Here is a 57,671-nt window from a genome sequence, read left to right on the forward strand (position 1 = left end):
TTTCTAATTTGTGTAGAATTTTCAATTATTTTCTCAACCATACTTCCAATGGATTTTAAATCCTCCTTCAATTCCTCTAATTTGCTTTTAAGCATTGCATTTTCTTTTTTAAGATCCTCAACTTCTTTACTAAGTCTTGAAAACTCTTCAGGTTTAGCAGATTCTACAACAGGTATTGAAAGCTTTAACTCACCTCTAGCAAGCATTTCATAAGTTTCTCTAACAAGCTTCCCAGCTTTTGTTTCACCCTTTAAATGCTTTCTTATTGTTGCCTCAGTTCTTCCAAGTTCTTCAGCAATTCTACTAATGGGATAGCCAGCTTTATCCATTGCAAGTGCTGCAGCAGCAACAGCTAAGCTATCAAGCCATGTTGTTAGCTCTTCACCAGATAGAATTGTTTGAACAACATCAGGTCTAAATACAGTTCCAAGTATTAACGCTGTTTCTAACTGCTTTATCTCTCTTCTCGAAATTGGTGCAACAGGTATTTCTATTGAGATAGAAATTTCCTTTACAGGAAGAGACATTTTTTTTCACCTAGAATAATTCTTGGTGTTAGAATATAAAAATCTTAGTTTAAATCATTTCAATAATATCATCTGACATATCCTTTCTAACATTGAATTCAGCAACTCTGCCACTATTCCATGACTTTACAGGTCTGTAATAACCAACTATTCTACTCCACAAATCTGTTGGTGCTCCACATTTGGGGCATTTAGATAATCTACCAATTGCTCTATAGCCGCATGATGAACAAACAACAAGTGTTGGCGTAATTGACATGTAGACAATGTCTGTATCTCTAAGTGTTGTTGTTACAAACTTTGCTACAACATCTACTGGAAGTTCTTTATCAACAAATACATGCTTTATTACACCACCTGTGAATAGCTTTTGACACTTAGATTCTATCTCTAGTTGCCATCTAAGATGAAGCGTTGTATATGGTGGTGTTAACTGATTTGTGTAAAATGGTGCTTTTCTGCCATTGATTTCCCCAACAGGAATATATGTTGTTAGATCCTCGGATGTGCTAAGCTTTTTCGCATACTCTATATCTTTCCACGCAAGCTTAACACCAAGCGTTTCCCCAGGAACTTCCTCAATGTTATACAAAACATTGTCTTCTTCCTCAAATTCTCTAAGCCTACTATTTATATAGTTGAGAATATTACTATAAAGCTTTACAATTTTTGGTATGTCACTTGGCTGTGCATTGAACCAGAAGAATGGGTCTCCAAACATTATCGATACATATTCAGCCATGCCTATAACACCTATTGTGTTGTAATAGAATTTGAATGGGTTAACAGCATCTATATACTCTCTAGTCATTGGATACATGCCTTCTGCGAAAAGCTTTTGATATCTTGCTCTAAACCACATCAATGTTGCTCTAGAGATCTCCAAAAGCTGATCAAGTTTATCAAGCATTGTTTTATCATCGGATGTTCTAGCAATCATTGCTAGCCTTGGAAGATTTATAACAACAACATTTACAGAACCTACAGATGGTGGCATATCCCATACACCTTTTGCTTGGTGAAGAATCTCCCTAACCCTGCTCATGTCGCTTATAAGCCTACAGCAAAAACTAAACAAGTCCTCAGCTCTGTTGTTAAAACCATTGAGGAAGTACATTTGACCTGTTTTAGCAACCATTGACCAGTACAAACTCCAAAGCTCTGAATCACTCTCCAAAATCTTCTCCATGTCTTTATTCATAATTGTTGTTGGTATTGGAAATGTAAATGGCTGGTGAATAGCATCGCCTTCAGCAAAAACCTCTGCAAAAGCTTTCAAAACCTGTTTTGCTTCATCGAAATAGTTCTCGAATGTTTCTGTAGAAAGCTTGAATTTGCTACTACCTATGGATATTGGCTGTGCTCTGTAAAACTTGTTGCTAAGCGCAAAAACAATGTTTGAAAATGGGCTTTGACCACTTTTCAAAGGATAGTTCAAGTTATATACAAATCTCTGAACATTTTGCTTTATAGCGCTATAGCCAAGACCATCCCTTTTAACATATGGAGACAAAACAACATCAACTCCATAAAGACCAACAGCACCAGTTCTCTCCTGACTAAATATATAAACAGCATTAACAAGCTGATCAACAGCCGAATCCAAATGTTTCGGAGGTCTTGAAACAACAGTTGGTGTTCTAAGACCCTTCTCAACAATAAGCTTAGAGTCGAGACCACCACAATAAGGTCTCGCCACAGAACCATCTCTCAGCTTATATATGTATATCCAGCCTTCTTCATGAAGAATTAAAGCAGATTTTGGAAGAAGCTTTTGAGCCTCTTCATATATTGCAGAGCCAAGTACATGAGCCATTAAACCAGATATGGATATAGGCACATTAGCATTATCCTTAGTAGCCCACTCTAACCCACTTAAATACTCCTCAATAAGCGATTGCCTAGCCACTCAAACTCACCTTGGTAACAAAAATATTTGCTTCCATGGATTTTGTTTCACGGGTATAGTAAGACCCATAATACATCTCCAACCAGATAGTAATATTCTAATATTACGTAAAGATTCAAAGGGTAATTACAAGAGAGGGTTTGCTGAAAGTTACCTAGAGGTTATCTAGTAATTGCAGAATTGTTTAAGTATCCTTAATATGTCTCCATATAGGGGCAATAGTGATTAGTATTGAAAGGTTTGATTTTATCACAAAACTTTTTTCACAACTTTTCATAAATTGTGAAACAAAGAATTGTGCTTTTAAAATATTATGATTTTATACATATCCTTCTCTTATCTCCTTTCTAATTCTATGTATTATCGCATATATTCCTATGATGGTTATGATCATTAGAATACTCGTAAACTGTACTGTAAAGTCGAAACGTTGTTGTGAGAGATAGTATGCAATAACAAATATTTCTAGTATTAAAGCCCATATAAGCATTGTTAAGAAGTATCTGTGTTGTTCTATAGCCACAGTCACCACTGCCACTTTTTGTAAAGTGTTGGCACGCTATCCAATAGCTGTTTTGTATATTCGTGTTTTGGGCTCTTAATTACTTCATCTGGCGAGCCAATATCAACTATTTTGCCTTTGTACATAACCATGATCCTATCAGAAACATAATATGCCAAGCCCATGTCATGAGTAATGAATATTGTTGATGTTTTGTAATCGTCTCTTAAATTCATAAACAATTTTATTATTGCTCCTCTCATTGATGCATCTATCATCGAAACAGGCTCATCAGCTAAAATGAGCTTTGGTTTTAGAAGCCAGCATCTTGCAATCATAAGTCTTTGTCTCTGGCCTCCGGAAAGCTGATGAGGATATTTACCTAGAACATCTTCTGGTATTAACCCAACATATGATAAAGCCTCTCTAACAAGCTTCTTTCCCTCATTAGAGCCTGGTGCTATGCCAAGAAGATTCAAAGCTTGATTCAAGACTCTATCAACGGTGTAGAATGGATTGTAGCTAGCATAAGGATCTTGGAAAACAGCATGCACCTCCTTCCAATATGCTTTCAACTCATTTTTAGATTTTATATCTCTCCAAATATCTTTTCCCTGAAATTTTATAATACCACTTGTTGGAGGCAGTAATCTCAGTATCATTTTTGCTGTTGTTGTTTTTCCTGAACCACTTTCACCAACTAGAGAAACAACCTCCCCTTCTTTTATATCAAATGATATGTTGTTAACTGCTATAATTCTTCTTTTTCTAATGAATCCAGATTCATATACTTTTGTTAGGTTTCTAACTTCAAGTAGAGTCATTTTTCAATCACCTTTTTACATGTAACCAGCATGAAACAAAACGATTCTTATCAACTTCAATCATCGGCGGCTCCTCCCTTCTACAAACATCCATAGCAAATGGACATCTAGGATGAAACCTACAGCCAGGTGGGGGATTGGATAAGTCTGGTGGTTGCCCAGGTATATATCTTAGTCCTCTCTTCCTAACCTCCTCTTCTGGTGTTAATACAGAGCCCATTAACCCATCTGTATAAGGATGCAAAGGCTTAGCTATAACATCATCTGTTGACCCATCTTCAACAATTTTTCCTGCATACATAACAACAATTCTTGTTGCTAATTGTCTTACTGTTGCAATGTCATGAGTTATAAATATGATGCTTTTTATAATGTTTTTGTTATAAATATCTATAAAGGTTTTTAGAACCATTTTCTGTGTAACAACGTCTAATGCAGATGTTGGCTCATCAGCAATTAAAAGTCTTGGGTTTAGAAGTGTTGCAATTGCAATAACAGCTCTTTGCCTCATACCACCAGATAGTTCAAAGGGATACATGTTAATAGCTATTTCAGGTAATCCAATTTCCTTAAATCTTTTAATAGCAAGCCCAATAACCTCTTCTTCATCAACTTCTGGATTATGTGATTTTATAACATCTAGAATTATTCTTCTAATTCTCAATGTTGGCATTAAAGCATTTAAAGCTGCTTGAGGTATGATAGCAATTTCTCTTCCCCAAATCCTTTCCCTTAGTGTATCTCTATCAAGCTTTTGAAGCTCTAAAAAATCATTTCCAGTAAACAACTTTACAGAACCACTAACAAAAATAAGAGGAGGCCTAATATTCATCATAATAACATTTGCAAGTGTTGACTTTCCACTACCACTTTCCCCAACAACACCAATAATCTCTCTTTCAAAAACCTTAAGAGAAACCCCATCAACAGCTTTAATAATTCTTTGTGTAGGGCCTATTACTTGCCTATAATATGCTTTTACATTATTTAGCTCAAGCAGAGTACTGTACGTGGATAACCACCTTTACAAGAGACTGTGTATAAACAAGCTCTGTACTTTAAAAAGTTCTTATAAATTTTTTGTTATAGTTCAAATGCTGCATACCCTACATAACAATAAATACTTTAGTACTTTGTTTTATCACTTTGCTTTGTTTAGTATAGCAGCTTCAGCAACTTTTTGCTCACTTGCCTCCTCTTTTCTAAATTCTGCAACTATAGTACCATTTCTCATAACAAGTATTCTATCACTCATGTTCAAAACCTCTGGAAGCTCCGAAGATATCAATATTATGGCTTTGCCCTCTCTTGCTAGTTCAACCATAAGCTTTCTGATTTCGACTTTAGCTCCTACATCGATTCCATGTGTGGGCTCATCTAATATTAAAACCTTTGCTCCTGTAGCCAACAGCTTTGCTACAGCAACTTTTTGTCTATTTCCACCACTAAGGTACATGGTTTTTCTATATGGGTCTTTAGGAACTATTCTCAGTTTCTCAATGAATGATTTAACTATTTCATGCTCTTTTCTCATATCTACAGGGGATACCAAACCTAGTTCAGATAGCTTTAAAGAATTTGCGATGGAGAGGGTTATGTTATCCTTTACACACATTAAATAGACAAGAGCTAGTCTCCAGTCCTCGGGTAGATAAACAATGCCATTCTTTATAGCATCGAAAGGCTTTTCTATTACTATTGGTTTTCCTTCCAAGAGTATTTCTCCAGATGCCTTTCTTCTATAACCTATTAATGTTTGTGCCATTTCAGTTCTTCCAGAACCTACAATACCATATATGCCAAGTATCTCCCCCTTTCTAACATAAAATGATACATTCTTTATAAAACCTGTGTAATCTGAGAGATTCCTGACTTCAAGAACCTTATCACTAATTTCAACAGGTTGCTTTGGAAAGAACTCCTTAACCTCTCTTGCTATCATAGCCCTTATAATTTCGTTTATGTTAAACTGATCTCTAGTAAACTCCTTTACTATTTCACCATCCCTCATAACATATATTCTATCAGCAACCTTCATAACCTCTTCAATTTTGTGACTAACAAATATTATTGATATGCCCATAGACCTTAACTTAAGCATTAGATTCAACAACTGCTCAGTTTCAAAAGGTCCAAGAGCTGACGTGGGCTCATCAAATGCTATAAGCTTTGCCTTAAAATACAATGCTCTTGCAATTAGTGTCAATTGTGCTATTGCAGCTCCCACACTACTACCTTTAGCCATTGGATTAACATTTACTCCAAGCTCCTTAAACAATTCACTAGCTATTGCTAGTTCTTCTGCTTCTGACCTTGGTTTAAAAAGCCACTTCTTTTCAGTACCAAGAAAAATGTTTTCAGCTAGAGATAGATTCCCAACCAATACTATGTCCTGAGGAATATACATAAGCCCATGCTTTAACGCTTCTAGAGGAGACGAGAACTCAACAATTTTCCCAAACCAATATATTTTGCCACTATCTCTTCTTATAACACCTGTTAAAATTTTTAGCAATGTTGATTTGCCAGCACCATTTTCACCAACTAGCCCCAGAATCTCAGCCTCTTTCACTTTCATAGTAACATTTTTAACTGCTATAACACCTGGATATCTTTTCCAAATATTTTCAGCTAACAAAATTACTTTCTCGCTCAAGCAAATCACTGCACTAGCAATACTTTTCTCACTCCTTCTCTGGATATATAAGCTTAAATTTTTTGCCATAGAATTTACTTATAGTTTATTTTTATTGGGGATATTAATGAGCATAAAAATTGAAGACATTGTAAGAGGTAGACTACCCTTATTCAATGTATTAATAGCAATCGTTCTAATAGCTATTGTGACAGGACTCATTAATCCAAAGTTCTGGGAACTGGGCAACTGGCAAGCGCTATTAACATGGTATCTAGGTCTTAGTGTTTTAGCTATGGGCGAATCAATGGTTTTAATATCTGGTGGAATCGATTTGTCTGTAGGATCCCTAGCTTCATTCTCGTCAATGTTACTAGCAATAGCCGTGGATAGACTGGGTTGGTCTCTTCAACTCTCAATAATATTCGTAATAACTGTTGCTGTTTTTATAGGCTTATTCCATGGAGCATTTGTCAGCATTTTCTCACCGCCACTACCACAAATAATGCCTGCATTCATAATAACCTTGGCAGACAACATATTTTTTGGTGGTCTTGCTACAGCACTCACACTTGGATGGCCAATACCACTATACAAATACCCTGACTTGATGCTAATAGCAACACCTTGGATGCTCGCTTCAATACTTTTAATTGTTGCATTAGTATCTATCTATGTACAGAGATACAGCATTATAGGAAGATATATATATGCTGTTGGAGGTAATATTGAGGTTTCGCGATTAAGTGGTGTACCCATAAACAGAGTTAGACTATTTGTTTATAGCTATAGCGCTATGTGTGCATCTATTGCAGGCATAATATTTACTGCGTTGATGATGACTGGCTATCCAGGTGTTGGAAGAGGTCAAGAGCTTTATGCTATAGCATCAAATGCTATAGGAGGTGTTAGTTTAGCTGGTGGAGAAGGAAATGCTGTAGGAGCTGCTGTGGGAGCATTCTTAATAACGCTAATTAGAAATGCCCTTGTTTTAAGTGGTGTTTCACCATATTGGTATGACCCAGTAACAGGAGTTATTTTGGGTGTTGCTGTTGCAGTTGATTTATATAGAAGATCTAGAGGTGCTAGATAAGATTCAACTTAGAGTATACTCGTATATATCATTTTTGTGCTACATATAGATTTTTTAGGTCTGAAATTTTAAACCTATTTTCGGTGTGCTAGATGAGAGGAATTGCAAAAACTACTTTAATAGCTATAATAATTGCAGTTGTGGTTATTGCTGTTGCTGGTGGTTATGCCGCTTACTGGTTCTATAGCCAGCAGGCAAGACCAAGCAAGCTTGTATTTGTAGTTATAGGCAAATCTGTTCACCCATATTGGTCTGTTGTTGAAGCAGGTGTGAAGAAAGCTGGTCAAGAGCTTGGTGTTGATGCAATCTTCTGGGTTCCTCAGAAAGAGGATGTGCAGGCTCAGTTAAGCACAATGGATTCATATATTGCTCAAAAAGTTGCTGGCATAGCTATTGCACCATCTGATCCAAGTGCAGCAACACCATATATAAACAAGGCTTTGCAGCAAGGCATTCCAGTAATAACTATAGATACTGATGCCCCACAGTCAAACAGGTTAGCATATCTTGGCACTGGAAACTATAAAGCTGGTTGGCTAGCTGGTTTAGCTGCTTGGCAGCTCGCAAAAGAGAAGGGTTATATAAAGCCTGGTGCAACAATTAAAATTGCCATGTTAACAGGTTCTCTAACAGCTATGAACTCTCTAGAGAGAATGGCAGGATTCAAAGATGCTATAATGAATTGCTCTCAAAAAGATCCAGACATAAAAGGTAATATCGAAATTGTTTGGCTAGGTCCATACAATGATCAAGAGGATCCAACACAAGCATTGAATCTCGCACTTTCAGTTATACAAGCAAATCCAGATTTAACAATAGCATTTGGTGTGTATGCCTATGACGGTCCTGCATGGGCAAAAGCCTTGCAGCAAGCTGGTATACCACCAGGCAAGGTTGTGCTAGTAGAATTTGATGTGACATCAGATAATGTGCCACCACTGCAGCAAGGCTATGCTCTTGTTACCGTTGGGCAAAGACAGTACTTCATGGGTTACTATGGAGTAAAGCTACTATATAACATGACCAAGTATGGTGTTGATGAGGCCCTCAAAAACTTTGTGCCGGGATATCCAAATAACAAAATATTTGATACTGGTATAGATCTTGTTGGAATGAGTCACAAAGAGTTTACAGCACCCACAGGAGAGAAGGTAACAATACTATCACTAAGTGAGTATAAGCAACTTGCTCAAGAACTAGGCATAGACCCATCTTTGCTTGGTTTAAGCTAAAATCATTTTTAATAATCCAATTTTTTTTAACTATTTTACATATTTCTTCAGAGCTACTCCGGTTTCATCACAACTCAATGCCATCGCCACTCATCATCTAAACACACAAATACTTTTTGTGGTAATAAAATTTTAAGAAAGTACGAATCTGATAAACATGATATGGTGCAGCATTTTCGCAATTAGTTATGTGTTCTAGGTGCTGATAATTGGCTTGGGATAGTGATAATGAGTGTTACTTGTATTTGCCACAAGTCATCAGCAATGTTTTTAGAGATAAGGGTGAGGTATATCGCTATATAAACAGTTTTCGTGTTGTGCCAAATGTTATTGAATTGAGTAAAGCTATAGAAGAATTAAAAATTGCTATAAATGATTTTGTGAAGAGAATTGAAAAAACTGTGCAGTGTATTATTGTTGTGAAGACTTGCTATGGTGGTTTTTCAATTGCTATTGTGTTTGATGGTGGGAAAAAAGTTTTTTATGCTCTTCTAAACTCTCTTTATAGCACCAATAACCTTGATTATGTTGTTAATTCTGTTTTAAGCTTTTTGAATTGTTCTGCAAACATGTGTTGTTTAAAGGAGTTGAAAGCTATTTATATTGTTAATGGTGAAAAGCTCAGCTTTGGATTTAGATGCTTATTCGATGTCTTCATGGCAAAGGCTGTTATTCTCAATGCAATTCTTTTGGCGTTTTTCATAGCTAATATACAAATCCTTCGAGAGTAATTTGAGGAGCTATTTCAGTAACTATCCAGTTCTTTTCTTCTGATACCCTCATTTTCTGATTTTTTGCTATGGCGCTGATTCTTTTTAAAGCTTGAAGAGGTATTTTAACTTCTCTAATTCTTATTGACTCACTCAATTCACCATTTACAATAGCAAAGCTTATTTGAGGAACAATCCTAATGTATCCTTCCTCCAATGTTGCAATAGTTACTCCATCTATGAAGAAACCCTTTTTTGTTTCCTCCACCATTTCCTTATCACTCCAATCACCAGAGCCTAGAACAAGTACTGTGTGAAATGGTGTAGGACTTGTGAAGAGACCGTGTGCTGATCCGGGTTCTGAAGAAAAGGCTTTTGCTGTTGCTCTAGTGTGGTGAAGATCTCTAACAATACCATCTTCTACAAGTACTCTCCTCCTTGTTGCCACACCTTCATCATCGAAAAACCTTATCGATGGTGTTTCATGTGTGTTTGGCTCGTCGTATAGGTTGAAACCATCTGGAAAAAGCTTAGCCCCCAAAAGCTTTGCGCTTTGCGGATAAAGTGGGTTTAGCAAATGCGATATCTCATGAATAAGTGCTGCAGTTGTTTCACTGCCTAGAATTATCTGTGATTTTCCAACTTCATATGGTTTCAAAGACTTTACTTTGACAACTTTTCCTATTCTCGAAATAGCATCTCTAAACATAGCATCTATACTCTTTACTATGGAGCTTGCTGACCAAGCAATAAGCATATTGCGTAATGCTGCGAATATGTTTTGGCCATATGTTGTTGAGCCCACCAAACCTATTTCTATATCAACATATTTCTTAACTTCTTTAGCACCTTCCTCACCATTTCTAAAAATAGTTCTTTGAGTATTGTGCAAACCTACAAGAACTTCGCACTTAACACTATAAGAAGCTTTAACCTCTTGACACAAATCTGTTACAAGATTAATTAAATCATCTTCAGATGGAAACTCTTTACCAACTTCAACAGAACCATTGAAAAGCTCTGCATCTGCAAAGTCCCCGCAAATATTGTCTTTTACTAAGCTCAAAACCTTTCTCTCCAGAACATCGGATGCGACTTCACCCCCTTGTGTGGACACTATATACCAACACCCATTCTTATTAACTCTAACACCACTAACATAAGCAGTTAGTGTGTTAATTTCTATAGAGCCATCTCTATAAGCTATTTGCTTAACATTTTCAAAATACTCAACTCTATCTTTGTAAATAGTCATAAAAACCCTCAAAACAGTAATTAATGCACAACAAAGCTAAAGAGCTTTAGCTTAGAAACAGGAACCTGGTATAAACATCAGTCTATTTTTTCAAGGCTATGTTAAAGGGAAGTCTCATTTCATTGACTTTTACAAAAGCTTTTTTAATCTCATCTAAATTGGGTTTAGGTCTTAGAAAAGGTTTTAGATCAACCCCCTTTGTAGCCATTATACATGGTGTTAATATGCCATCGGCTGTTAATCTTATTCTGTTGCAGTACATGCAGAAAACTGTGTTATGAGTCCATTTAACTATCTCAACCTCGTTTCCTGTATTAAGAACATATACGGGTCTGTGATGCAACCCCCTGAAGTATTTACGTATTGATATGCTCTCCAAGTACTTCACAATATCATCTATGGGTTTGTATAGTTTATCAAATATGTGCTTTGGTATTGAAATAGGTTCAAGTTCTATAAATCTGAGTTTATAGCCATGTGTTGATACAAAATCTATAAAGTTTTTATATTCATTGTCATTAATGCCATTTAAAATTACAACATTTATTGTAATTGGATTTAATCCCACTTCCTGGGCTTTTCTCAAGCTAGAAACAACTTTGTCTAAAGCATCAAGGCCTGTGACATATCTATACTTCTCTCTGTTGAGCGATGGCATGGAGACGTTAATTCTCATTAACCCTGCTTCAGCCAGTTTCTCCACATAAAATTCAAGCCAGTAACCATTTGTAGTCATTGACAAGTCCCTTGGTTTTGTTTCTGAAAAAGCCTTTACAATATCTACAATATCTCTTCTAGCCAGGGGTTCGCCACCAGTTAACTTAAATTCTGATATCCCTAGAGAAGAGGCTACTATTGCTATAACTCTATACTCCTCTGCTGAAAGCCCATATCCTCTATTTAGCAATCCTTCTCTATGGCAATAGATACAGCGATAGTTGCATTCACTTGTCACACTAACTCTTAAATTCTCTAGCTTCCTTCCCCATCTATCTACAAGAGATACCATTACACTACACTCTATATATCAACATACCTATGCCACATTTTGAAAATATAAGTCTAGTTATTATGAAAATGTTTTCTAGAATTTTAAGGAATTTGAAATGTTTGAAGAAACATGCTTTGCAATAGTCTACAACAAAGACAATAGATATAGTGTTAATGCCTTGGTAGCGGCCATAGAGTTTGCAGAACCAAAAATACCTGTTATTAGAATACCGCTTTATAAAATAATGGATGTTGTTCAGCAAATCATTGATTTGTATAGAAAATGCAGAAAAGTTGTTGTTGGATTCTCGTTCATGACTCCACAAATTCTTCTCATAAAAGAATTAGTGAAGCTAATCAAACTCTATACCCCACAAACACTACTTGTTGCTGGTGGTCCTCATGCAACTGGCGATTACTTAGGAACTATAACAAGGCTTGGTTTTGATATTGTTGTCTATGGAGAGGGAGAGGAAACGATAGTTGAACTACTTAGAAAATATAGTGAATCTGATGAGTATAGAGTTTGTGGAACAGCTTATAGCGATGGTGATAGAATTATTGTTAGAAAAAGAACAAAGTTTGTTAACCTTGATTTTTATCCTCCGTTTCCATATTGGAAAGGTGTTGTTAATCCAATTGAAATTATGAGGGGATGTTCATTAGCGTGTTACTTTTGTCAGGTTACCTATTCTTTTGGATTGCCTAGGTACAGAAGCGTAGAAGTTATTGTTAAATATGCTAAGAAGTCAATTGAAAATGGATTAGCAGATCTAAGATTCATAGCACCTAATTCGCTTGGCTATGGCAGTAAAGATGGTGTTAAACCAAATCATGATGCTCTTTATAATCTTCTTAGCTCTCTACACAATATTGCTAAAGAATATGGTGGAAGAGTATTTTTCGGCACTTTTCCAAGTGAAATAAGGCCTGATTCAGTTGATGTTGAATCTGCTGATATTCTGAAAAGGTTTGTAAATAATAGAAGAGTTATAGTTGGTGCTCAAAGTGGCTCTAATAAAATTTTGAGAATTATTCATCGAGGACATACGGTTGAAGATGTTGAAAATGCCATAGATATTCTTATTCAAAAAGGTTTTGGTGTTGACATTGATTTAATATTTGGTTTTCCCTTTGAAGATGAGGAAGATTTCAAGGCAACAATAGATTTTATGGAAAAGTACATGGACAAAAATGTGAGATTTCATTTACATACATTTATACCACTTCCAGGAACACCTTTTTCAGACTTGGAATCAAAACCTTTAGACAGTAGAAAGAAAGCTGTTTTATCCAAATTTATTGGTAAGGGAAAAGCATATGGTTATTGGATACAACAAGAAAAAATATCGTCATTAATATCCTGGTTAAAGCAAAGCAAAGTTATTTATGGGCCTCGCGAAAATGCTCAAAAATCTAAGCTGTATTACTGTTAACAATTTTAGCACTGTGGAGAAAAGCTACTAGAAAAAAGTTTATTGTCTAATTGACTAAAAACAGGCTTTGCTGATTTTTTTACTCAACTTTTATTGATCCTGTTGGGCAAGAGGCAGCAGCGTTTTTAGCAGCTTCAACAAGGTTGTCAGGTATTTCACCTGTGGACTGTTTCTCATCGTCATTTTTTCTATAGGGATCTCTTATTCTTGTTTTTCCTGTTACAGGATCCAACTCGAATATGTCAGGTGCTAATGCCCAGCAGACTCCGCAAGCTATGCATGTCTCCTTATCTACTACTACCTTAGCCATTTTTTGCACCACTAATGCTCTTCTATGGCAAGGTTTAAAAAGGTTTTGTGTTTAAATAGTGATTTGCTTTAAAATAATTGTTTACTTATGGCATGTGTAATTAATGCTTTACCTCTTGTTTCAAAAAATCTTTGTTTTCTATGCCTATAGATGTTCTATTCAATGTTCTAAGCCAGGAAATTCTAATTGGTGTCATAGCCACCATGGCTAGAAATCCTTGGAATATCCAGTTAATTGGTGCCATGATAAGTGCTATGTCTAAAAATCTTTGGTATAGTATAAGATAGCTTGGTGCAAAGAATATTGAAATCAGCTCTATTTTCGCTAGGACAAGTGTTATTAATGGCACTTGAATAAACTGAGATGCTACTAGAATTATTAGTGCTATGGAGGGTGCTGTTAAGGCAACAGGCTGTAGATATGCAAGTGTTAGTAATATGAGTTTTTTCTTACTTAGAATTTTTCTATGCTTTGTTACAGTATCTTTAAAACATTGTAGTGTTCCTCTATACCACCTAATTCTTTGATTTACCAAGCTTCTTATATTTGATGGTGCCCCCTCTATTATGGGAGTATCCAAAAGAGCTATCTTCTCATTGTAGAAAGATGCTAGTATTGAAAGATATGCATCCTCAGCCAAAACCTCTGGCATACCCCCTATTTTCTCTAAGAACCTAGCTGATAAGGTCAACCCTTCTCCACTAACTAAAGGAGTTCCAATAAATTTTGCTAAACCAGGCAACCCAACATTGTACCAAAGAAATGTGTCTATGTATGAAAGTTTTCCAATAATGTTGTTACCAACTCTATAAACCTTTGCCCCAACAATGCTATAACCACTTAGAGTAAGCTTTGCAACTTTTTCAATGTATAGACTATCCAATATGTTGTCTCCACCATCCAAGATAATGAATGCTCCATAAAAATGCGTTACATATTTTAAGACAAGATTTATTGAAGAAGCCTTTGATTTTCTCTCTCCTCTATTCATGAATATGTATATACCGAAACCCTTTTCAATTAACATATCTATGTTTTCAAAAACATGTATCAATGTTTTTAAATCGTTATTCTCAAGTATTACATAAACATCTACTTTTCCAAGTCTATACCTCTGTTTACTAATACTCTTAAATGTTTCCCGTACAGAAGACTCATCCTCCATGTATAGTGGTATTAGAATAGCAACATCAAATGGGTCATCATTTAGAGAATTAGAATCGTTCTCCACATCTATGTTCAGCCAAACCTTTCTTCTGAGATTAGCAACAGCGCTAAAGAATGATGGTATGCCATAGATAAATGACATTATTATAATTGATGTTGGAATGTACCACAGTATTGAAAGCATTGTTACAGCCTCACAATATCTAAACCTATCTCTTAAATATAAATTTTTAAATCAATTAATTTATGTGAATCAAAGTAAAAGCAAGATTTATAAAAATCTATCAATAATTTGATAGCTATAGTAAGAGGTGTGAAGCTATAGAAGTAAGAGAAACAAGAACACAACTATTTAAGCCAAAAATTAGTGATGTTAGATGGCGAAAGGAAATTGAGAAAAGCCTTGTTGAACAATGGGAAAAGGAGGGTTTATTCAAGTTCAACTTCGATCCATCTAAACCAGTTTTGGTAATAGATACTCCACCACCATACATTTCAGGCAAGCCGCATGTGGGTCAAGTTGCACACTACATTCAAATAGATATGGTTGCAAGAGCTTTTAGAATGCTTGGCTACAATGTTCTTGTACCATTTTATGCTGATAGAAATGGCTTGCCTGTTGAGGTTTTTGTGGAAAGAACATATGGTGTAAATCCACATGAAGTTGCAAAAACAGTTGAGGGTAGGGAGAGCTTCTTAGATTTGTGTAAAAAGCATTTAGACAATGTTGAGAAAGAGTTTATAAGTCTTTGGAGAGCTCTTGGATGTTCATTTGAATATTGGAGAAATGGAACTGATAGTGAGGAGTATAGAAAGATAACGCAATCAACATTTATAGAATTGTGGAGAAGAGGGTTAATATATGAGGCAGAAAGACCGGTTTTGTGGTGTCCTAGATGTGGTACTTCTCTTGCTGAAGCTGAGATTGAGTATAAGGAGGAGGATGCAGAACTATACTACATTAAATTTCATTTAAAAGATGGTGGAGAGGTGGTTATAGCAACTACAAGACCAGAGCTTTTAGCATCATGTCTTATTTTAGCATATAACCCCAATGATTCAAGATATAAGCATTTAAGAAATAAGAAAGCGATTGTACCTCTCTATAATCATGAAATTGATATTATTGAGCATCTCTCTGTTGATCCATTATTTGGAACAGGCATTATGATGATTTGTAGCTATGGAGATCAAACAGATGTTAGAATAGTTAGAGAGCTTGGTTTAAAGCCTAGAATAAGCATTGATGAAAGAGGTAAATTAGTTGATGAGCTGTTGAAGGGATTGAGTATTAGAGATGCTAGAAAGAAAATTGTTGAAATGTTGAAGGAGAAAGGACATATTCTAAAAATTGAAAAGATTAAGAGGAATGTACCTGTTTGCTGGCGTTGTGGAACACCTGTAGAAATTATTCATATGAGAGAATATTTTCTTAAGCAACTAGAGTTTAAAGATGCTATGCTAAAAATTGCTAAGGAGGTTAAATTCCTACCTGAAGAGCATAGAATTAAGTTAATCAACTGGATAGAGTCTATATCAATGGATTGGCCAATTTCAAAAACAAGATACTACGCCACAGAGGTACCTGTGTGGAAATGCAGAAAATGTGGTTCAATACTTGTTCCAGAGCCTGGAAAGTATTACAGGCCATGGAAAGACCCACCACCTTGGGATAAATGCCCAGTTTGTGGAGCATCGAAAAATGAGCTAGTTGGGGAAACACGTGTGTTTGATACATGGTTCGACTCATCAATATCTGTTTTATATGCTGCTGGTGCAACAAAATATCCCAACGTATTCAGCATGTATCTTAGAGGTGAAGCAAAGGCTTTAAGACCTCAAGGCTATGACATTATAAGAACGTGGCTTTATTATAGCTTGCTCAGAGTCTATCAATTGTATGGAAAAGTCGCGTTTGATTATATTAGGGTTAGTGGAATGGGGCTTGATGAAAAAGGTGAGGCTATGCATAAAAGCAAGGGGAATGTTATATATCCTGAGCCTTATATAGAGAAGTTTGGAGCTGATGCACTAAGGTTTTGGAGTGCTATAGCATCTAAACTTGGTAGTGACTATAGATTCTCAGAGCAAATGATTAAAACAGGGTCTTTGTTTGTAACAAAGCTTTTAAACATAGCAAGATTTGTCTCAGCATTTCCAATAGTTGAAAGTGTTGAAGAGTTGCATCCTCTTGATGTTGCAATTCTTGCAAAGCTAAACAATGTTGTAGATGTTGTTAGAAAAGGTTTTGAAAATATGGACTTTTACGAACCCATTAATCAGATATACCATTTTACATGGGATGTTTTTGCTGATCACTATTTAGAGATGGTTAAGGCTAGAGCATATAATGTAGCAAATGAGTATACAGAATCTGAACAGAGAAGTGCCTACTTCACATTGCATACTGTGTTGAGAGGTATATTGCTCATGTTGGCACCTATAATGCCTTTTGTCACAGACTATATATGGAGAAGCATGTACAAGAATACCTCTATACACTTAGAGACTTATCCAAACAAAGTTCCTTTGCCTGGTAATGCAAATGAGCTTAGCAAATTATTTGACATTGTTATGAATTTAAATAGCAGTATTTGGAAGTTTAAGAAGGATAGAAACATTAGATTTAGTGAAGAACTTAAAGCAACTCTGTATTTGCCAAAAGAGTTGCAAGTATTCTCAAAAGATATTAAGAATCTACATAAAATTACTAAAATAGAGTTTGGGGTACCTGAAGAACCATACATAAATCTTGGCAATAACTGCTTTTTAAAGATCTGAATTGTGAGTAGAGAATGGTTTTCATAATTGCTAACATAGCTGTTGAAGAATCCTTTGGTCTTGTAAAAGCAGCGAGAATTTTAAGAGAGTGTGGTATTGATTCAAAAAAGTTTTCTGTAAATACCTTCAACAACACGATAAGGATTTTCATAGATGATTTAGAGAAGGCTATGTGCTTTCAGAAAATCAAAGGCTATACAACACTTGAAATAAAATCTATTTTCAAATGCGAGAAAAATGAAAAGACTTTGTCTAAACTGGGTCTTGTTAAAGTATTTCCAGTTTCTATGAGGGTGATAGGTTATGTACCAATTGATGATGCTGTTGTGCTTATTCAAAAAACATCTAGGAAGGGTGTATATGTTGCTACAATATGTAGGATTAGAAAAGTTGAGATACCTCTACCACCAACAGCATGTATGTTTATTGCAAATAGTGAAGATGATTTGAAAAAAGTAATCTTTTATTCAATGCTCTTAAGCAAATTAGAAAAAACTATTGAAAATCAATGTTCATTTTCTGCTAGTACTGTAAATAATCATTAGACCATCTATGTAGTCCACTATCCAATAGTCTACAGAATCCATTTTCTCATTCTCAACAACAATTATTGGTAACCCACCAGTTGAAATTCCTTGCCTAACTAATGCAATTAAGGCTTTTTCAAATGATTCAAAATCTTGAACAAAAACTGTTATACATCGAACCTCGCTACACATGGGCTTTCCTCTCACAAATATAACAGCATTGCTTATTCCAAGCTCTGACTCAATTTTTGTTATCAGCTCCTCAACACTTCTCCTATCAACCATATCCAAAACCACAAAGAATTAAAGCACTTCACAAATTTTTATATGTTGCTGTGATTAGACATGGTTGTTGTATCCCCAAACCTAATTAATCAACATATTTTGTCATCGAGTTTACTTAAGGAGGCTCACCAAATAATTGAAAGTGATGAAGAGCTTTCAATACTTTTAAAAATGAGCAATGTAATGGCTGTTACAAGGCTTAAATACAACGATCATGGGATAACACATGCAAGAATAGTTGCGGGAGCCGCCTTGGAAATGACTGATATACTTAGTGGCAGTGGAGTTGAGTTTACAACTATTAGAGATGGAATTACAAAAAATATTGATGAGGTAAAGCTCGTTGTATTGTTATCAGGGTATATGCATGATATTGGAAATGCTGTTCACAGGTTTAAGCATGAGTTTGTAGGGGCTTTGCTAGCTAAGGACATTTTAAATAGGGTTTTGAGTAAATTAGGATTTGATAAGAGAAGGGTTGTGGAGTTAAGGCAAGAAGTTATGCACATAATATTTTCAACAGAATACAATGTGCAGTGTTTAACTATTGAATGTGGAATTACTAAAATTGCTGATGGGCTTGACATGGCTGAGGGAAGAGCTAGAATACCATATAAACTTGGCAAAATCGATATGCATGCTGTTTCTGCATTAAGTATAAAGCGTATTGAAATCGATAGAGGTTTTTCAAGACCTATCAAAGTATCTGTTTACATGGATGATGCAGCTGGGCTTTTTCAAGTAGAAGAGGTTTTAATGCCAAAAATCAAAACAAGTATGCTGGAGGACTATGTGGAAATCTATATCTATACAAATTCAAAGCTGCTTAAATACTATCCAAAGTAATTCACAAAACATTTAATGTTTGAAGATATAGTGCAAATATCTTCAATTTTCTCATACCTGTTTATAGCAATTGTTAATAGCTCATAGTCTTTCCATGTTGGTATACCAGTTCTGTACATACAAAAAGAGCCTTTGGTACTATATATGCATCCCCCAATACCCCTCTCAGCAATGAGATCTCTCATAGAGTACAAATCTTTTTTAGATGGAATAGGTGGATATCCAATGGGGTGTGTATGTGCAATGAATATAACATCTCGTATCTGGGGAATTGCAACACTTTTTTCAAAGCCTTGAACAATAACTGCTTTTCCACTTTTTAACACAATCTCCATGTACTCAACATCCTCAAAGAGATACTTGTATAGATGTCTCTGTGTAGCGACATAGAAATTTTTGCATAGTGTTTTCAACGAAGATGATAAGTTGTTGTTTGTACATTTTATTGAGTCAATGCAAATAAACTCTATATGTCTTCCAAAAAACTTCTCTACATAATTGCATAACCCACTTTGCTTAGGTATATAAACTTGGATTGTTCCATGATTAAATAAATTGTTTATACAAATTTCTAAAGTCTCATTCTCTTCTAGAGTATTTTCAACAATGTATTCTATAGAAGACAAAATTTTGAAATGCTCAACCTGCTTAACAATATAGCTATCATTAATTATTTCCTCAAAAAGCATTGCCAAAAAACCTTTAGAGTGGTATCAAACCATGTTTCTTTGGTGGTCTCATTCTTATATCTCTTTTTGTTAAGAAGAAGTTTAGAGCCTCTACCAAAACCTTTCTTGTTTCCGAAGGCTCTATCACAGCATCCACATATCCTCTAGAAGCTGCATAGTAAGGTGTTGTAAGTTTCTGTTTATACTCACTAACGAGTTTCTTCAATAGCTCTTCACGCTCTTTTTCATCCTTTAAGGATTGAAGCTCTCTACGCCAAATAATTTCAGCAGCTGCTTCAGGCCCCATAACAGCAATTTCAGCTGTTGGCCATGCAACAACAAAATCTGCTCCAAGATGTTTTGATCCAAGAGCTATGTAGGCTCCTCCATAAGCCTTTCTAACAATAATAGTTAATTTAGGTACTGTTGCCTCGGCATATGCATAAATAATTTTTGCTCCATGTCTTATAATACCTCTGTGCTCTTGATATGTTCCAGGCACAAAACCTGGAACATCAACAAAAGTCACTATGGGCAAATTGAATGAGTCGCAGAATCTGACAAATCTTGCTATTTTGTCTGATGAGTCTATATCTAGAGAGCCCATATAGTAAAGAGGCTGATTAGCAACTACACATATAGAATGACCATCGAGTCTTGCAAAACCCACTATAGCATTCTTTGCAAAATCTTTTTGAACCTCAAAAAATGTGTTTCTATCTACAACACCATTTATTATTTCATGCATATCATAAGGTTTTGCAGGATCTTCTGGAATGATATTATTCAATGCTGGCTCAGTCCTATGAGGATCATCACCAACATCTATTCTTGGTGGAAGCTCTAAACTATTTGATGGTAAATACGATAAAAGCTTTTTAACAATTTCTATAGCCTCTTTATCATCTCTTGCAACAAAATGTGCAACACCACTTCTACTAGCTTGTATCTCAGCACCGCCAAGCTCATACTCTGTAACATCCTCGCCAATAGCAGCTTTAACCACTCTTGGACCTGTTATAAACATATATGATGTTTTTGAAACCATTATTATGAAATCCATTAAAGCTGGGGAATATACTGCTCCACCAGCACAAGGCCCCATTATAACAGCTATTTGTGGTATTGAACCAGATGCCATAACGTTCATGTAGAATATTTCTCCATAGCCTTTAAGCGAGTCAACACCTTCTTGTATTCTGGCTCCACCAGAATCATTTAGAAAAATAACAGGAGCACCAACACTTAATGCAAACTGTATTGCCTTAACAATTTTAGCTGCATGCATTTCACCAACAGAACCACCCATAAATGTAAAGTCTTGAGCAATTCCAATAACATTTCTTCCACTAACCCTTCCAAATGCTGTTACAACACCATCTCCAAAAACCCTTCTCTCACTCATACCAAATTCCGTAGCTCTATGAGTTACAAACATGTCAAACTCTGTGTACACACCATTATCAAAAAGCAGCTCAAGTCTTTCTCTAGCAGTGAGTTTGCCTGCTGCGTGTTGCCTGTTTATAGCCTCTATACCTCCTCCAAGTTTAGCTTTCTCAATATTTTTTCTAAGCTCCTCTATCTCCTTCCTCACAAAATCCATTAAAACACCATCTAAATCAGGTATTTCGGTGCTAAATAAGACTTTCTAAAAATCGTAGTATTGAGTTGCTCCTAGAAACAATGATTTAGTCATTACTAAAATCAGTTTAAAAATGGTGATTTCAAAACTTGTCAACATATCTTAAGGTTTTGTAAAAGAATTGAAAGCTCATATCTTTGAAAGAATTTTCAGCACAAACTCCCTTAACTTACTAATTTCCACTACTCCCTGCTTCACAAAAGCTCCAAGATCTTCCAACTCTCTTGCTACATTCTCTAGAAAGAAATTTTCTCTAAACCATCTTGCAAGATCTCCTCTAAGAATGTGATAAACCAAAGACTCTTCAGGAACTATTTGAACAAGTGCCGCTAGTTCTGTAATGCACCTTGCTCTATATGGCAATGGTTTTCCAGGTGCTTGGTAAAATTGAAATGCCTTTTTACCTGGAAGAACAATTTTCTTTGCATATTTACTGGGTTCTGAGGATATTTTCTCTAGAATCATTGTAGCAAACATTGCTAAAGCCTCTAAATAAGTTGTGTAAGCAACTACAACATCCTTATAGGGAGAGAAATAGTTGTGAACATCACCTGCAGGACCTGTTTTTGTAGCCATGTAGTATAAATGATCGCTTGACCCAAGTGTTCTCCAAATTTTTAGAGCTTCACCACCAATTGCTTTAACATATGGCTCTAGACTTGCATAATATTCAAATAGCTTTTTCTGAAAATCATTCCCTAGCCACGCAGACAAATCCCTTTCATCAGCCCAGCTAATGGTTTCCCAAAAACTTACATCAATAACATCCCTTGGTTTATTTCTACAAGCAGCTTCATATGGTGATACAACATTTATGTTATCATGCCTAGCGATTTCTATTGGTAGCCACTTCAAAAATTCTAGTATTCCTGTCGATGGATGGTGGTGTTCACCAAACGTTTCATAGTCTATTGCAATCAATATGACATCCCCAGGGGTTTTGGAAAGCCAAGAAGCATATTTATCAGCTGTTAATGGATATTGATCCCAGCTTCTATCTGAGAATCTAAACCCTATGTCATCGCTAAGTCTATAGTTTCTCATCAAAATTCTAGCATTGCAACCTCTAGCACTATAGACATAGTTTGGGCTTCTCCAACCAAGTACTCTCTCAACACCTTCTGTTAGCACCACATCATAGCCAAGTCTATTTAGTGTGCATGCAATATCGTTATTGTATATGAACTCAGTATTTTCAGCAACTCTTGGCTCAACACCAAAAACCTCTTTTATCAATGACTTATGAAGCTCTAGCTGCTCAATAAACTCGTCTATGGAAAACAATGAGGCCAAGCTATGATAATATGTTTGCTCAACAAGCTCAGCAACATTTTCTAAAACAGCCTCGTTAATAACATCAACAACTCTTTTATCCCACTTCAATGCTTGCTCAATTAAAACTCCGCTTAAACTCATAGAAAACTTGAAATCCTTGCCAGATTTTCTCACACTTTTTACAGACTCCAAAAGAATCTTAGTTGCTTTAACATAACACCTTTCAGCAACTCTAACAAAAACCTCTTTATTAACCTCATTATCAAATATCAAATCAAACATTTCACTAAATGTCAAACCTCTTTTAATACCATTTAAAAGCATGTGTTTAAGCAAATCCTTTCTAAGCCTATACGGCTGATGCAACTCGAACATGAACACAACATCAACCATTTTTAGTGACCTTCACAAAGTTTTCAGCACAAAATCACTTAGCTGCAATTAAATAGGAATAGTGTAATAGGTTTATTAACCTACTCTTCTCATCGCAAAAACAAGGTCTAGAGGCTAAAGCAGAATGAGTGATGAGTATAAGAATCCATACCTAGTTGAAAAATTGAAAACATTTGAAGTAGAGAGAAGAGATGTTAAGGAACTTCTTAGAGATATGGCAAACACAGCCTATCAGGGTAGAGCATTGGGAGAGGTATATGAAATTATAGTTGAGATGATTAAGGATCCAAACAACACAATATTCCTAGGACTTGCAGGTTCTATGAGTACCGCGGGTATGTGGAAGATAATTAAGTGGTTGATTGAGAAAAGATATGTTGATGTTGTTGTTTCTACAGGTGCAAATATTTCAGAGGATATCTATGAGGCTATGGGGTTTAGCTATTACAAAGGCTCTCCAAATGTTGATGATTCAGAGCTTTTGAGATATAAAATTGATAGATTTTACGATGTTTTTGCAAGTGAGCTTGACTATAGAAAAATGGAGAATCTCATAAAAGAATTTATATACACCCTTCCAAAGGGTTCTCAATACTCAACAGCAGAATTTTTGTATCTCTTTGGCAAGTACTTGAATAGCAAAGGAATAGACTGTATAGTATCAGCAGCTTACAGAGCAGGGGTTCCAGTATTCTCACCAGCTCTTGTTGATAGCGGCTATGGTGTTGCAGCTGTTCTTGCAATAAGGGAAAAGGGGCATAACATAGTACTTGATATGGTTAAAGACTTTGATCAAATTGTTGAAATTGGTAGAAAAGCAGAGAAAATGTCTGCTATTTACATAGGTGGTGGTGTTCCCAAAGACTATGTGAATCTAGTAACTGTTATGCAAACACTTCTAGGAGGTATGGAAACAGGTGTGGAAACATACAAGTCGCTAGAGTATGTTGTTCAAATAACTATGGATGCTCCACAGTGGGGTGGTCTCTCAGGTGCCACGTTAGAAGAGGCTGTTAGCTGGGGGAAGGTATCTCCAAAAGCTAAGAAGAGAGTTGTTTATGTTGATGCAACAATAGCTCTTCCACTTATAGCACAAGGCCTATACGAAGAAAATATTGTTAGAAAGAATCCTCCAGACCTCAGATGGGTTTTCAGCAACATTAGAACACCATAAAAACTCTTTTTCTTTTTCAAACAAAGTTTTATGTAAGGTCTGGTGGAGTTTTTTCAATGTCTGAAAAAGTTTTTGGATATACAGAAAAACTTACAATAGTTAAAATCCTAAAAGCATTGAACAGATTCTTTAGCTTAAGAGATCTTGAACAAGTACTCGATGTTCCATTTCAAAGCTTGTGGAAATATGTAAATTTAATTGGGTTGCCAAGTGAGGAGGTTGTTGAAAGCATTTCTACAAAGTTAGCAAAGCTTAGAATAGTTGATGAAATTCTTGCCAATGAAGCTAAAAAGTTTAGGTCAAATCCATATAGTCTTTCAATGAACATGGGGTTTCTAGAGCTATATGCACTAAAAATTGCTGCTAGTTTGAAGAATTTCGATATAGATGTTGTTGTTTCACTGTCTCAAGAAGCTTCAACATTAGCTACATTGGTAAGCAATGAAACGGGTGCAGATCTTTGTATTCCATTACCAAATGAAAACCTAAATCCAGAGCTCATAAAAGTTATCTCATATTACTCCACTGCATCAAAAAAGATGAAGATGTTGATATATCCAAGAAATTGTGTGAAGGAAGAGAAGAAGGTGTTTCTTTCAGACCTTATTCTCATAGACCTAGACAAATTTGAAGCCGTTAATGCATTGATTAAGTCTAAAGATAGTAAGGTATTTGGAATAGCAACAATCTATATTTCGAAAAATGCTCTGGAAAAGCTTGCATCTCATGATATAAAAATTGTTTATCATGTGGATGTTCTATAAAACATAATTACATTCTTGTCATGCGTATAAAAGGAGATCTCTGTATTTTTAGCCTATGTTACAAAAATTTAAGTTACACTATTTATAAAGGTAAATAAGTTTAGGTGTGACAATATGTCCAAGAAGCCTGGGAAGAAAGCTGAGAAAAAGGAAGAGAAGAAGGCTGAGAAAAAGGCAAAGAAGTAAACAAGTAAATAATTCATTATATTTAAATCTAATTCACTTTTTTAAACATTGTTTCACTGGTTCAATTCCCTCAATTTTATCAATGGATCACCAACATTTACAAAAGATCCTTTTGAAACAAAGATTTTTTCTACAACACCTTTTCTAGGCGATGTAATCTCTATTTCCATTTTCATGGACTCTATAACCACAATTGCATTGCCTTCGCTGATAAAATCACCCTCCTTCACATAAACATCAACAATTCTACCCGGTATCTCAGCTACTACTACCAGTTCTCCTGGTCTTAACTCTATTCTTGGATAAGTATTAGATACTGCAAAGCTTTTTCTAGTAACCTCAACAATGTATTCTCTATCATCAATCCTAATTCTATATACATTCTCTTTTTCCTGAAATATGTAAACCTCTACTTTTCTGTCTCCACTTCTTACAGATAGTTTACGCCATTGCATGCTAAATCGCTTAACAAATACGTAGACTGTGGTAAATATGGGTTACGCTACCACACGATTTCACATTAACTACTCCATAGGATGTAATTGTCATTTTGTGAAACTTCTTAAAAATATTTAAGCTTTGGGTTATTGGTTTAAACAGTGCAGTTTTTATAAATCATGATAACAAAAACATATTGTGACGTGGGAGTGCCTTGGACATTGCTATAATACCTAATTCACCAATCTATGTCTATGGCGAAGCAGCAAAGGTCGATGTAGTTATCTATAGAGATGTTCCTTGTGAAGAATTTGAGGTTTCTTTTGAATCCAAGTTCGTTATTTCAAATAGTGAGAGAAAAGTTTTTTCTGATTTGAGGAAAGTGAAGGGTGGTGTTGAGGTTTCTACACAGTTTGTATTTGAAATACCACGTGCTGAGAGTTCAGAGTATGTTTTAAGGCTTTTTGCCAAGGTTAGGGGGTGTGGTGAGGAGGCTTCTGAAAATATAAACCTTTCTGTTTATGGTGTTGTTCAAAAGCTTGTTAATCTAGTTATTGTTTGGCATAATCACCAACCACCAAATTATTTACCAAGTGGTGCCTATTTTGCTGACTATCCATTTAAATGGGTTATTTACAATTTGTTTGAGCCATATGCCTTGGGAGGTCCTTACTATATTCATGCAAAAGTCTATGAAATGTTTCCAAAAGTTAAAACAACTGTTAATCTCTCTCCAAGTCTTTTAGCTCAGTGGAGAGAAGCTATTGAAAGAGGCTATGTAATGGAGAATGGGGAAAGGATTTTGCCTAGCGATAGAAGAATTGAGCTTATTAAGGAAACTCTTGAACTCTATAAAAAGCTTGCAAATCAAAACTCCATAGAGATTCTAACATCTGTATATGCACACACCATCCTGGGGTATTTAATTCATAGATTTGATATGGAGGAGGTTATTAGAGATGAGCTAAGATTGGGAATGGAGATAACAAAAGAGGTCGCGGGTTTTGAGCCTCATGGTGTTTGGACACCTGAAATGGCTTGGCATAACAGGCTTGGCTCTATCTATGCTGATATGGGTTTGGAGTATACCATTCTTTGTGGAAAAAGCCATTTCACTAGAGCTATAGGAGATAAAACAACTATTTACGAGCCCTACGAATTTGTTGGTAATGGGAAGAGAATCAAGATTTTGTTTAGAGATCAGGCAATTAGTGATTTGATAGGCTTTAGAAACAACTTTGCTAATAGAGTAGAAGCTTTGAAAGCAGCACTAGACACAGTTCTCAACATTGTTAGTAGAAGAGGCTTTGTAACAATTGCTTTAGATGGTGAAAACTGGATGATATTCTCTAAGTATCCTAAAAACACCTATCCATACTTTGTAAAGCTATATGAATACATCAATACCTTGCAAGAGAAAGGCTTCTTAAAAAGTTTAACTGGTTATGAAGCTGTGAAGACTTGTGGTGATAGCTGTAGAAAGATTTTGTATATTCCAACAAATTCGTGGGTAAACAGTTTCCACAAATGGGATGGTGAATTGAACGAACAAAGATATATGTGGTTTGAAATTGAAAAAGCTTATCAGAGACTCAAGATATATAAGCAATTGATTGGAGAAACAAAGGATATTAAAGAAGCTTACTGGGCTTTGTACCACGCTATAGATAGTGATTATTGGTGGACAGAGTTTTGGAATCCAAGAGTTATAAAGACTTGGCTTGAGGAACTTCACAAAACTTTGAATAGTATAAAAATTGTTTAGCTTTACCTAATCACTATATTCTCTATGTGTACATTGCTTGGAATTTCTTTGTGAGGCCATATCTTAACATTTCTAAGTGTTGAACCATCACCTACAATAACATCGTCACCAATTACGGAATTCTCTATTCTAACATTTTTACCTATCTTAGTATGTCTACCCACTATGCTATGGGAAATTACTGTTCCAGAATCAATTCTGCATCTATCCATAACAACACTATAGTGTATGGAAACACCATCATTGATTATAGTGTAATTGTCTACAACACTATTTGCAAGCGAAACATTTTTTCCTATTTTAACGTGACGACCTATTAGATTATCTCCATCTACTTTGATATTTCCAGACAAAATGTTTTGAAGTATTTGCTTATGTAGCTCCATAGACTCTTTGCTTTTTCCCTGAACCTTAACATTTCTTGTTAGCATTTTAGCCTCTAACTCTTCTGGAGGTAGATTTCTAAGCATGTAGAATACAGCCTCGAGATACCTCTCTGGAGTTCCTATGTCGAACCAGTAGCCCTTTAACTCAAATGCGTAAACAGGTAGTCCACTCTCTATTGCAAGAGGTATTATGTGCTGTCCAAAATCCATTAAACCTCTTTCTCTATACTCCATCACCTTTGGTGATGATATAAAGTTTCTAAATTCCTTTGACAATATGTACACACCTGTATTCACATACCTGCTGGGAGCTTCTTCAATGCTCTTTGGCTTTTCAACAAATTTTCTTATTCTCCAATCCTTATCTAAATCAGCAACACCAAAATGTCTAATCTCCTTAGCATCATCTAAAAACTTAACAGCTATACTCATGAATGCTGATTTCTCTTTGTGACTAGAGTAGAACTTGGCTAAATCAATATCGAATAGCAAATCACCTTGAGCAACAAGAACTTCTTCCTTAATATCGTAATACTCCATAATAATTCTAACACTATCAGCATTACCAATACTATCCTCGTTAGGCTGATACCTTATTCTAACATCTGGAAAACCATACTTAAGTCTAATCTTCAAACCCTCACCAAAATAATCATAAACCTCCTTATAATTAAAATAGCCACTCACACCCATATAGAACTCTGTAACTCCCTGATTAGCAAGCTTAACAATTGTAAACTCTATCAAAGGCCTATTAAGAAACCTAATAACAGCTTTGGAAGTCTCAACAGTTAAGGGGTACAGCCTGGTACCCAAACCCCCAAGGGGAAAAATAGCTTTTCTAAGCACACAAATCCCCCAGTAATACTAAAAGTGCCAGCAAAGTAATAAACGCTTTGTATGGAGCTAGTAACAATCATGTAAAACACATACTAAAACATTATACCTATATAAATAGCGTCAGACTCGGGTTCTAACATCACAAATCAGTAGCGGACCTATCATCACCAAAAACAGTAAAAATAACCAAAAGATAAAAAGTCTATAATAAATAAAAAGATAAATGGGCCCGTAGCTCAGCCAGGACAGAGCGCCGGCCTTCGGAGCCGGTGGTCCGGGGTTCAAATCCCCGCGGGCCCGCTACTCAAAACATTTCTCTTCATGAAAACCTTAATATCCTCCCCTATAGATCTTAACTTATGGATAAGTCAGGAAACTCATGGTCGGACTAAGATTTGAATAATGATCAGTTTAGAATGATTAATGTCCAAGTTTAAATGATGACACTAAGTGTAGTTCGTATATTAAGAATGAACTTGGCTACAATAGAACTTGTATTATTCTAGGTTTATCTATGTCTATGTCTTCAAGACTTGTTTTCATAATGATCTCCAGTTCCACGGCTTGGTTTGTGAGGATTTAATTGATTATTTGCAGATGCTACTTTATAGAAATGGATTTAAGCATATTTTCATTATTCCACAAAGCATCTAAAGAACTTCTGAAGAAGTTAGTGTAAAAATAAGATTATGGATTCTAACATCTAATTGCTTCTTCAGCTGATTGAATCCCGTCGAGAGGATTTTCGGAATTGTGCAATTTACCATATTAGCTGAAGAGATCTAATTTAGAGGGATTTAATTTCACTAACTCCTACTTGAATTTTAAATCTGCTTTTTTCTAGCATCAAGCACATTTGCAAGTTCTCTATTCAATAGCTCATATGAATTTTAATATAATGCTAGTTACTTTTCGAAGTGTGGTAGATCATAGAAAGATTCTTTGATTTTTATCATTTTCTTCATAAATTTATGGTATAAAGCTCCTATACCCATGGCTTTCTTTGTAATATTCAACACTTAGAAATGAGTGAGGTATCTAGGAATACTTAACTATTTGATATCTTTCCAAGTTACTTGCTACCATATTGTGACTATCCCTATCTTTTTAGCGACATATATTAGATCTTTGTCTCCTGTTACGATGGGTATATGTAGCTTTTGTGCTAGCCATATTAATGTTGAATCTACAATGCTTAGCGATCTACCTGCTAGTTCCGAAACTTCTTTGAGAATTTTATCGCCTTCAACCTTTATTTTAGCAGACTCGATATAGTCATCTAGTCTTAGCTCTACTACTTTGAAGTATCTTGTCACAAAGGTTTTAAGCTCTTCTTTACTTTTGATAACTGGGATCCTGCCTCTTAACCAGTGAACATATAATTCATAAACGACTGTGGCAGGCAGATATCCTGTGATTTCTCCTTTTCTAATCCTCAGCATAATCTCCTCAGCTTTCTCCCCAAGTTCTCCATAGGCCATAGCAAGTATTGCATATGTGTCAATAATAACTGCTTTTATATTTCTCTCTTCTCCCAATATTCTTTCTCCTCAAGATCTAGCTCATTCTCTGCCTCCTCAGCACTACCAATACAGCACTTCCAGACTCTCTCCCAAAGATCAAGTGGTTTTAGTACAATTCTATCACCCTTAACCTCCAGCATCAAGAGAGATCCCTCCTCAATCCCTAGAGCCTCACGGACACTTTTAGGTAAAACAATAATGCCCTTTCTATGAACCTTAATAACATCCTGATACATAATCTACACCTAGTACAAATCATGCATACCTAACTTATATGTTTAACCACAAGATTAACCAATAAATATTCTAACAAAATATAATTACTAACATGACGAAGAGAAATAATGTAAAAAGTTAGTTAATAGTGAAGAATCTAAAATGATCCTATGTTTTGCATTCTTTTGATGAATGAGGTTTCAACATATGAATCTTTATTAACTCTTAATCGCTATCATATTTTTAATACTTTAAACTTTGTTAAATGATTATATGATTTTAGTTATTTCACTAAAATGTTTGTGAATGCAATAAACCTATGTCTTTAGCTGTTCTAAGAGTTTTCTTGTACTGTTTAGTAGTGATAGAATGTAGTTGAATTCTTGCTCGCCTATCCTCTCCCTCATCTGCTTTAATCTTTCAATAACCTCGTCAATAGAGCTGCTTGCCTGCTCAACATCTCTATTCAAAATATTTATCTGGTTGATGAGCCACTTATCTAACATATATTCAATACGCTGAACCAGATCACCTACTTTACGCTCGACCTCAATGCTTAAGCCATTGTATCCTCTGTGAAAAGTAATTTCATAACCATCATACCCAAAATTAGCATAACCATAACTAGATGATCTCAATACGTACAAAAAACTAATGAGAGCATACTTGCTTATGCCATATCTATTTGTCAGCAGGTTTAACACATTATCAACAAGCTCTGTGGGGGATACGACCATGTCGTTTTCTAAATTTTTCATATCTTTATCCCCAACACCAAATGTCTTCTTTCTCTTAAAAAACAAGTTAAAAACCATTTAATAGACCTCATGACATACAATATTGTTACTCTGCTATAGTCCACTGCAGCAAAATAAAAATGTTAATGCGCATCTATGGTGCTTTCAAGTATGTTAGCTACAAGTTTTTCTTAGCATTTATGTCAATGCTGTTTAAAACAATAAGCACATCTATTTGCTATATTACTATAGATTGTTGTTGGTTTTCTACAATACCTCCAATAACATAGACCTCAGCTTCTTGAATCAAGTCTTTCATACGCTTGCTTATTTTCTCAATATGTTTTCTTCACATTTTCAAATGATCAAAGCAATGCAATACCTAATCTAACTTAACACCTTTGCATACCTCTTCAAGAATTTTCGCAAGCTCTGTAGCTAAAGACAAACACAGCTTTATATCACTAAAGCGTGTGCTTTACATTACCATATCTGCTCATAGCATGTGCTTTCTTCAAATACTATAAAAAAGTCTTCAGTTGTATACTAATAATATCCATGAAGCTCCAAAGATCTAATAAGTATGGCAAGCAACTCCCCTAATCTATGACCTTTTAACCTTTCACTGAACAATTCATTGTAAACAGCCTTTACACATAATTGCAAAGCTTGTTCGATAAAGAACATAGCTAAATCAGTATCAAAAACTTTCTTCGCTTTACATGGGAAAAGCTTTGACCCTTCTTTTCAATATACTTGCATATTCCCTACTCTCACAACCACTTATTGGTTTAATTTAATTAGCTTGATATGAACAAATAAAGCTTTAACTTATAACTGATAACTGAAGGTGAATATTCATAGTTTTCTCTAGCTTAGAATTTCTTCAAACAAAGCCGTTATTTCTGCAATTGAAAGAAAGCATACTTTTCATAAATTTTTATTTTCTACATTATGAATATATGTAGTGGGGTAATCTGTGGCACTGATTCAAAATCCTGTTGTTGAAGCATATAAATCTATGAGGAAAGGAGTGCTATATCTGATAATAGCTTGGCTATTGATAGGCATAGGCCTATCATCTGTTGTGTTTGGCATGTTTAGTTTGTTTGCATTAACTGCGACACGAGGAATGTTTCATGGTATTGGCGCTATAATGGGTCTTGCCATTGCAATAGTGATTATTTTTGCTATTGGATTAGTCATTGCTTTAATAGGTTTGTGGGGCAATTTCATACCTGGTGTTAGCATGCTTGCCAAGGCTATGCCGGAGCTCTCCACAGCTTCTTCGCTTATTAAGATTGGCTTGTTCTATGGCTTAATAGTGTTGTTAATAGGGCTTCTTACAATATTTATAGTCATAGGCATACCAATTATAGTAATTGGTTACATAATGTTAATACTAGGCTACATAGGGCTAATAATACTATGCTTTAAGCTAAACGAACTTGAAAAGAATGTTCTATACTTAGCAGCAGGAATACTATTTATAATAGCAATATTCATAGGTTTAGCAGGGTTTATAGCATGGATACTACTCTACATAGCACTGGGAGACAGCATTGCCAAGGCAAGTCAAGCACAACCAACACCACTCACCACTATAACTACACCACCCTCGCCAGCCTAATCCATTACAATTCCTTATCCTAAATACTCACAAATTTTTCCAAGGCGTCTCCAAGTTGGTAGCTAAGGTTAAAAGCATTGCTGTAAGCAGTTAAAGAATTGCCTGAGTAAACTCTTTTTATAGAATTCCATATTCTTTTAGCGTTTTCAATACTTTCTCCAATTCTTCAAGCAAATCAAAACCTTTTTCAGTTATTCTCAACCTCTACTTCTTCTACAAGCTTTTTCTTCTTGAGAATATTTATGATGTCACTAAGTCTATCATAAGGTACATTAACAAACATTGCCAATCTTGTTGGCAATAACTCCTCTTGCGATAATGTTTTGAGAATTTCATACACAATTTCTATACGACTTCTCTTGGTCTTTGCCATGGTATTTACCTTAGTCTCATGAACGTGCTTAAAGCAAGTATTGTTGCTTCAAAACTTTGCATAGCTTCTGATATTACAGGCAAAACCAGCTTCTCTGTTGTGAGAACTGGTATTAGTGTACGTATGTAAAACGATATTGACAAAACTATGATCAGAGTTCTTGTAACTGTTTGTCTCTACACTTTCATTTCAATCATTTTATGCTCATTCATGATTAAGTGTAGGGACAAATGAAACAATACCCATAATTAATGCTAAAACAATGGCAACTATAACGAGATTATCCATAAGTTTACACATGGAAGTACTCAATGTAAAAACTTATTGCTTATATTAATTCTCTATGTTCAATATTGTAAAAATGCTGCGTAGATAACTGAACAAAGCTTTTCCTTTTTTCAGCAGCACTTCTTAGCACATCGTCTATAGCATTTCTTCCATGAGCATCAATGGCTATGGTTAAAGGCCCAAAATTCTCTACCTCAAAAACCCACACAGCCTCTGGAATGCCCAAATCAAGCCAGTAAACATCTATAACACGTTTAATTGCCTGAGCTGCTAAAACAGCTGCACCTCCTGTAAAAATGGTGTAAACAGCGCCATGTTTCTTGCAAGCATCAACAGTTTTAGACCCCATACCACCTTTCCCAATAATCATTCTAACCCCAAGCCTCTTGATAATCTCATGCTCATATAACTCCATTCTCATGCTGGTTGTAGGCCCTGCTGCAACAACTCTCCAACTATTATCTTCCTTAACTACAACAGGACCACAGTGATAAATAACTCCATTGCTTAAATTAAATGGAAGCTTCTCACCCCTATTTATATACTCCACTATCCTCTTATGTGCAGCATCTCTAGCTGTGTAGACTACTCCATACAAATAAACAATGTCTCCAACATTTAGTTTTCTAATATCATTCTCTGTCAAGGGGGTTACAAGCTTATACACATCACCCATTACAATAACACCTACTGCTCTATGGTGTAGCTACCATCAGGCTTTATAGTTATAAATGCTCTTCTAGCAGCCCAGCACTGAAATGCTATTGCTATGGGGTATGTTGCTGGATGTCTATATGCATATTCTACATGTACAGCAAGTGCTGTTGAAGCTTTTCCACCCATGCCCATAGCTCCTATGCCAAGGTCGTTAACCATTCTAAGTAGCTTTTCCTCAAGTTCTGCAACAAATGGGTTTGGATGTCTAGACCCAATTTTCCTAATAGTAGCAGCTTTTTTAGCCAGGTGCATAGCCAAGTCAACTGTTCCACCAATTCCAACACCTATAATTGTTGGAGGGCAGGGCATTGCACCAGCCTTGATAACTGCATCAAGAACAGCTTCTTCAATGCTTTCAATTCCTTTGCTTGGAACAGCCATATAAAGTGTTGAAACATATTCTGAGCCTCCACCCTTAGGCACAACAACAATTTCAAGAGAGTCACTTTCCAGGTTAACACCATCCCAAATAATTACAGGAGCAAACCTTCCAGTATTGTCACCACTATTAAGACCAGTGAAAGGATCAACACTATTTGGTCTCAAAGGAATTTCCACTGTAGCTTTTCGTGTGGCTTCAACTAAAACACTTTCAATGTATTGAATACCTGGGAACCTAGCCCCCAACCTAACATAAAATGTTATTATTCCCGTATCCTGACAAAGTGGTGCACCAAGCCTTTCTGCAAGCTCAACATTCTTGAGAATGGCTTCTAAATGAGCTTTTGCAGCAAGAGATGACTCTTCTTCGTAAGCTTTTTTAAGAGCGTTTTTAACATCGATAGGGAGATACACCACGGCTTTACGTAAACCGTCAACAACTGCTTTAACCATAGATTCTCTTAAATTTAAGTTCATGTATATCACATTTGCATTTGATTTTACACAAAACATTTATTATCTTTTTAGCAAAGAATAAGATAATAAATTGTTTCACAATTTAATTACTGGAAAAGGATTGTGCTATGGAGAAAAGCAAAAAGATTTTCGTAGGCAGAATAAGATTTAATGTCATTACTAGAATTGGAAGAATCAAGGGTGTTGAGTACGGCAGTAAGATTGAAGCTAAGGATACGGATAGGGAATAAAGCTATAGAGACTATAGCACTTCTTAATAGCGGATTCGAGGCCCCTACACCACAGCTGTTAATACCAATAAGCATTGCTAAAGCCCTTGGTCTTTGGCCGCCAGAAGATGCTATTGAAGTAACCTTGGAAACTGCAGGAGGACCTTTGAAAGCTTGGTTCTATCCTAGAAAAAGCTTTTGCCAAGGTTGTGGCTGAGGATGCTGAATCGAAGGAGGTTGAAGTAGATGTTATAGTTTCTCCACTAGGTGATGAACCATTGATAAGCGATATGCTTGCAGAGGAGTTTGAAATAGTTGTTGAGTCTTTTGGAAGGGGTTTGTGGAGGTTTCGATGGGAGCAGAAGCTGAGGAAAAGTGAAAAGAGATTGTGAAGTTTCAAAAGTAAATTGCTACAGAATTTTTCTAAGCATATCTAAAAGCTTTTCAATATTGTCAACATTTATCAATGCTCTTAGAAACGTATATCCTATGCTTGCATCAAGTTCATAGAAAGGTTCTGCAGAGCTTTTTGCAATTATCTCCAAAAAGCTTTTGTATGCACTAGCATGTTTTTCTAGCTCACTCAATTCCACTGTTTTTGGAATCTCCATGTTTATAGATATTGTAAATCTCCCTTCTCTCTCTACAACCTCTATCACAACATCATCTCTATGAATCCTCACACTTTCTTCAGCCTCGAATCTTACACCAATTTGTTTTAGCAATTCTTTAACTTTTTCTATCCATTCAGAGCCTTCTCCTTGATAAATAAGCTCCTCTTCCAAATTTTATCACCAAAAATCTATTTATGTAGTCTAAACATAAGGTTTTTAGCTGCTTTGCTTTTGCTGAAGCTCAAGCAATTTTCTGTACTCTAAACTATGTTGTTTAAGTTCTTCCAACACATCATTATTTGATTTAATAAGTTTATTAACTAAATGCAGATACCTTGCAACCCTAACAGCATCTGGCGATATCTCAACAACCTTCTCTCCATCAACTACAACATAATGCTTTTTATTGATTTTCTCTCCAAGAATATACTCAGCCTCATTAACAGCTGCGTGAAGCTGAAAGCAATGTGGACTTCCATCAACAGTCACAACGGTTACCGACCTTGGTTTAGATGATCTTATAATGCTTGCTATTTTTCCATATAGAGCTGGGTGTTCTCTTTCTGGACATGCATACAATACTACCTTTCCCTTTGCAAGCTCCTCAACAAAACTGTTGTTTATTATTTTGAGGCAAGCTGACACAATTACTAAGTCTCTATCCTTTAAACATGGCGTCTTAACCCATGTGCTCCAAACCCACGATTAACACAAGCTCATGTAATCGACCTCCTCCAAGCCTATTTAAAAGATCATTCATGGAAATACTTTTTCTACTCTTAAGCCATTTCTCAAGAAGCAAAAACACACAGTACTGGCCACACATTGTACAGCTCTTCAAATTACCTTCAAATTGTGTTCTCATTATTAAAGCTCTTCTTGGGTCTGGAGCCAACTTTATTTGCTTTTCCCAGTCGAGCATCGCTCTTGCAATGCTTATTTCAGCATCTACTCTACCAGCTCTTGAACCAAGCTTAACTAAATCACCTGCATGAGCAGCTATTTTAGCCGCTATAAGCCCTTCCTTAACCTGTTCAACATTTGGTAAACTGAGATGTTCCGATGGCGTTAGATAGCAAATGAGGTCAGCACCAGCAGCAGAAGCTATTGCAGCACCAATAGCAGTTGCTATGTGGTCATAGCCAACAGCAGCATCTGTTACAAGAGGACCTAGAACATAGTATGGCACACCCCCACTTAAACTCTTCATAAGTCTTATATCAGCAACAATTTTGTCTAAAGTCATGTGACCAGGTCCCTCAATCATTACCTGAACGCCTTTGTTTATAGCATCTCTGGCAAGTCTTGCATTGTTAACAAGCTCAGCTATTTGAAGCTCATCATGAGCATCAAATATTGTTCCAGGTCTAAGAGCATCACCTAAGCTAATAACAGCATTGTATTCTTTAAACAATTCTAGTAAATAATCCCAGTGCTTGATGTATGGATTTTCAGAATTGTTTTCAACCATCCAAACAGCTAGCATAGAACCACCTCTACTAACAATTGGCATAAGCCTTTCACTTCTCAAAGCCTTTTCAGATAACTCTCTAGAAATGCCAGCATGTATAGTCATAAAGTCTACTCCATCCTTGAGATGCTTCTCAACAACAGCTAAAAAGAAATCAGATGGAATAGAAACACCATACTTCGCAACACCCTCAATCCAAGCCTGATAAGTTGGCACAGTACCAAAGGGCAATGGTTTAGAAACCTCCATAAGTTTCCTCCTAACCTCATCTAGGTTACCACCAGTGGATAAATCCATTATTGTGTCAGAGCCCATCTCAACAGCAACTCTAGCCTTCTTAATCTCCATATTCAAATCAGCAACAGTTCCACTGGTACCGATATTAACATTAACCTTCGTTGAAAGTCCCTCACCAATAGCAACAGGCTTTACATTATCTCTTTTCACATTGCCAAAAACAATTATCCTACCACTCTTAACTCCTCTCCTAATAAACTCCACATCAACAGCCTCAAAACTAGCAACAGATTTGAGTATAGCATCATCAAAACTTCTTAGAGTCATCAACAACAACCTTTTTATTAATTATATGTTGAATATATGTAAGTCAAAGAAGTATATAACTCTAGCTATTATTGTCACAAAACTAGTCATGATGTTATTTAATAAAAACTTGATTCTTTTTGATAAGAATGCGAAACAGGTGTTCTGACCTAAAAACCTCAACTCATTCACTTATCACTTTTCCTTGTCTCCAATACACCATTTAGAATACTTATAATTTCCTGAACTCTAGCTTTTATCTCATTTAATGTTTCTTGAGAAAGCTCAATATCATGATTCCAAAGTTTTTTAATTACATCAAACATTTCCCTTAGCCCTACATATGACGCTATTTCTATAGCTCTATTTATTTTTCTTATATTCTTCTCTATATCACTTAGTCTACTTTCCATGTATTTCCAACCCTTTTCTGTAAGTGAATAAACCCTTCTATTGCCTTCTACAACAGAGTTCAACAAGCCCTCTTTTTCAAGTTCGTGAAGAGTTGGATAGAGAACCCCGCTACTCGGTACATACATTTTTATTGTTTGTGACAAAAACCTCTTTATTGCATATCCATGTGCTTTTCCAAGCTTCATAAGAGAATATAGCACAAGATCTTTGAAGATGCCCCTAATATTTACCAATATAAAGTCTATTTCAAGGATATTGCTCTTCTTCTCCATAAAAACTCACAATTTTTGTATTACTATACTTTCTCATAGACTAACCTAAATTAAATTTAATTGTACAAATGCTTAGTTAAAGCATATTAGAAATGTTGGTGAAGGGTATTCGACCCCGTCGGCTTCTCTCTTCATTCTCCTCGGTTTCCGAGGTGTCTGAGAGAGCCTGTTATAGCTATTCTAAAAATGCTTAAAAATTTTATGCATTAAAACATGTGTTGGAGTGAATGTAAGATGGTAAGGGAAATTATAGTTGTTGATAATGTCACCAAAGTTTATAGAGTTGGTGATGTTGTTACACAAGCTCTTAGAGGTGTTTCTCTAAAAGTATTTGAAGGAGAAATAATTTCGATTATGGGTCCTTCTGGTTCTGGAAAAACAACTCTTCTTAATATGATTGGTCTTCTAGATAAGCCATCGAGTGGAAGAGTTATTATTGATGGTATTGACGTTTCTAGGCTTGGCAGCAGAGAGATTGCTAGTATTAGAAATACTAAAATTGGTTTTGTTTTTCAATTCTTTAACTTAATAAACAGATTAACTGTCTTGGAAAACATTGAAATGCCTTTAATACCAAGGGGAATACCAAAATCAAAAAGAATTGAAATGGCTAAAGAAGCTCTTGTTAAAGCTGGTGGAGATGTTTCATGGTTGCCTAAGAAACCAACTCAGTTATCTGGTGGTCAGCAGCAGAGAGTTGCTATCGCAAGAGCTATTGTTGGTAATCCAAGAATTGTGCTAGCTGATGAGCCTACAGGTAATCTTGATAGAGCAAGTGCAAAAGTGGTTATGCAAACATTTCTAGAGTTGAACAAAATTGGAACAACAATAGCTATCGTTACTCACGACCCGGAAATAGCTAATTGCACTCAAAAGATATACATCATTAGAGATGGTCAAATAGTTTCTATTCAAATACCTGATACAAGTAAATGCATTCTTAACACATATTGATTTTCGGTTTTCACATTAAAGATTGTATTTGCAACAAAAAGCTCTGCTTGTCAATGTTAGTGGAAAAGAGTATGTGAATAACATGGGTTTTTGACTAAAATTACAAAAACTTAAAAATAAAGCTAAGAGCAATACTGTGTCTGCAGACATAACCAAGAAAATTGCTATGTTAAGGTGTTAAAATGTTTGTAAAGAACAAACATTTCACTACATGTGCAATAGCTTTGCTACTGATATTGCATTTAATTTTATTTGCTTTCATTTCCACAAGCTATGCTCAGCAGCAACCATTTATTTTAATGAGGTATAGCTACAAATCATCTGCAAACACAAATACTATTTATCCAGGAAGTAGAAACGTTGTTTTAACCATAAATGTGCTGTATAATGGCTCTTCAACTGCATTTATATCAGCAGGCTGTATAAATCTTCCACCTAGCTTCTCAATAACAAGAGGCTATAGTTCTTGCTCACCTCCACAAACACCAAATGGTTCAACGTATAGTGTTGTAGAGCCAGGAGATGTTATAGTTTTTGAATATCACATAGATGTTGACAGCTCAACTGCGCCTGGCACATACATAGCTAATCTAACAATCTATTACAGGGTTAGCGGATCACAGTTTTCAGCATCCTTGAGTAACATAGCAATAACTGTTTCCCAGTATCCACCAATAAGTGTAGAAGTTGTTGATTGGTATTGGAATCCTGATGCATATCCTGGTAGTCAGGGTGTATACCTTTATATAACACTTAAAAATAATGGAAATTCGAATATAGTTCAAGCAAATAGTGTTGTGGAATTACCACAGGTATTTACACCTAATCGCATAAGGTATCAGTTCTCCAATCTGGGCAAAAACCAAACAACAACAATATCGCTAGGACCCATATCAATATATTCAAATGCATTGCCAAACACACAATACCTTGTTAAACTAAAGATTAATGCAACTATGTCTACAGATGACAATGTTATTTATAGTGCACAGGGAAGTGCAACATTTTATGTAACAGTTTCTCAAGCTCCACAACTTCTCATACAAATTATTGACTATGGAGTTGAGACACCAAAACCTGTGGAAAATGCTATTGGAACAAGATTCTACATGACTATAATGAATAAGGATTTCAAAAATATTCGAAGCATAACAGCATATTTCACAATTCAAAGTAATGGATCATTCTACAACAACTCTTTAAAAGCTACAACAATTTCTCAACAAACATTGGCATATGGGGATGTTGAAACATTATATAGCCCACCAATAATTTTGGGAAACAGCAATACAATATCAATTTCTGTGAAGCTCATAATATTTGGGGATGATAATGGAGCCGAGTTTTGGAGTGAACAGATATACTCATTCAATATTCCAATTCAGAAACCATCCATAGATCTAGTTATAACCAATGTTTATTGGTCTTCTGGAGAGGTGTATGCCGGTACTGAGGGAGCAACACTAAACATTGATTTACTAAACTATGATGTTATTGATGTAAGAGATGCAGCAGCTGTTCTTCAGCTTCCCAAAGGCTTTTACCCATCAACAATCACGGTATCTGGAATCAATATTCAGAGAGGTTCAGCAGCAACTCTTTCATTTTCAGGCATATCAATTCTAACCAATGTTGCTTTTGGAGAATACCCAGCAAAGCTACTTGTTAATGGAATTGCTTTTGACCCATCTACAAATACCTTCTACAAGTTTTCATCTACCTACACTATAAGCATTAAGGTTTTTGAAAGGCCTTTTACAAGAATATTCAATGTTTCCTCTAGTGGATGGGTAGAGAACAAAGTATATACAACTTCTGTTGGTGTTCATGCCTATGTTTATTTACAAGTTTCTTCACCTGGATATAGAGTTGAGGGAATTAAAGTTAGTGTTTATCTTCCTAAGGAAATGGTTTTTGAAAATGGAAATAGAAGTACAACAATTGTTTTAGGCAATAATGTTTATAGCTATGGACAAAGCATCCGCATAGAGATTGGCCCAATAGATGTTGTTTCAACAGCTGATGGTCTTTATCCGATAATACTTAGAGTAGACTATCTCTCAACAACAATAAAAGGTGGTGGTTACTGGTCTAATGAATATTACACAATACTTTTACCGATATATAAGCCGTTGCTAAACATTTCGTTGATTGACTATGGATGGGAAAACCAGATAACAACATCTGAGACAAGTGGAGCATCAGCATACTTCACACTACAGTCTCTTTCAATAGATACTATACAGAACATTGTTTTAAGAATTGAAGTATCCAATGCAGCATTTTTAGATGGTAGAAACATCTCTGTACAGATAGTGAATGGCCCTATAGACTATGGATCAATTCAAACAGTGGTGTTTAGAAACATTGAGGTTAACAATGCTAGTGGTGTTGAAGCAAAACTATATTTGAGTGCTGTGGTAAGTAGTGGTAGAGGATCATACTACAGAGCATGGACAGAGTATAGAATTTCTCTAAAAATCATGAACAATTTAAACACTTTTAGAGTAGTTGCTTTACATACACGTTTAAATAATGCTTATGCACCGTTATTGCCATCAGCAAGAGAAGTAACAATTTCTATCACTATCGCAAATACAAAAACATACCAAGTTGCATGGACAAAGCCTGAGATTGTTTTACCGAAAGAACTTAAACTAAATGATGTTACAGGAACATGCTTAAATGGTGTTTCCTCTGGAGGTATATGCACTATTGACTTAAATGTTGACATTGCAACAACGGCATCTCCAGGGGTAAAGAATATAACTATTCACCTTACCTATGCTGTGAGAAGCGGACAGGCATTAGTAATTCTCAAAGAAAAGCTGTTAATACCAATTGCAATAGCTTCATACAGTTACTACAAGCCAGAAATCAGCCTCGTTTCGGTGTATTGGGGTGGTCCACAAGCACCAACAAGAGTGTTGATAGGTCAGAGAAATGCTCCATTCACAGTCACAGTAATGAACAGAGGGTACTACCCCATTAGTGGTGTTCATATTTATGCAAAGCCTTTGAACAGCTCTATAACATTGTTCAAGGAATCAGATGTTTGCTCTCCTCAACTAGCTCCTGAAGCATCATGTAGTGTTACACTATATGCTGATCTAGCCAGTATTGATAAAGCTGGAAACATACTCTTCAAAATCACTGTTGCTTACACATTTACATATTTTGGCACAAACATCAATGATTCGCAAAACTTTACTGTAACACTGCTAGTAGATGCACCAGCTTCTGGAAGAGGTTTGGAGATAGTTGATGTTTCCTGGAGCAATAACTGGCCTGTTTATCCAAATACAGAAAACGTTACACTTGTGATAACAATTGCAAATAGATGGCCATATAGAATATCTGGAGTTGATATAGAGCTTAAACTTCCACAAGGTTTTTACACAAAGTATGGATCAGTGGCAAAAACATATGTTGCAGGACCTATAAACAGTCTTCAGCAATTCACGGTAACACTTCAAATATCTGTTGGGAATGTGAAGCCAGGTAGGTATTTTGCAGAGCTTGTAACTAGCTATGTTGTTGAATCGGGATCTCCAAACACCTTAGTTACTGAGAGATATGGTGTAAGTCTCATTGTGAATGATTTAAGCAAGAGTATTGATGTTGTTTCTGTGCAGTGGATTGGTAAAACACCACAGCCACCAGAGTATGGAGCAATGCTTATGATTGTTGTTAGAAACAATTATAATCCATCAATGAAAGGAGTTGTTCTTAACATAAACCTTCCCAAGGGTTTCACATCATCTGATGCCAACAGCTCAAAGGTTTCCATACCAGCTTCAAACATAAATGTTTTGCAGCAGCTTCAAGGAATTCAACAACTAAGATATTCAAGCATGCAGCAGTACATGGCATCAATATTATTGCAACAGAGTCCAGCAAGTGCACAAAGCTTTGGATATGGTGATTTGCTGTATTTCTATGTGAAACTGAATATAGTAACGAATAAAACAGGCTTTTATGTTGCAAATGGTACTCTCAATTTTATTGATCAGTGGAACAATGTTAGAGAAATACCAATAGCAATAAATATTAGTATTTTGGGCTCTGCTAAAATAGTTGATGTTTTTGCACCTACAACAGTTAAAGTAGTTAAGGGTGTTGCAACACTTGATATAGGCGTTGCTAACAAGGGCTCTGCACCGCTGTACAATGTTTATGTGTATCTCATTCCATATGCATCAATGCTTATACCACAGCAAGCAGTTAAATACATAGATTTGTTGCCACCATCAAAAACCGTTAATGTGAGTTACAAACTTGTTTACAACCCCATTTCCATTTCCATGGGAGGTACACAAACATATTTAAGATACATGAGCGTGCCATTTTCTCTTTCACTAGTTTATAAAGATGTTAATGGCAATACACAGTTCTTCAACACATCAATAGCTGTTTTGATAGAGCCATTCATAGACATATCCCTTTTAGATTCCAAGGCAACTCTTTCAGGAAAATCATTGTCTATTTCAGGAACTGTTGCAAATTATGGAATAGCATCAGCAAGAAGTGTTGTTGTTAAAGCAATTTATGGCAATTCCTATGGAGAAACACTAGTTGGCGACATAGATCCTGCATCTCAATCCGCATTTAGAATAGAAATAAATGTAAACAACATTAGCAGCAACACTGTTGTGCTAAAGATAGTGTATAGAGATGAATATGGTAGAACAGATGTTATTAACTACACAGTTCCAATTATAATACAGCAAACAACATCAACTGTAACGATATCGCAACAAGAAGCAGTTATATACAATCACTATGTCATTATAGCAATTATTGCTACATTTCTTACTGTGATAGGCTACTTCCTGTATAGATATGTAAAGATCCATGCTAAAGCCATTGAAGGCTCTATAGAAAGAATTAAATGTAGGTAATTTTCATGTTATTCATTCAATTCTTTTTAGACATTTTCAAGCTTGCATTCAAAACACTTACAGAAAGAAAAACAAGAGCTACACTAACAATAATTGGAATTGCAATAGGTCCACTAGCTCTTGTCATGATATCAAGTGTTATAGATGGCTATGGAGATTATATAATTAATCAAATTGAGGGTCTTGGACAAAATGCCATTGTTCTTTTTCCAGAATCTGGAACAAAATTCAGTGATAGTGACTTAAATCTGATAAGGTCTTTACCAGGTGTTAAAAGAGTTGAACCATTTTACTCTATACAAGCACAGGTCAGGGTGGGCACACAAACAAAAATTGTTTTTGTATATGCAATACCAATAGACATTGTTTTTGAGTCAATAAGAGGATTGGAAATTCTCGAGGGCTATACACCATCTGAGTCAGATTATCTAAAAGCTGTTGTTGGATATAAAATAGCTTTTGATGATAATGGCAACAGGGTTTATGATCTTGGAGATGTTATTACATTGACATATATGAAAACAGCTGGTGGTAAAACGGAAATTAGAAGAGCTTCTGTTTCCATTGCAGCTATTCTTAAGGAATTTGGAGGAGCATTTATTCTAAGTCCTGATACAACAATTTTTCTTCCTCTTTCAGCTGGTCAAAGAGTTCTGGGTTTAAATGAGTGGAGTGGAATATTTATATTGGCAGAGAAAAGCGAGTATGTCCCCATGCTTGTTAAGCAGCTTCAGCAAATATATGGAAACTCAGCATCTGCGATTTCGTTTCAGAGTATTGCAAATATTGCTAGCTCCATTATTGGCGCAATGAATTTCATATCCTTTGCAGCATCACTATCAGCATTTGCAGTTGCAATAGCTGGTGTAGCAGCAACAATGATAACATCTGTCATTGAGAGAACAAGGGAAATAGGTGTTTTAAAAGCTCTTGGATTTACAGATTTTCAAGTTCTTGTAATGATTCTCATGGAAAGCATTGTGATGAGCTTAATTGGTGGAGCTATAGGCATTTCATTAGGTGTTATAGGTGCTCATGCTTTAGCATCTAGAGGATTTGAGATAAGAGCTGCTGCAGAAGCTATTATGGTTGTTAAAGCCGCTCCAAAGATAAGGATCTACACAATTGCAAAGACACTTGGACTAACAATTCTTGTTGGTATTGGTGGGGGCATTCTACCTGCTTACAGAGCAGCTAAAATACCTCCAGCTGTAGCTCTTAGATATGAATGAGTGAGTATGTTGAGAAACATAGTTGAAGAAGCATTTAGAATAGCGAATATTGTTAGTAGCTTTGGGGAAGTTGTTGGTGGTTCGAGGAAGGAGTTAGCTCTTTTAAATATTATTAGAGGTTTTTTAGATGGGTATGGGGATGATGTTTACCTAGATCCGGTCCCAGTTACTTCGTGGGAAGAAAGCTATTGTTTTATTGATATCCGTGGAGAGACTTATAGATGTGCAGTTCAACCACCTGCTCAAATCGATGTATGTGAAGAAATTTTGCAAAACAACATCACAATATTTAGTGCAGCAGAGATCATAACAAAAAATCTCTCATATAGTAGCATCTATGACAAAATTGTAATTGTTGAAACACCTCGTGATCCAGACGACATAGCCACTATTGCAAGGATTTTGAGTCTTTACAGCCCCAGGCTAATAATTTTTTCTGATGTTCACAACACCATAAGAAGAATAGTTGTTTTAGAAAATTTGGTTGCTTTGTATGAGGAAGCCTTACCTATAAAGACACCAGTAATTGTGGTTCCCTTTTCTGTTGCTAGAAAAATTGTTGAATTTGGAAATGCAGAAATATGTGCAAAATCAAGTACTGTTCAATCTTATGGCTATAACCTGATAGCAAATATTCATGGCAATGGCGATAGAAGAATATATGTTACTGCACACCATGACCACTGGCTTTCAGGAGCCTCAGACAATGTTTTGGGTGTGGCAATAGCAATTGCATTGTTTAGACATTTATCTCGTTTTAAGTTATTGAAGAAGGGGTTGTCATTAGTTTTGTTTACAGCTGAAGAGGGGTTTCCCCAAAAACTAAACTCTTTTTACTGGCTTGTTGGCTCAAAACATTTTGTTTCCAAGTATTTTCACAAGCTTTTTGATGAAGTAGAAACTGTAATTAACATTGATGTTGTTTACAGTAGCAATATAGTTGTTTCAACGTCGAATCCAATATTGGAGAGTGTGTTAATGAAGAATGGATTTAAATTAAAAGGTGATGATATTGTTTTTGACTCTTTTTCATTCTCAATGGTTGGAATACCTTCGCTAACAATCAACTCTTTTCAAGATGCTTTAAGAGATGGTGTATACCACAGTGAATTAGATGTTGTTGAAAGTGTTAATAGCGAAGCAGTTTCAAGATATATGGAAGTATTGATGAATATTCTCAATATTGTTGATGAGAATGAGTTAAGCAACTTGAATTTTGTTGAAAATGCTATAGCCTCTAAAATTGTTAGCTCTGCTCCTAACCTAGATGTTATTGAATCTCTTTACCTCTTTCTCAAGGCCCTAGAAAAATGCGGAGTTGTTAACAGGAAAATGTTTTTGAAGCTGCTTAGCAGAATTGCTTTAAAAACTTATGTTGGAATGGATATTGGTGAAAAACTTGGTGTTAGGGAATTCACAAAATTTTTGATGTGTGAAGATAATGTTTATTCTATTCCTGTGAGAATTGTGAAAACAATTGATGAGTGTTATAGAGACTATAGATTTAATATAGACTTGCTAAGAAATATAATTTGTGCGGTGTGTAAGTAGAAAATATTAAAATGTAGTGGTATATGGTTATGCAACCAAATCAAATCATTAACAAAGATGAATTGATGATTCTTCAAAAAATTCTGAATGAGCTTTCTAAACCATTTGTTGGCAGGGAGGAGGAGGCTAAGGTAATTCTCCTAGCCCTTTTAACAAAAGAACATGCAGTTCTAATTGGCGAACCTGGTACTGCAAAAAGTGCTTTGATTAGAAGAGCTGCTCAAATTCTAAATATGAAATGCTTCATGTATCTATTAACAAAGTATACAGAGCCTGCAGAACTCTTTGGTCCTCTTGATATAAATGCTTTGAAAGATGGAAAATATGTTAGAATAACGTCACATAAGCTTCCAGAAGCTGAAATAGCATTTCTAGATGAGATCTTCAAGGCGAATTCCGCTATTCTAAACACACTTCTAACAATAATGAATGAAAGGCTATTCTATGATGGCTACACAGAAATTAGAGTTGCTTTGTGGAGCTTGTTTGGAGCAAGTAATGAAGTTCCACAAGAACCTGAACTAGAAGCCTTATATGACAGGTTTTTGCTTAGACATTATGTAAAGCCTTTGCCTGATGATTTATGGAAACAGCTTTTGAGAAAGGCATGGGATATTGAGAGATTTGGGTATCAACAACCAGAAATTATCATTGATAGAAATACTCTTGATAAAATGCATGGAATGGTTTTTGAAGTTAGTTTTAGTGGTGTCGAGTCAAAGCTTCTAAAGATATTCTCTGTTTTGGAGTCAAAAAACATACATTTAACAGATAGAAGAAAGGGTAAAGCATTAAAGGTTATAGCAGCCAACGCATTAATTAATGGAAGGTTGCAAGCTGTTGAAGAGGATCTTATGGTTTTAAAGTATATAGCTCCTCACGATATAGATGATTTTGAAAAAGTTAACATAATTCTTTCTGAAGAGCTGAAAACACCATACAAGTATCTGAGAGAGTTAGAGGAAATAGGTGTTAGCGTTAAGGAGGTTGGAAACTACATTGCATCGTTTCCATCCATAAACTCTAGATTTGTTGAATACAGGCTTCTAGAAATTTATAGAGACTTGGAATCCACAAGAGATAGGGTATTGGCTATGATGAGAGAAAGCAATGATGAGAAGGTACAGAAAAAGGGTATGGAGATTGTTGAGCAAATAAATGATATACTGGATAAAATTAAGAGGAAAATTGAGGGTAGGTAAATGCCAGGAATTCTGAAGAATATAGATTATCTAGATCCTTTCACTAGGTATAAGGGTCAGAAAATAATTGATAATTTGAAGAGGTTGAGAGTTGGAGGTGAAATTCCACTTGAGATGGCTATAGATGTTTACTATGCACTGTACTTGCCATTTCCACAACTTGTTGAAATAACTGATGTTCCACTTGGTAAAGAAAAACAATATAAATTGATAAAAACTATGCTTGGAGATGAAGAAGCTAAGAAGCTGAGGCTATATACAGTTGCAGATAGCTTTGCTTCTGTAGCTTTAGGAACATTGTTTTTAATGAATCTGTTTTCAGAGCTTGGCAACGAGGAGAAAGAATTTGAACATGGAGGTGGTAGAGGTCAAAGTGGAATGCGTAATCAGCAGCAGAGTGAGGATGAAGGTGATGGTGGTAAAAGCTTTGAAGAAGCTGTGAAGAATGCTATTAGAAAGACTAGCGAAGCTGCAGAAACTGTTAAGGAGATTCAACATTTTGTTTATGGAAACAAGGCTGGTGTTGGGCACATACTTAATCTTGATGAAGATGTGACAACTGTTCTAAGACTTGTTAAAAATACTGACATTAAAAACATACTCAATGTTTTAGCTAGAATACCAGACATAGCCTATGCTGCTAAGAGAAAAAAGGTTGGGTATCAGCGAGGAGAAATAGAGGGGTATTCCAGAGGATCAGATGTAGAAAGAATAGTATATACAGAACTTGCATATCCACAGCTATATCTATATACAAAAATAGCTGAGGGTGACTTGTTAATATTTGAGAAAGTTATGTACTTGACTATGGGCCCCATCTATGTTTTGCTAGACAAATCTGGAAGCATGGATGGAAACAAAATTTTGTGGGCAAAAGCAACAGCTTTAGCATTATTCATGAGAAGTAGAATTGAGAAAAGACCATTTTACATAAGATTCTTTGATTCTGAACCATATGAGCTAATATCTGTTAAACCAAATGCGAAACCAGGACATGTTGCAAAGCTTTTAGAGTACATAGCCATGATTAGAAATGGTGGTGGAACAGACATATCGAAAGCTCTTATGACAGCATGCAACGATATTTTGAAGAGTAGTGTTAGAGAAACAAGCGACATAATACTGATTACAGATGGCGAAGATAGAATAGCTAGAAGCCTTATCAAAAAAGCACTTCAACATGCAAAAGCAAGACTAATATCAGTTATGATAATGGGTGATAACGATGATCTTAGAGATATAAGTGATAACTACATGAAAGTTGTTAAGTTGTCGGATAAAGAGCTTTTAACTGTTGTTAGCAGCTAGCTTAATAAGATAGAAAATAAAGACTATGAAGAACCTCTTTTGTGAAGCTCATGAGCTTTGCTAAGTACGCTGCAATTGTTAAGAACTTAAGAGGAGTTGTTTTAATTGATTTTGAAGAGGACGGTGCATGGAAAAGTTTAAAGTGGCTTATTAGCAGATTCAAGTATCGGAACCTAGGTTTAACCCCAAGCATCATAAAAAGATATGGAGATAAATTAAGGAATTATTTGAATAGAAATCCATTTAAGGAGCTTGTTCCTCCAACAAACGCAATTCAAATGCTTATAGAAAAACTCTATGAAGCATCTAAGTTTCCATATGAAATTGTAGAGCTTTTAGTATTCTCATCAACCTACATCTCACCTGCTATGGTCATTGGAAGTAGGTATGTTGAGTATGTTAAGAGGTTATCAGTTGATGGTATAAGTGTGTGTAAAGATCTTGATGTTAATTCGTGGAAACTTCATATGAGAATAGCTGACTACACTATTCTCGATTTTTACGAAGAGTGCATTAATGAGATATTGAAAATTATTGAACAAGGTGTTTCAAAACAGGTTCTTGAACATATTGCTATTCTTAGGAAAAGTAGAATTGAAAAGGATAAGAAAAGATATTGGAGAATAGCATGTAGTGATGGAAACCCCCTTCTATATTATATTGACATGATTGATATAATTCTAAGATACAACGCATATGAAGAAATAGTCGCTGATCAAGCTGCTGCATTAGCAATTGTGCCAGTAATAATCATTTCACAAAAAATCAAGTAATCAAGTGAATGTTATGAGCGTAGAAATATTCTTTACAACTAGCAACACTGATATTGTAAAACATGTTGAAAATATTGTAGCAAGTATTTTAAATCTTAAAATAATTGATGAAAGCATTATAGCTTTGCCACAATGGTTATTCAACTCTAGAAGAAACCAGTATAAAGCTGATCAGGTTTTAGACTATTTGATTACTCTAAAGAAACATGTTGATTCCTATGCTCTTGGAGTCATAGATGCTGATGGATATGTAAATGGACTTAATTTTGTCTTTGGAGTTGCATATCCACATTCAGGAGCTGTAGTATTTTTGCAAAGACTGAAATCAGTAGATAAACAGCTATTCTTATTGAGAATAGAAAAAGAGGTTCTTCATGAACTTGGCCATGTATTGGGTTTGGAACATTGTAGACAACCTGATTGTGTTATGAACTTCAGTAATTCGGTATATGAAGTAGATTTGAAGAAAGCAGCATTTTGTAGAAAATGTGCTTTAAAGCTTCAGGAAAGTGGAATAATGCTAAATCCAAGTAACATTATCTACTGAAAAAGCATTTCAAACTTTTTTGTAAAGCCAACATGCAACATAGTGATCTTTTTCAACTTCTATAAGTGGAGGTTCTTTTGCTTTACATATTTCTGCAAGTTGAGGGTATTTGTCAATTATAGGGCATCTGGGATGAAACCTACAACCAGGTGGTATATTTATAGCTGTGGGTACTTCACCTTTAATATCAAGTACTCTAAGTTCTTTTCTTCTGCTTGGTTCAGGTTCTGGAATAGCCTTTATTAAGGCTTTTGTATATGGGTGTAGAGGGTTATATAGAACCTTGTTGGCAGGCCCTAGCTCAACTATTTTACCTAGGTACATAACAGCTATTCTATTGGCTATGTACCTTGTTAAAGCAAGGTCATGTGTTATGAACAGATATGAAAGTCTAAGCTCATTTCTTAACTCCATTAAAAGCTTAAGAATTTCTGTTCTTATAGAAACATCTAGCATTGACAAAGGCTCATCTGCTACAATGAACTTAGGTTTAAGTATTATGGCTCTAGCTATTACAACTCTTTGTCTTTGTCCTCCTGAAAGCTGATGTGGATATCTATACATGAAATCTTCTGGTGGAGTTAACTTAACTAATTCCAATGCCTTTGCAACTATTTCCATCCTCTCTTCTCTTGATTCTCCAATTCTATGAATTTCCAAAGGCTCTGTAAGTATGCTTAGAATTGACTGTCTTGGGTTAAGACTTGCATATGGATCTTGAAACACAATCTGCATTTCTCTTCGAAGAGGCTTCATATGCTTAGAACTGATTTTGGTTATATCAACATGAACTTTTGTATTCAAAAGAATGTCCTCACCTTCAGCTTCAATTAACTCCTTTAAAACCTTTTCACTTGGTTTAAATCCAATGATGCCCGATGTTGGTTCAACAAGTTTAAGTATTGCTCGACCAGTTGTTGTTTTACCACAGCCAGATTCTCCAACTAATGCAAAAACCTCTCCATCATTTAAGGAAAAGCTTATACCATCAACAGCTTTCACATATTTTGTTGGAGCCCTGGTTAAAAGCTCTTTCAATCCCTTGCGAAGCGAAAACCAAACCTTCAAATCATTTACATAAAGCAATGTTTCATGATTTAACATAGGATGATAGTTACCTTCAAAACCCACAATCATCACCTCTTAACTGCAAGCCAACAGAAAACAATATGGCCATTCTCTAGCTTGGTCATTGGAGGCTCCTCTTTTCTGCAAATATCCATTGCAAATGGGCATCTGGGATGAAACCTACAACCAGGTGGGGGATTAATCAAATCTGGTGGCTCACCGGGTATGCCTTTCAATTCGGTTTTTTCGCTACTCAAACTTGGAATACTGTCTAAGAGGCCTATAGTATATGGGTGACTAGGGCTTTTGTATATAGTATCTGAAGATCCATATTCAACTATTTTACCAGCATACATAATGGCTAAGTAATCAGATATTTCGGCTAATAAACTGAGATCATGTGAAATTATTATCATAGACATGTTTTTCTCTCTTTGAAGAGTTTTTAAAAGATTAAGTATCTGAGCTTGAACAACAACATCAAGAGCTGTTGTAGGCTCGTCAGCAATTACAAGAGGAGGATTCAAAGCCAGAGCCATGGCTATTACAACTCTTTGCTTCATACCACCACTAAGCTCATGTGGATAAGCATTTACTTTCTCAGGATCCAGACCAACAGTTTTCAAAAGCTCTCGAGCACGTTTAACTCCCTCTTCCTTAGAAAGGCCAAGATGAAGCTTAAAAACCTCAGCTATTTGATCACCTATCTTCATAACAGGATTTAGAGAATTCATAGCTCCTTGGAAAATCATTGAAATACCTTTCCACCTAATTCTTTTTCTAAATTCTTCTTCACTCATAGATGTTAGTTCTTCACCCATGAATTTTATAGATCCTTTAACGATTTTACCTGGAGGAGGCACTAGCCTCATTAAAGCATAGCCAAGAGTACTTTTGCCAGAACCAGATTCTCCAGCTAAACCAAGTATTTCCCCTCTTTTAAGAGAGAAACTCACATCATCAACAGCCTTGACAATACCTCCACTTGTAAAGTAATAAACCTTTAGATTACTAACACTTAGTAGATTATCTTTAACACTGCCTTTTACTGAATCCATGACCTCATCCCTTTGCTCAATAGCTTTGTATTCTTTTTGAGACATTATCATCTCCCTCTCAGCCTAGGATCAACTATTGTTTCTATAGATATGCCCAAGGCAATAAATGTAAAGGATGTTAAAGCCATGGACATTCCCGGGGGTAGCACCCACCACCATGCATACATCGCCACACCTCTGTATTCCTCTGCTGAAGCTAGTATCGACCCCCATGTGGGAAGACCATGGTAAATACCTAACACGCTTAAACCAGCTTCCAAAAGTATAGCACCTGGTACTGCAAAAACCAGAGATGCAAATAGGTATGGCATTACATTGGGTAATATATGGCGAAACACAATTCTAGCTGAACCTGCTCCCAAAGCCCTTGCCGCTTCTACAAAAGGCTCAGCTTTTATAGTTAAAGTCATGGTTCTTGTAATTATGGCTGTTCCACCCCAGGAAAAAGCTATATACACAACAACTATCATTAACAATCTTAGCCAGGGAGATTCAAATACTTGTTGAACTATTGCACCTATTAATATCATTATTGGAAGTAGTGGAACATTGCCTAACACATCTACAAATCTCTGTATTACCTCATCTACCAAACCACCATAATAACCACTCACAACCCCCAACACACCACCCATAAATACCGATACTGTGGCTGCAAAAACTCCTATGAGCAAGCCTACAGGAAATCCGTAGAGAACACCCAAAGCTATATCTCTTCCAAGGTAGTCTGTACCTAGGTAGCCATATCTATCCCCTACCACAATTATGGATAGAGATTCAATAGGAGATCCCCTTAACCCCAATTCAACTAAATATTTTGTAGGTATAGCAATTGAGAACTGTATTCTATAAGTACCTTCTAAAGGCGAGATCCTAAGTTCATTACCTGATAATGAAAATTTAGAAAAACAATACTTTATGTATAAAGCACCTGCTGTCAGCTGTGGCTCATACTTTTGACTAAACTCAATTTTTGACATACCTGTAATACTTGAAACAAGATCTCTAATCGATGAAATTGTTGTTGATGGATCGGTAAACAAAACATACTCCGATTCCTGTTGAATAACACTAACTAGCTCACTCAACTGTTTAGCACCACTATAAAGTGTAACAATATTGTTATCAGGTCTTTCTAGTGTTAAGCTAATCTTTAAAGATATGTCCATAGCACTTTTCGTTACAAGAGGATTAAGTTTCTCAATAACTACAGCAATATTCTGAGGATAGTCATTTGCATCAAGATTATAGATAGCTCTATACACATAATAAGTTATGCCAGCTTCTTCATATGTTGAATATCTAGGCACATTAATTACTGCATGAGGAGCTCGTTGAATACCTATAAATGCAACCCAATCTGGTGGTGCTAACTTTGGGGTATATGCCCATTCTCTTGGATTGTTCCACTTAATTGATATATCAGAAGGTACTACAGCAAGGGCTATAAAGGATAGTGCAACTATTGCTAATAGCAATATTAATCCTATCCTTCCTAGGTTGTATTGCCATACTGTGTTAATCCAAGTTGCAATGCTTTTTATATATTCTTTCAAATTCTCACCCTAGGATCTAAAATCATATATAAAATCTCTAGAATAAACCTGGCTACCACATATGCAAGTGACGACATAAAAACTAATCCTAATACTGTAGGGCTATCTGAATTTGTTATAGCAACTCTAAACAATGTACCCATTCCAGGCCAATCAAATACCGCTTCAGTAATCATGTAACCTCCGAAAATAGATGTTGAAAGCGCTAAAACAATACTTGTAATTACAGGAGGCATTGAAGCTCTTAAAACATGTTTTCGAGCTACATCAGCATCGCTTAAACCCTTAGCCTTTGCCGTAACAACAAAATCCTCAGCTGAAACCCTTAAAACCATAGCTCTTACACTATATAGCCACCCACCTAACAATCCAACAACAGAAACTAGTAGAGGCAGCCACATGTATTTAACTATTTCAACAATGTTCAAGCTATTTATTGCAGCCACTATAGGTCTTGATGTTGAAGGGGCAAGTCCTAAGGTGTAGGCAAATATGAGTATAAAAAGCATTGCCAACCACCACAAGGGTATGGCATTAAAGATTGCAGCATAGGAAATAACAGTTTTATCTAAGATACCCCCACGCTTATATGCAAGTAAAGGGCCTATCTGTAGAACTATAACAACACACACAAATTCAGCTAAGGTTACTAATAGTATAGACCTAGGTATTACCGCCATGATAGCATCCGAGACTCTGCATGGAAATGGCAATCCTGCTACAGAACAGGTATCCGCTGATTGGGCATAGCCAAGATTTAAAAACATAATGTTTCTAACATTCATAAACGCTCTCACAACAGGTGGTTGGTCTAAACCATATAGGCTTATCAATGTCTTCTCATACTCCCTAACTCTTCTTGTTATTTCCTCAGCTGAAACACCCATACGCTGTAGTTGTTGCTGATAAACTCTTTTTTCACCATCTATAATAGCCTTGTAAACCTTTTCATCATAACCTGTTAAACTTAGAATTACAGCAGTTAATACGACTATTGCTATTAGACTAACAGTTAGGGTTATAGCTCTCTGCGTTAATCTTCTCGTTACACTCAATATAAACACCAAAAATATTCTGGCATGAGATTATATGAGCAATAATTAGAAGAAGGGTTAAAAAATTTTATATATAATTTACTGCTTTTTATATTGTATTGGTTTTCATTACCTTCTAATTACAGCAACGACTGCAGCAATTACGCTTGCCAGTGACAATACTAATGTTACAATCACTAGTGTTGTTAATGTGTTCAACGATGATTTTAAGCCTGAAATAGCATCAGCTAAGGAGTCTATTGATGTCCTCAAATCGCCTATGTCTCTTGATAGAGTAGTTGTTAAATCTCTTTGTTGTTGAAGACCTTGCTTAATTGATGTAGTGTCTTGAGCAATTGTTGCTAGTAACTCAGTTAAGCTTTTGCTCATGTTAGTTATTGATATGCTTAGTGATCTTGATGTCTCACTTAATCCGCTACTTAAGGTCTTGGCCAGCTGATCTAGTGATGAAGATACTGTCTTGCCTACTGTACCAAGTTGTGTCTCTAGCTCTTTTCTTAGCTCAGTACTTACAGATTCTAGCTTGGTGCTAAGCTCTTGTGTTGTTTTCTGTACACTGCTAACAGATTCTCTAACGCTTTGCAATCCCTTTTCCAACTCTGATATTCTTTCCCTAAGCTCTGAGACAGCTCCTGCAGCTAACCCAGTTGTTAGTATAGCTGATTTCTGTGCTGGTTGTGTAACCTCATCACCATAAACAACAACTATGAACTCGTAGTTGCTAAACTCATTTAACTTTGCTGTTACAAGAGATGGTAGCACTATCCTCACCTCTTCTCTTGTTGTAGTAACTTTACCAGAGTACAGAATATCTTTGGTTTTCATGTCTTGAATCATGTATATAACATGTAATGGGAACTTGCCAGAGACCTCAACAATTACTATAGCCTCTGCACCAGGGCTAACAGTTGGAACAGATATTGATAGTATTACATTTGGCTGGGGTATTCCGTAATACAATGCATCAGGTCTTATCGGATAAGCTGGAGGTTCAAACCTTTCTAACACAAGTCTTTGAGCATCTTTGTCATATAGCACAAGCATGTAAGGTCCGTTGCTAACCCATGCAGATCCATATTTGTCTATCCACGAAGTCAATGCCTGTACCCTCTTGCTCCACTCATCACGAGATATTGTATAAAGCCCGGGCACATTAGTATATCTAGCAACATATTCATAGCTCATCTCCTGCAAAGCCTTCTTCACATCTGCTGCATGATCGCGTAGAACAACACTTAGCCACGGCAACTTTGTAGCAGCTGCTCTAGTGTCTGTTAAGGCATAAGTTTGCTTGTCATAGCCAAGGTATGCTTGTGCTGCGACTAATTCTATTGGGTTTATTGGGTTTAACACAGCGTAATCAGCTATATAGTTGGGGTCAAAGTGCCAGAAGTTTATGTATACCTCAAGCTTCTTCTCCTCTATGAGTGGTCTAAAGGCTACAAAGGGTTGCAAACTTGTTTGAAGTGTTGAAGCTATCTTGCTTTCTATCTTAGCTTTAGTACTGTTGTATGCAGCATCAAATACCATAGCAATGTACCCAAGAACATCGGCCCAGGTAATGTTTACTCCATGATGCCAATAGTAACCAAGGTATTTAGACAAATCAAATACTACCTTACTTGTAGCATTTACCCCAGGCCCAACCTGCACCCATCCCTTATTTGGATCCCATTTAATGGCATCAGAAGGAACATCTAGCTTTCCATCAGGTCCTGCTGTTGTAACAGACCAGGTAACTCTAATGGGTATTGGCTCGCCATTGAATGGATGCCTCCAGGACCATGGATCAAACGTGGCTCTTTCAGGATCAACACTATAAACATCTGTGAAACCTCCAAATATGTTCCACGCTGTTCTAGCTGTCCATATCCATAGATGACCAACAGTTATAGTATCCTTACCTGCTATACGCCAATTTCTAGCATTGAACACAGTATTTCTAAGTCCTGCACCAAGATCTAACGTAACACCTTCTAGATTAGTAACAGCTGCATATACATCTGTTCTAGCAGCTATCCAAATTCTAATGCTTTCTTGG

The 57,671-nt window shown here is 35.9% G+C and carries 53 protein-coding genes, 1 tRNA gene and 2 pseudogenes (2 of these 56 only partly in view); 23 read left to right on the forward strand and 33 right to left on the reverse strand.

Translation table 11 applies throughout. The annotated features are described in order from the left end of the window. The 6 genes from QPL79_RS02025 to QPL79_RS02050 form a co-directional block, all read right to left on the reverse strand. Nucleotides 1-527, reverse strand: the 5' portion of a protein-coding gene (locus tag QPL79_RS02025) for a hypothetical protein (protein WP_285273116.1). It extends 28 nt beyond the left edge of the window; the window shows 527 of its 555 coding nt (coding positions 1-527); its start codon is at nt 525-527; its stop codon lies beyond the left edge, outside the window. Nucleotides 528-576: 49 nt separating this feature from the next. Next, the gene (gene nrdD / locus QPL79_RS02030; RefSeq protein WP_285273117.1) at nt 577-2,436 is read right to left on the reverse strand and encodes an anaerobic ribonucleoside-triphosphate reductase; all 1,860 of its coding nucleotides are present in this window, start codon (nt 2,434-2,436) and stop codon (nt 577-579) included. Between the two features lie 319 nt (nt 2,437-2,755). After that, the gene (locus tag QPL79_RS02035) at nt 2,756-2,959 is read right to left on the reverse strand and encodes a hypothetical protein (RefSeq protein WP_285273118.1); all 204 of its coding nucleotides are present in this window, start codon (nt 2,957-2,959) and stop codon (nt 2,756-2,758) included. Nucleotides 2,960-2,961: 2 nt separating this feature from the next. Continuing rightward, complete coding sequence (locus QPL79_RS02040; protein ID WP_285273119.1) at nt 2,962-3,762, reverse strand: ABC transporter ATP-binding protein; 801 nt, start codon at nt 3,760-3,762, stop codon at nt 2,962-2,964. A 7-nt stretch (nt 3,763-3,769) separates the two neighbouring features. Further along, nucleotides 3,770-4,762 carry an ABC transporter ATP-binding protein gene (locus QPL79_RS02045; protein WP_285273399.1) on the reverse strand — a complete coding sequence of 331 codons (993 nt, stop codon included), beginning with the start codon at nt 4,760-4,762 and terminating at the stop codon, nt 3,770-3,772. 141 nt (nt 4,763-4,903) lie between these two features. Beyond that, the gene (locus QPL79_RS02050; RefSeq protein ID WP_285273120.1) at nt 4,904-6,418 is read right to left on the reverse strand and encodes a sugar ABC transporter ATP-binding protein; all 1,515 of its coding nucleotides are present in this window, start codon (nt 6,416-6,418) and stop codon (nt 4,904-4,906) included. 106 nt (nt 6,419-6,524) lie between these two features. On the opposite strand from QPL79_RS02050, the gene QPL79_RS02055 reads away from it, so the two are divergent. The 3 genes from QPL79_RS02055 (at nt 6,525) to QPL79_RS02065 (ending at nt 9,453) form a co-directional block, all read left to right on the forward strand. After that, nucleotides 6,525-7,490 (forward strand): ABC transporter permease, encoded by a 966-nt coding sequence (locus QPL79_RS02055; RefSeq protein WP_285273121.1) that lies wholly within the window; start codon nt 6,525-6,527, stop codon nt 7,488-7,490. A 92-nt stretch (nt 7,491-7,582) separates the two neighbouring features. After that, a complete protein-coding gene (locus QPL79_RS02060) occupies nt 7,583-8,722 on the forward strand; it encodes a sugar-binding protein (RefSeq protein ID WP_285273122.1) in 1,140 nt (379 codons plus the stop codon). 209 nt (nt 8,723-8,931) lie between these two features. After that, complete coding sequence (locus tag QPL79_RS02065; protein ID WP_285273123.1) at nt 8,932-9,453, forward strand: hypothetical protein; 522 nt, start codon at nt 8,932-8,934, stop codon at nt 9,451-9,453. On the opposite strand, the gene QPL79_RS02070 is transcribed toward QPL79_RS02065, so the two are convergent. Together QPL79_RS02070 and moaA are read right to left on the reverse strand one after the other, a co-directional pair. Beyond that, nucleotides 9,428-10,687: a metallopeptidase TldD-related protein gene (locus QPL79_RS02070; RefSeq protein ID WP_285273124.1), complete on the reverse strand. Its 1,260-nt coding sequence runs from the start codon at nt 10,685-10,687 to the stop codon at nt 9,428-9,430. The two genes, QPL79_RS02065 and QPL79_RS02070, sit on opposite strands and share 26 nt — an antisense overlap. 82 nt (nt 10,688-10,769) lie before the next feature. Next, on the reverse strand, nt 10,770-11,696 hold the full coding sequence (moaA, locus tag QPL79_RS02075) for a GTP 3',8-cyclase MoaA (RefSeq protein ID WP_285273125.1): 927 nt from the start codon (nt 11,694-11,696) through the stop codon (nt 10,770-10,772). Nucleotides 11,697-11,793: 97 nt separating this feature from the next. Here moaA and QPL79_RS02080 point away from each other — a divergent pair, with 97 nt between their 5' ends. Next, nucleotides 11,794-13,113, forward strand: a complete 1,320-nt coding sequence (locus QPL79_RS02080; protein ID WP_285273126.1) for a TIGR04013 family B12-binding domain/radical SAM domain-containing protein — start codon at nt 11,794-11,796, stop codon at nt 13,111-13,113. 79 nt (nt 13,114-13,192) lie between these two features. Here QPL79_RS02080 and QPL79_RS02085 read toward each other — a convergent pair whose 3' ends face one another. Continuing rightward, entirely contained in the window at nt 13,193-13,423 is a 231-nt protein-coding gene (locus QPL79_RS02085; RefSeq protein WP_285273127.1) for a ferredoxin, read from the reverse strand. Nucleotides 13,424-13,523: 100 nt separating this feature from the next. After that, nucleotides 13,524-14,774, reverse strand: a complete 1,251-nt coding sequence (locus QPL79_RS02090) for a glycosyltransferase family 2 protein (RefSeq protein WP_285273128.1) — start codon at nt 14,772-14,774, stop codon at nt 13,524-13,526. Nucleotides 14,775-14,953: 179 nt separating this feature from the next. On the opposite strand from QPL79_RS02090, the gene QPL79_RS02095 reads away from it, so the two are divergent. Together QPL79_RS02095 and QPL79_RS02100 are read left to right on the forward strand one after the other, a co-directional pair. Continuing rightward, the gene (locus QPL79_RS02095; RefSeq protein ID WP_350309066.1) at nt 14,954-17,371 is read left to right on the forward strand and encodes a valine--tRNA ligase; all 2,418 of its coding nucleotides are present in this window, start codon (nt 14,954-14,956) and stop codon (nt 17,369-17,371) included. A 14-nt stretch (nt 17,372-17,385) separates the two neighbouring features. Beyond that, nucleotides 17,386-17,916, forward strand: a complete 531-nt coding sequence (locus tag QPL79_RS02100; RefSeq protein WP_285273129.1) for a hypothetical protein — start codon at nt 17,386-17,388, stop codon at nt 17,914-17,916. On the opposite strand, the gene QPL79_RS02105 is transcribed toward QPL79_RS02100, so the two are convergent. Further along, the gene (locus tag QPL79_RS02105; RefSeq protein ID WP_285273130.1) at nt 17,884-18,183 is read right to left on the reverse strand and encodes a hypothetical protein; all 300 of its coding nucleotides are present in this window, start codon (nt 18,181-18,183) and stop codon (nt 17,884-17,886) included. The two genes, QPL79_RS02100 and QPL79_RS02105, sit on opposite strands and share 33 nt — an antisense overlap. A 60-nt stretch (nt 18,184-18,243) precedes the next feature. On the opposite strand from QPL79_RS02105, the gene QPL79_RS02110 reads away from it, so the two are divergent. Continuing rightward, nucleotides 18,244-19,029 (forward strand): HD domain-containing protein, encoded by a 786-nt coding sequence (locus QPL79_RS02110; RefSeq protein WP_285273131.1) that lies wholly within the window; start codon nt 18,244-18,246, stop codon nt 19,027-19,029. On the opposite strand, the gene QPL79_RS02115 is transcribed toward QPL79_RS02110, so the two are convergent. From QPL79_RS02115 to QPL79_RS02125, 3 genes are all read right to left on the reverse strand, one after another. After that, complete coding sequence (locus QPL79_RS02115) at nt 19,017-19,718, reverse strand: hypothetical protein (RefSeq protein WP_285273132.1); 702 nt, start codon at nt 19,716-19,718, stop codon at nt 19,017-19,019. The genes QPL79_RS02110 and QPL79_RS02115 overlap by 13 nt on opposite strands. A 13-nt stretch (nt 19,719-19,731) precedes the next feature. Beyond that, entirely contained in the window at nt 19,732-21,300 is a 1,569-nt protein-coding gene (locus QPL79_RS02120) for an acyl-CoA carboxylase subunit beta (RefSeq protein WP_285273133.1), read from the reverse strand. Nucleotides 21,301-21,468: 168 nt separating this feature from the next. Beyond that, the gene (locus tag QPL79_RS02125) at nt 21,469-23,007 is read right to left on the reverse strand and encodes a glycoside hydrolase family 57 protein (protein ID WP_285273134.1); all 1,539 of its coding nucleotides are present in this window, start codon (nt 23,005-23,007) and stop codon (nt 21,469-21,471) included. 124 nt (nt 23,008-23,131) lie between these two features. Between QPL79_RS02125 and QPL79_RS02130 the strand changes: the two genes are divergently transcribed. Then, on the forward strand, nt 23,132-24,181 hold the full coding sequence (locus QPL79_RS02130) for a deoxyhypusine synthase (protein ID WP_285273135.1): 1,050 nt from the start codon (nt 23,132-23,134) through the stop codon (nt 24,179-24,181). A 56-nt stretch (nt 24,182-24,237) separates the two neighbouring features. Continuing rightward, entirely contained in the window at nt 24,238-24,945 is a 708-nt protein-coding gene (locus QPL79_RS02135; RefSeq protein WP_285273136.1) for a hypothetical protein, read from the forward strand. 239 nt (nt 24,946-25,184) lie between these two features. Here QPL79_RS02135 and QPL79_RS02140 read toward each other — a convergent pair whose 3' ends face one another. Continuing rightward, nucleotides 25,185-25,586: an acyl-CoA carboxylase biotin carboxyl carrier protein subunit gene (locus QPL79_RS02140; protein ID WP_285273137.1), complete on the reverse strand. Its 402-nt coding sequence runs from the start codon at nt 25,584-25,586 to the stop codon at nt 25,185-25,187. Between the two features lie 197 nt (nt 25,587-25,783). Between QPL79_RS02140 and QPL79_RS02145 the strand changes: the two genes are divergently transcribed. Beyond that, the gene (locus QPL79_RS02145; protein ID WP_285273138.1) at nt 25,784-27,334 is read left to right on the forward strand and encodes a glycoside hydrolase family 57 protein; all 1,551 of its coding nucleotides are present in this window, start codon (nt 25,784-25,786) and stop codon (nt 27,332-27,334) included. 2 nt (nt 27,335-27,336) lie between these two features. On the opposite strand, the gene QPL79_RS02150 is transcribed toward QPL79_RS02145, so the two are convergent. Next, nucleotides 27,337-28,569: a nucleotidyltransferase family protein gene (locus tag QPL79_RS02150; protein WP_285273139.1), complete on the reverse strand. Its 1,233-nt coding sequence runs from the start codon at nt 28,567-28,569 to the stop codon at nt 27,337-27,339. Between the two features lie 216 nt (nt 28,570-28,785). Here QPL79_RS02150 and QPL79_RS02155 point away from each other — a divergent pair. Next, nucleotides 28,786-28,860, forward strand: a tRNA-Arg gene (locus QPL79_RS02155). Nucleotides 28,861-29,639: 779 nt separating this feature from the next. Here QPL79_RS02155 and QPL79_RS02160 read toward each other — a convergent pair. The 4 genes and pseudogenes from QPL79_RS02160 to QPL79_RS09260 form a co-directional block, all read right to left on the reverse strand. Beyond that, a complete protein-coding gene (locus QPL79_RS02160) occupies nt 29,640-30,098 on the reverse strand; it encodes a PIN domain-containing protein (RefSeq protein WP_285273140.1) in 459 nt (152 codons plus the stop codon). Beyond that, nucleotides 30,077-30,319: an AbrB/MazE/SpoVT family DNA-binding domain-containing protein gene (locus QPL79_RS02165; protein ID WP_285273141.1), complete on the reverse strand. Its 243-nt coding sequence runs from the start codon at nt 30,317-30,319 to the stop codon at nt 30,077-30,079. Before QPL79_RS02165 ends, QPL79_RS02160 begins: the two co-directional genes overlap by 22 nt. A gap of 297 nt (nt 30,320-30,616) precedes the next feature. Then, entirely contained in the window at nt 30,617-31,102 is a 486-nt protein-coding gene (locus QPL79_RS02170; protein ID WP_285273142.1) for a methionine--tRNA ligase, read from the reverse strand. A gap of 480 nt (nt 31,103-31,582) precedes the next feature. Further along, a pseudogene (locus QPL79_RS09260) lies at nt 31,583-31,726 on the reverse strand (HEPN domain-containing protein); the annotation flags it as partial. A gap of 289 nt (nt 31,727-32,015) precedes the next feature. Between QPL79_RS09260 and QPL79_RS02175 the strand changes: the two are divergent. Then, nucleotides 32,016-32,666 carry a DUF973 family protein gene (locus QPL79_RS02175; RefSeq protein ID WP_285273143.1) on the forward strand — a complete coding sequence of 217 codons (651 nt, stop codon included), beginning with the start codon at nt 32,016-32,018 and terminating at the stop codon, nt 32,664-32,666. Between the two features lie 187 nt (nt 32,667-32,853). On the opposite strand, the gene QPL79_RS02180 is transcribed toward QPL79_RS02175, so the two are convergent. The 4 genes from QPL79_RS02180 to QPL79_RS02195 form a co-directional block, all read right to left on the reverse strand. Further along, nucleotides 32,854-33,039: a winged helix-turn-helix domain-containing protein gene (locus QPL79_RS02180; protein WP_285273144.1), complete on the reverse strand. Its 186-nt coding sequence runs from the start codon at nt 33,037-33,039 to the stop codon at nt 32,854-32,856. 5 nt (nt 33,040-33,044) lie between these two features. After that, complete coding sequence (locus QPL79_RS02185) at nt 33,045-33,182, reverse strand: hypothetical protein (protein ID WP_285273145.1); 138 nt, start codon at nt 33,180-33,182, stop codon at nt 33,045-33,047. A 185-nt stretch (nt 33,183-33,367) separates the two neighbouring features. Next, nucleotides 33,368-34,003, reverse strand: coding sequence for a FumA C-terminus/TtdB family hydratase beta subunit (locus QPL79_RS02190; RefSeq protein WP_285273146.1), 636 nt, complete (start codon nt 34,001-34,003; stop codon nt 33,368-33,370). A gap of 11 nt (nt 34,004-34,014) precedes the next feature. Next, nucleotides 34,015-34,902 (reverse strand): fumarate hydratase, encoded by an 888-nt coding sequence (locus tag QPL79_RS02195; protein WP_285273147.1) that lies wholly within the window; start codon nt 34,900-34,902, stop codon nt 34,015-34,017. A 107-nt stretch (nt 34,903-35,009) separates the two neighbouring features. Between QPL79_RS02195 and QPL79_RS02200 the strand changes: the two genes are divergently transcribed. From QPL79_RS02200 to QPL79_RS02210, 3 genes are read left to right on the forward strand one after another with little or no spacing between them, the layout of a single operon-like run. Then, nucleotides 35,010-35,132, forward strand: a complete 123-nt coding sequence (locus QPL79_RS02200; RefSeq protein WP_285273148.1) for a hypothetical protein — start codon at nt 35,010-35,012, stop codon at nt 35,130-35,132. Continuing rightward, nucleotides 35,086-35,328: a hypothetical protein gene (locus QPL79_RS02205; RefSeq protein ID WP_285273149.1), complete on the forward strand. Its 243-nt coding sequence runs from the start codon at nt 35,086-35,088 to the stop codon at nt 35,326-35,328. Before QPL79_RS02200 ends, QPL79_RS02205 begins: the two co-directional genes overlap by 47 nt. Beyond that, complete coding sequence (locus QPL79_RS02210) at nt 35,321-35,503, forward strand: hypothetical protein (protein WP_285273150.1); 183 nt, start codon at nt 35,321-35,323, stop codon at nt 35,501-35,503. The genes QPL79_RS02205 and QPL79_RS02210 overlap by 8 nt, the downstream gene beginning before the upstream one ends. Nucleotides 35,504-35,521: 18 nt before the next feature. Here the strand turns inward: QPL79_RS02210 and QPL79_RS02215 are convergent, their stop codons facing one another. The 4 genes and pseudogenes from QPL79_RS02215 to QPL79_RS02230 all read right to left on the reverse strand — a co-directional run bounded on the left by QPL79_RS02215 (nt 35,522) and on the right by QPL79_RS02230 (nt 38,425). Beyond that, nucleotides 35,522-35,896 (reverse strand): hypothetical protein, encoded by a 375-nt coding sequence (locus QPL79_RS02215; RefSeq protein WP_285273151.1) that lies wholly within the window; start codon nt 35,894-35,896, stop codon nt 35,522-35,524. Nucleotides 35,897-35,941: 45 nt separating this feature from the next. Beyond that, a pseudogene (locus tag QPL79_RS02220) lies at nt 35,942-36,388 on the reverse strand (4Fe-4S ferredoxin); the annotation flags it as partial. Between the two features lie 16 nt (nt 36,389-36,404). After that, nucleotides 36,405-37,760, reverse strand: a complete 1,356-nt coding sequence (thiC, locus tag QPL79_RS02225) for a phosphomethylpyrimidine synthase ThiC (RefSeq protein WP_285273153.1) — start codon at nt 37,758-37,760, stop codon at nt 36,405-36,407. 167 nt (nt 37,761-37,927) lie between these two features. After that, on the reverse strand, nt 37,928-38,425 hold the full coding sequence (locus tag QPL79_RS02230) for a PadR family transcriptional regulator (RefSeq protein ID WP_285273154.1): 498 nt from the start codon (nt 38,423-38,425) through the stop codon (nt 37,928-37,930). Between the two features lie 234 nt (nt 38,426-38,659). On the opposite strand from QPL79_RS02230, the gene QPL79_RS02235 reads away from it, so the two are divergent. The 8 genes from QPL79_RS02235 to QPL79_RS02270 all read left to right on the forward strand — a co-directional run bounded on the left by QPL79_RS02235 (nt 38,660) and on the right by QPL79_RS02270 (nt 50,893). Continuing rightward, a complete protein-coding gene (locus QPL79_RS02235) occupies nt 38,660-39,379 on the forward strand; it encodes an ABC transporter ATP-binding protein (RefSeq protein WP_285273155.1) in 720 nt (239 codons plus the stop codon). 182 nt (nt 39,380-39,561) lie between these two features. After that, nucleotides 39,562-44,280 (forward strand): COG1361 family protein, encoded by a 4,719-nt coding sequence (locus tag QPL79_RS02240; RefSeq protein WP_285273156.1) that lies wholly within the window; start codon nt 39,562-39,564, stop codon nt 44,278-44,280. A gap of 5 nt (nt 44,281-44,285) precedes the next feature. After that, on the forward strand, nt 44,286-45,512 hold the full coding sequence (locus QPL79_RS02245) for an ABC transporter permease (protein ID WP_285273157.1): 1,227 nt from the start codon (nt 44,286-44,288) through the stop codon (nt 45,510-45,512). 9 nt (nt 45,513-45,521) lie between these two features. Beyond that, nucleotides 45,522-47,063 carry a M28 family peptidase gene (locus tag QPL79_RS02250; protein ID WP_285273158.1) on the forward strand — a complete coding sequence of 514 codons (1,542 nt, stop codon included), beginning with the start codon at nt 45,522-45,524 and terminating at the stop codon, nt 47,061-47,063. A gap of 44 nt (nt 47,064-47,107) precedes the next feature. Next, entirely contained in the window at nt 47,108-48,265 is a 1,158-nt protein-coding gene (locus QPL79_RS02255) for an AAA family ATPase (protein ID WP_438839346.1), read from the forward strand. Continuing rightward, a complete protein-coding gene (locus tag QPL79_RS02260; RefSeq protein WP_285273160.1) occupies nt 48,266-49,573 on the forward strand; it encodes a VWA domain-containing protein in 1,308 nt (435 codons plus the stop codon). It abuts the gene before it with no gap. A 50-nt stretch (nt 49,574-49,623) separates the two neighbouring features. Then, nucleotides 49,624-50,346 (forward strand): hypothetical protein, encoded by a 723-nt coding sequence (locus QPL79_RS02265; protein ID WP_285273162.1) that lies wholly within the window; start codon nt 49,624-49,626, stop codon nt 50,344-50,346. Between the two features lie 13 nt (nt 50,347-50,359). Further along, a complete protein-coding gene (locus tag QPL79_RS02270) occupies nt 50,360-50,893 on the forward strand; it encodes an archaemetzincin family Zn-dependent metalloprotease (protein ID WP_285273163.1) in 534 nt (177 codons plus the stop codon). 9 nt (nt 50,894-50,902) lie between these two features. Here the strand turns inward: QPL79_RS02270 and QPL79_RS02275 are convergent, their stop codons facing one another. The 5 genes from QPL79_RS02275 to QPL79_RS02295 form a co-directional block, all read right to left on the reverse strand. Beyond that, nucleotides 50,903-51,997 carry an ABC transporter ATP-binding protein gene (locus QPL79_RS02275; protein WP_285273401.1) on the reverse strand — a complete coding sequence of 365 codons (1,095 nt, stop codon included), beginning with the start codon at nt 51,995-51,997 and terminating at the stop codon, nt 50,903-50,905. Between the two features lie 32 nt (nt 51,998-52,029). Further along, entirely contained in the window at nt 52,030-53,019 is a 990-nt protein-coding gene (locus QPL79_RS02280) for an ABC transporter ATP-binding protein (RefSeq protein ID WP_285273402.1), read from the reverse strand. A gap of 47 nt (nt 53,020-53,066) precedes the next feature. Further along, a complete protein-coding gene (locus QPL79_RS02285; RefSeq protein ID WP_285273164.1) occupies nt 53,067-54,575 on the reverse strand; it encodes an ABC transporter permease in 1,509 nt (502 codons plus the stop codon). Next, nucleotides 54,572-55,630 (reverse strand): ABC transporter permease, encoded by a 1,059-nt coding sequence (locus tag QPL79_RS02290; protein ID WP_285273165.1) that lies wholly within the window; start codon nt 55,628-55,630, stop codon nt 54,572-54,574. Before QPL79_RS02290 ends, QPL79_RS02285 begins: the two co-directional genes overlap by 4 nt. 108 nt (nt 55,631-55,738) lie before the next feature. Then, on the reverse strand, nt 55,739-57,671 hold the 3' portion of the coding sequence (locus tag QPL79_RS02295) for an ABC transporter substrate-binding protein (protein ID WP_285273166.1). The gene runs 1,151 nt beyond the window's last position; 1,933 of the gene's 3,084 nt are visible here — the last part of the coding sequence; the start codon falls outside the window, past its right edge; the stop codon is at nt 55,739-55,741.

It is taken from the genome of Ignisphaera cupida (assembly GCF_030186535.1).
Lineage (GTDB): Archaea > Thermoproteota > Thermoprotei_A > Sulfolobales > Ignisphaeraceae > Ignisphaera > Ignisphaera cupida.

Coding starts and splice junctions, on each gene's coding strand:
- QPL79_RS02265 (WP_285273162.1), top strand. CDS start 49,624: ATGAGCTTTGCTAAGTACGCTGCAATTGTTAAGAACTTAAGAGGAGTT.
- QPL79_RS02270 (WP_285273163.1), top strand. CDS start 50,360: ATGAGCGTAGAAATATTCTTTACAACTAGCAACACTGATATTGTAAAA.
- QPL79_RS02120 (WP_285273133.1), bottom strand. CDS start 21,300: ATGGATTTTGTGAGGAAGGAGATAGAGGAGCTTAGAAAAAATATTGAG.
- QPL79_RS02230 (WP_285273154.1), bottom strand. CDS start 38,425: ATGGAGAAGAAGAGCAATATCCTTGAAATAGACTTTATATTGGTAAAT.
- QPL79_RS02085 (WP_285273127.1), bottom strand. CDS start 13,423: ATGGCTAAGGTAGTAGTAGATAAGGAGACATGCATAGCTTGCGGAGTC.
- QPL79_RS02195 (WP_285273147.1), bottom strand. CDS start 34,902: ATGAACTTAAATTTAAGAGAATCTATGGTTAAAGCAGTTGTTGACGGT.
- QPL79_RS02135 (WP_285273136.1), top strand. CDS start 24,238: ATGTCTGAAAAAGTTTTTGGATATACAGAAAAACTTACAATAGTTAAA.
- QPL79_RS02260 (WP_285273160.1), top strand. CDS start 48,266: ATGCCAGGAATTCTGAAGAATATAGATTATCTAGATCCTTTCACTAGG.
- thiC (WP_285273153.1), bottom strand. CDS start 37,760: ATGACTCTAAGAAGTTTTGATGATGCTATACTCAAATCTGTTGCTAGT.
- moaA (WP_285273125.1), bottom strand. CDS start 11,696: ATGGTATCTCTTGTAGATAGATGGGGAAGGAAGCTAGAGAATTTAAGA.
- QPL79_RS02245 (WP_285273157.1), top strand. CDS start 44,286: ATGTTATTCATTCAATTCTTTTTAGACATTTTCAAGCTTGCATTCAAA.
- QPL79_RS02280 (WP_285273402.1), bottom strand. CDS start 53,019: ATGGATTCAGTAAAAGGCAGTGTTAAAGATAATCTACTAAGTGTTAGT.
- QPL79_RS02275 (WP_285273401.1), bottom strand. CDS start 51,997: ATGTTAAATCATGAAACATTGCTTTATGTAAATGATTTGAAGGTTTGG.
- QPL79_RS02080 (WP_285273126.1), top strand. CDS start 11,794: ATGTTTGAAGAAACATGCTTTGCAATAGTCTACAACAAAGACAATAGA.
- QPL79_RS02200 (WP_285273148.1), top strand. CDS start 35,010: ATGGAGAAAAGCAAAAAGATTTTCGTAGGCAGAATAAGATTTAATGTC.
- QPL79_RS02125 (WP_285273134.1), bottom strand. CDS start 23,007: ATGGTTGATGTTGTGTTCATGTTCGAGTTGCATCAGCCGTATAGGCTT.
- QPL79_RS02130 (WP_285273135.1), top strand. CDS start 23,132: ATGAGTGATGAGTATAAGAATCCATACCTAGTTGAAAAATTGAAAACA.
- QPL79_RS02190 (WP_285273146.1), bottom strand. CDS start 34,003: ATGGGTGATGTGTATAAGCTTGTAACCCCCTTGACAGAGAATGATATT.
- QPL79_RS02100 (WP_285273129.1), top strand. CDS start 17,386: ATGGTTTTCATAATTGCTAACATAGCTGTTGAAGAATCCTTTGGTCTT.
- QPL79_RS02070 (WP_285273124.1), bottom strand. CDS start 10,687: ATGACTATTTACAAAGATAGAGTTGAGTATTTTGAAAATGTTAAGCAA.
- QPL79_RS02240 (WP_285273156.1), top strand. CDS start 39,562: ATGTTTGTAAAGAACAAACATTTCACTACATGTGCAATAGCTTTGCTA.
- QPL79_RS02165 (WP_285273141.1), bottom strand. CDS start 30,319: ATGTATCAGGATGTTATTAAGGTTCATAGAAAGGGCATTATTGTTTTA.
- QPL79_RS02040 (WP_285273119.1), bottom strand. CDS start 3,762: ATGACTCTACTTGAAGTTAGAAACCTAACAAAAGTATATGAATCTGGA.
- QPL79_RS02060 (WP_285273122.1), top strand. CDS start 7,583: ATGAGAGGAATTGCAAAAACTACTTTAATAGCTATAATAATTGCAGTT.
- QPL79_RS02235 (WP_285273155.1), top strand. CDS start 38,660: ATGGTAAGGGAAATTATAGTTGTTGATAATGTCACCAAAGTTTATAGA.
- QPL79_RS02140 (WP_285273137.1), bottom strand. CDS start 25,586: ATGCAATGGCGTAAACTATCTGTAAGAAGTGGAGACAGAAAAGTAGAG.
- QPL79_RS02110 (WP_285273131.1), top strand. CDS start 18,244: ATGGTTGTTGTATCCCCAAACCTAATTAATCAACATATTTTGTCATCG.
- QPL79_RS02115 (WP_285273132.1), bottom strand. CDS start 19,718: ATGCTTTTTGAGGAAATAATTAATGATAGCTATATTGTTAAGCAGGTT.
- QPL79_RS02055 (WP_285273121.1), top strand. CDS start 6,525: ATGAGCATAAAAATTGAAGACATTGTAAGAGGTAGACTACCCTTATTC.
- QPL79_RS02105 (WP_285273130.1), bottom strand. CDS start 18,183: ATGGTTGATAGGAGAAGTGTTGAGGAGCTGATAACAAAAATTGAGTCA.
- QPL79_RS02180 (WP_285273144.1), bottom strand. CDS start 33,039: ATGGCAAAGACCAAGAGAAGTCGTATAGAAATTGTGTATGAAATTCTC.
- QPL79_RS02090 (WP_285273128.1), bottom strand. CDS start 14,774: ATGCTTTCAATACTGTGGTACATTCCAACATCAATTATAATAATGTCA.